Below are 55,937 nucleotides of genomic sequence, written 5' to 3' on the forward strand. Positions count from 1 at the left end.
GGTCCGGGTCAGTACGCCGGTGTCACCGGTGACGTAGCCGAGGTCGCCGAAGCCACGCAGCCAGTACGGCAGCTCCTCCCAGGCACCCTGCGCGGGATCGACCCAGCCGTTGGTCTCGTAGACCAGGAAGTCGGAGACCTCGTCGTACCGGCCGCAGAGGCCCTTGACCTGGAGATCCAGCTGCTGCGCGAGCCAGCCGCGTGGCTCGATCGCGCCCGGCGGGAGCTTCTGGAACGGCACCGGCTGCAGCGGCTCCCGGTTCGGCACGTAGTGGCCGCCGCGGGTGGCAGGGGGAAGGACGGGCATCGCGCGAGCCTTTCGCCGGGATGACAACGTGAGACACCCCAGTCCTACCCCAGGTGATCACCCGCTGACACCTCCGTGCGGTGAAATGGTCCGAAAGGTGCTGGACATGTACGGGGCATGACGCAGACACCGATCAGGCCCCGCCCCGGGCCAGTGAGCGAGGCAGCCGTGCACGACCCGCCGGGCGACAGCGGGCGCCGGGAGCGGTTCGAGGAGGTGTTCGGCGCCCATCGGGAGGCGGTGCTCGGCTACCTGCAACGCCGTACCGGCTCCAGCCACGACGCTGCCGATCTGCTGGCCGACACGTTCGTGGTGGCGTGGCGCCGCCTCGACGAGGTGCCCGGCGGGGACCAGACCAAGCCCTGGCTGTACGGCGTCGCCCGGCGCGTCCTGGCCAACCACCGGCGCGGTGAGGGCAGGCGCAACGCGCTGGCCGACCGGCTGCGCGACGAACTGGTCGACACGGCCACCCCTGGTCCGGAGCCCGTCGACGGGGACTCGGCCACGGCACGGGCCTTCCGCGCCCTGCCCGAGCCTGATCGCGAACTGCTCACGCTGGTCGCCTGGGAGGACCTGGACACCGCGCAGATCGCGACCGTGCTCCGCTGCTCCCGCAACGCGGTCCGGATTCGCCTGCACCGGGCCCGCAAACGTTTCGCCAAGCTGCTCACCACCACCGCACCGGCCACGGTGAGAGGAGAGGTTTCCCATGAAGACATCTGACGCCGACGCGGCCGTCCGCGCACTCAAGCCCAGCACCAGCACCTCCGTCGGGGCCGACACCTGGGCCCGCCTCGCCGACGACATCGTCGCCACCTCCGCCGAAGCGGGGACGCACGCCTCGAACGCGGCGGCGGCCGGAGCAACCGCGGCGGAGCCCGTCGCCGCCGGCGCGAGCGGCGAAGGCGGTACGCCGAGCGTCGGCGCGAGCGGCGGAGGCCGTCCGCCGAGCCGCACCCGCTTCGGCTTCGGCGCCGGGTCGGCCCGGCCGCGGCTCGCTCTCGCCGGTGCGTTCAGCCTGCTGATCGTCGGCATCGTCGCGGGGACCGTCGTACGGAGCCCTGGGCAGGACCAGCCGCGGGCGCTGTCGTTCACCGACACCGGGAACTCGGTGATCGTCCGCGTGGTCGACCCGAACGCCGACCCGAAGCGCTACAACGCCGAGTTCAAGGCGATGGGCCTGAAGGTGAAGGTGAAGACGGTCCCGGTGAGCCCGCCGGGCGTCGGCAAGTTCACCAGCTACGCGGTGCCCGTGAACGGCGGGGTCGGGATCAACCTGCTCGCGCCGGGTGAGAAGTGCAACGGCACCCTGAACGCCTCCGACCCCGGCTGCCAGGACGGCGTCGAGGTGCCGAAGGACCTGGACGGCTGGGCCGAGATCGACTTCGGCCGGGCCGCGAAGAAGGGTGAGATGTACTACCACTTCAGCAGCAACATCGACGACCCCGGCGAGGTTCTGGCCGGTGTGAAGTTCCGCGGCCTGACGATCGCCCAGGCCAAGCCGGTGCTCGCCGCCCACGGCCTGACCATCGAGAGCTACCACGCCGCCGGCACCCGCCCGGAGACCGGCCCGATCGACACCCCGCCGGACAGCTGGTACGTGCACGACGCCACGTCGTACATCGCCGGTGAAGTCCAACTGGACGTCGCCGAAGCCAAGTAGGCCCACTCGCCGCCGCTTGACCCAGCTACCGGGTCAGCGGCGGCGGTCCCGCCGTTTCGGCGCCGAAGCCCACCGCCAGGTCACCAGCACCCAAGCGATCGCCGGCAGCCCGAAGATCGCCGCAGCGATCTCCCGGCCGAACACCAGAAACACCAACCCCGTCAGGAAGAACGGCAACGCCAGCCACACCGCACCAACGAACGCGGCCCACCGCCACCGTCCCGGCTTCTTCACCGGCGGCGAGTAGAACGCCGGCGCCGGCAGCCCGCCGAAGACCACCAGCAGATCCCCGTGCGTCACCGCCTCCTGCACCAGGTCGACCCGCCGATGCAGCTCGTCCTCGTCCAGCCGCCCGATCGCGAACTGCTCCGCCAGCTCGTCGAAACAAACTCGGCGCTCCTCATCGGTCAACCGCACCGAAGCCATCCGCCGCCGAGCCGCCACCACCCGAGCCTCCTGCCCAGCAGCAGCCGCCATCCCCGCCAAGTTCCCCAACTGCCCAGCACCCGGCTTCCCCCGGGGCAGGTCCGGCCGCCGCTCCCACTCTCTGTCAGCCATCCCACACTCCCCACTAGCGTCCTTACGAGTGTGCCAGACCGGTGGTCAGCCGAGCTCGATCTCCGGAAGCCGCTCGATCAACGCATCGGCGAGACAGGCGAGTGCCCGCGGGTCGTGCCGACTCACCAGGTCGAGCGGCGCCCACCAGTTCCCCACCCCGAAGGCACGGGCCAGCAACACCCTCGCCTGCGCCGGCGGAGCGATCTCGGCCAGCGCCAACCGACCCTTGAGCCGTTCGTCCTCCCCCGCCGGGCCCTCCACGAGCTCCTCAGCGCTGCGAGCCCAGGCCTGGGCCCGGTGATCTCCCGCCGCCTCCCCGGCCTTCGCCAGCGCGCACCACCCCTGGACGGCGGCCAACGTGCTCAGGTCGCGCGCCGTGACGCCGATGTGCTCAGGCTCCGTCAGCATCTCCTCCGCGAAGTCCAGGTCGCCGTTGTCCACCGCGGAGCGCACGGTCGCCAAGTACGCCGGCCCCAGGAAGGGATCGTCGCTGCCGCGGAGGATCGCCACCGCGCGCCGGTGGTCACCGGCCTCCGCGACCGCCGTCGCGACCGCGCGACGATGCTGCTCACAGCGATCGGGATCGCCCGAGGCCACCAGGTTCTCCCAGCGCTCGTCCAGGCCCGCGATCGCTTCCGCCGCTGCCACGACGCCGAGGGCGTCCGACCGCTCGAGCTCGTCGTCGAACGCGGACAGCAGCCGTTCGGCCTGGTCGTACGCGCCGGCGAACAGCAGCGTCTCCTGCATCCGCCGCAGCGAGAGATCGCGGCGAAAGCCGCTCTCGATCCCACGAATGTCGCGGACCAGTTCGTCGAGCAGCGCGGTGCCGGCGGCCGGATCGGTTTCGGTCCGAACCGCCGCTACGACGGCCCGCAGCATCTCCGGTGCCCGCTCCTCCAGCCAGCCGGACAAGACCGCCGCGCCGGCTTCGTCGCCGCCACGGATCGTGGCCTCGGTCAGCCGCGCGATCACCGTCGGGCCGACGACGAAGCCCGCGGACCGGTCGACCAGGCGCAGCAGTTCCGGCCAGCCGCCGGCTGCTCCGATCGCGGCCAGTGCCGCGACCATCGGCCGGTCGGCCGCGGTGCCGAACACCGGCTGCGAACTGGCGCACACCTCCCACGCCGCGGCCGCTGCCTCCTGCGGGTGCCCCGCTTCGGCGCGCGCCACCAGCGGATCGAGCGCCGGACCGAGCGCGGCGGCGTCTCGTCGGCGGACCGCGATCGGCCGGTCGTCATCAGCATCCCCGGTCCGGACGAAACGCGTGACAACGCGCTGGAAAGCACTGCTGATCCTTGCGTTGACCCGCTCGGCACGGTCGAGCGCCTCGATCGCGACCAGCCTGCGCGCCAGTTCGGCCAAGCCGCTCGAGACCACGTCCTGGAAGTCGAAACTATTGCCTGGAGCAACAGCAAGCTCGGCCAGCCGGACGGCCTGCGGACGGTTCCCGAGGTCGAGCGCCGAGCCCGCGAGGCGGCAGAGATCGTTCCGGCTCCCGGCCAGGGCCCACATCGACACGGACACGACCTCCGCGCCGACCAGCTCCCCTTCAGCCAGCAGCTCGGCCGCCTGGTCCGGGCTGCCGGCCGCGATCGCGGCCGTCACCAGCGTCGGCATCAGGGACAATCTGAAGGACGGCTCCGGAATCAAGCTGTACGTCGCGAGGGCCGCCGGCAACTGCCCGGCCTCGCAGTACGTGCGAACCACCCGCAACCGTGCCCGTGATCGCTGCCCGAGATCGGTGATCTGGGCGGCAACCTCATCGGCCCGCCGAAGGTCACCGGCCGCGAGCCAGACGCGCACCGACGTCAGTCGCACACCGACGTGTTCCTCGTCGTACAGGCTGCTCTCGCGCGCGAGCAGCTCGTGCGCGCGATCCGGCTCACCCCAGTACCCCAGCTGTTCGGCGAACTCCTCGACCGCCGCCCGCCGCGTCCGCCGGCCCCGCATCAATGCGATCTCGGCGTCGATCGCGGCGTACAGCCGGGCGACGTGCTCCGCCGTGCCGGATCGGCGCGCCTGGCGGGAGACTTCCGTCAGCGCCCAGACGCGGTCGGGCGGGCTCGTGATCTGCAGGGCAGCCTGGGCCGCCCGAGCCAGCAGATCGCCGGTCCACGCCGGGTCGGCTTGCACCACCGAGGACCGAAGGACGGCGATGAACGCACGCGGCCGCTCGGCGACCTCCACCGTCTCAGCCAGCGCCACGGCCTGCTGAGCCAGCTCACGGCCTTCGAGGTCGCCGGCCCGGTCCGCGCGTTCGGCCAGGGCGCGGACTCTCGACAGCGGGTTCTGGTCGGCGGGGCCCTGCGCAGCGGCTGTGTCAGTGCCGCTCACAGCGTCAGGCGGTACGTCGGTCGCACGCAGCGTTCGCAGTAGCTGGACGGCATGGTCTCGAACGGTCTTCGACTCAGCCTGCTCGGCCGCTGACTCCAACCGGGCGACGTCCCCCTGCTCGGCCGCGATGTCCAGGAGCTCGGTCCGAGCCGACTCCCTGCTCCAGCGGTAGGTGATGCTGTCCGCCAGGCTCTCCGCCTTGTCGAAGTCGCCCATCCGCGCCCACAACCCGGGCAGCTCGGTCGGGACGTTGCTGGTGTGCTGCTCGATCTCGTTGCGGTGAAAGGCGAGCAGCGCGACGGACGCGAGGTCGACGGTCTCCTGGGCCGTCAGCGCGGCGGCAACGCTCCTGATCTCCAGGAGGGCCGCGTGGTGCACACCGACGCGCGCCAGCATCAGGTCGTGCCGGGCGCTGTCGACGGCCAGGGCCACCGCTGCCGGAAGGTCGCCGGCTTCGAGGAGCTTGCCGAGGTACCCCCGGAGGAGGTACTCGGGGGTGTGGTCGGGCCAGCCCGCTGCGCGGTAGCGCTCGGCCCACTGGTCGAGCCGGTCCGAGCTCGCGCGCAGGACGGCCGGCCCCAGCGATCCCGTGGTGGCGATCCGGAGCTCCTCGTGCGCGAAGCCGTAGATGTCGGGAGTCGACTCGCGGCGCCAGGCCGCCGGCTGGCGGCCGAACGTGCGTCCGGACGAGCCGGTCAGGAGCGCTTGGACGTCGTACGGCGAGCGCTCGGTCAGCTCGGACAGGTCGTGCTCGCTCAGACCACCGCCGGCCGCCGTGATCAGGCCGAGCACGTCCTGCGCGAGCGGGTCCCGGAGCAGGGTGCGGAGCTCGTGCGTGGCGGCCTGCTCGCTCGCCCGCGCGTGGACCGACGGGCTCAGCTCGTGGACGACGGCCGGGTCGCGCAGTGGGTGCCGGTCCGGAACGTCGACCGGCAGTGGCGGGTCGGACCGCCCGGCGACGACGACCTTCAGCCCTGGGAGCGGCTTGTCCGGCAGCAGGGCCGCGATGCTGAAGAGCTCCTGGTCCGGGGTGAGCAGCCGGTCCTCGTCCAGGCCGTCGACGACGAGTACGAGCTGCTCACCACGGAAGCGGCAGCTCGACGCCGCCTCCGCGATCAGGCTGTGCAACCGGGCGACCCGGCTCAGCTCCGACGCTTCGGGGTCCGCCGGGCGGTCGAGCAGCTCGAGAAGCTGCTCGGTGAGAGCGTCGATGAACGCGTCGCGGTTGTGGTGCGGGTTGAAGCGCCCGTTGACGAAGAACGAGACGACCTCGGTGCCTGGGGGCGGGTGGAGGACGAACCAGGCGAGCAACGCCGACTTGCCGGACCACGGACCGGCGGTCCAACGCCAGTAGAAGCCGTCGCCGGTGCAGAAGGCCCGCAGCTGGTCGAGCTCGGTCTCCCGGCCGCGCAGCTCGACCGGCGTGATCTGACGGACGTACTCGAGGTAGCTGAACTCCGTTGCTGCCCGGATCCGTTGCTTGGGCACCGGGGTTTCGTCAGGGCGAGGGCGGGACAGCACCGACACCAGCAGCGCGGACAGCGCGACGAGCAGGCCGAGAGCGCTGGCGAGCTTGTCAGCGGTCTCCAGGCCGACGGAGTACAGGTAGAGCGCGAGACCGGCGATCACCAGGACAGCGGCGACGCGGGTCGCCCAGCGCCAGCCCCGGCGTCCTCGACGCAACAAGCCGCCTCCCCGAACGCGTACGGTCACCGCCGACGAGCAGACTAGCCGAAGTCCGCCGCGACCAGCCGCTGCCGGATCCGCGCCAGCTGCTCGAAGGTGAGACCGGTCGACGTCAGGAAGGCGGCCACATCGACCGAGCCGAGGAAGCCGACCAGCTCGGCGCAGGCTTGGGCGCAGTGCTGGTCGAGAGTCTGGTCCGGGAGGGGGCGGTCGTCGGACTCGGAGGCGTAGGTGCGGAGGGCCAGCTCGTAGTCGTCGAGGATGTCGGCGACCGGCGTACCGGCCAGGGCCAGGAGCATCGAGACGATCATGCCGGTGCGGTCGCAGCCGGCTCGGCAGTGGATGAGGGTGCCGCCGGGTGGGGCGTCGGCGAGGCGGGCGAAGACGGCGGTGATCATGCCGGGCCAGCGGTGCAGGACGGCGTTGTAGTACGCCGGGCTGTTGAGGCGTTCGCCCCACTCGGTCATGAAGGACTCGTCGGACTGGTCCTCGACGGGCTGGTGGTGGATCGTGACGCCGTCGATGACCTGTACGCCGAGGCGTTCGTCGGCGTTGCGGAGGTCGATGACCGTGTTGATCCCGGCTGCGAGCAGGGCGTCGCGGCCCTGGTCGGTCAGGGCGTCGGGGTGGGCCGAGCGGTAGACGCGGCCGTACTGGATCGTGCCGCCGGTGGCCGGGAGGCCGCCCAGGTCTCGGGCGTTGAGGGCGCCGTCCCACTCGAGTTCGCGCATGTGGCGGAGGCTACCGGGGGGCCGGACCACGGTCGGTCCGGCCCCGACCGGTCAGCCCAGTGCGGCCGGGAGGGTGGCCGACCAGGTGGCGTGCAGGTCGGTCAGGGAGACCTCGAACTGGTCCTGAACGTCCAACGTGTCGCCGGTGATGACGCCGATCTTGGCGTGCGGGAAGCGGCGCGCGGTGCACATGTCGGTGAACCGGACCTCCTCCGTCCGCGGAACGGCAACGACCGCGCGGCCCGCCGACTCGGCGAACAAGAACAGGAACGGGTCGAGACCGTCCGGCGCCCAGACCCGCGCGCCCGTGCCGCCGCGAATGGCCGACTCGACGAGGGTCTGCGCGACGCCGCCGTCGCTGACGTCGTGGGCGGCGTCGATCAGGCCGTCGCGCGACGCGTTGATCAGGATGTCGGCCAGCTGCTGCTCGACCGCCAGGTCGACGGCCGGCGGGCGCCCGCCGAGGTGACCGTGGACGACGTGCGCCCACTCGGAGCCGGACAGCTCCTCCTCGGTCTCGCCGAGCAGGTAGAGCTGGTGGCCCTCCATCTCCGCGGTGAAGCCGATCGGCGTACGGCGGGTGACGTCGTCGATGACACCCAGTACGCCGACGACCGGCGTCGGCAGGATCGGGGTCTCGCCGGTCTGGTTGTAGAACGACACGTTGCCGCCGGTGACCGGGATGCCCAGCTCGATGCAGCCGTCGACCAGGCCGCGGATGGCCTCGGAGAACTGCCACATCACGCCCGGGTCCTCGGGGGAGCCGAAGTTCAGGCAGTCGGTCACCGCGGCCGGACGGGCGCCGGTGGTGGCAACGTTGCGGTACGACTCGGCCAGCGCCAGCTTCGCGCCGGTGTACGGGTCGAGCTTGGCGAAGCGGCCGTTGCAGTCGGTGGAGACCGCAACGCCCAGCCCGCTGGTCTCGTCGACCCGGATCATGCCGCTGTCCTCGGGCTGCGCGAGCACCGAGTTGCCCAGCACGTACCGGTCGTACTGGTCCGTGACCCACGACTTGTCGCACAGGTTGGGCGAGGCGATCAGCCGCAGCAGCGTGTCCCGCAGCTCCTCACCGGTGGTTGCCCGCGGCAACTTCTCGGCGCCGTCGGCCTGCAGGTCGTCCTGCCAGTCGGGGCGGGCGAACGGCCGCTCGTAGACCGGGCCGTCGTGCGCGACGGTGCGCGGCGGTACGTCGACCACGCGCTCGCCGTGCCAGTCGATCTGCAGCAGCCCGGTGTCGGTGACCTCACCGATCACGTCGGCCTGGACGTCCCACTTCTCGCAGATCTTCAGGAACTGCTCGACGTTGGCCGGCGTGACGACCGCCATCATCCGCTCCTGCGACTCGCTCATCAGAATCTCTTCCGGAGCAAGCGAAGCGTCGCGCAGCGGCACCTTGTCGAGCGAGACGTGCATGCCACCGTCGCCGGCGCTGGCCAGCTCCGACGTCGCGCAGGACAGGCCCGCGCCGCCGAGGTCCTGGATGCCCTCGACGATCCGGGCCGCGAACAGCTCGAGCGTGCACTCGATCAGCAGCTTCTCCATGAACGGGTCACCGACCTGGACCGCGGGGCGCTTGGTCGGGCCGCCGTCGGCGAAGGTCTCCGACGCGAGCACCGAGACACCGCCGATCCCGTCGCCGCCGGTCTTGGCGCCGTACAGGATGATCTGGTTGCCGACGCCGGTCGCGTTGGCCAGGTGCAGGTCCTCGTGCTTCATGACGCCGACGCAGAGCGCGTTGACCAGCGGGTTGCCGAGGTACGTCGAGTCGAAGACGACCTCGCCGCCGATGTTCGGCAGGCCGAGGCTGTTGCCGTAGCCACCGACGCCGGACACGATCCCGGGCAGCACGCGCTTGGTGTCCGGCGCGTCCAGCGGACCGAAGCGCAGCGGGTCCATCACCGCGACCGGGCGGGCGCCCATCGCCAGGATGTCGCGGACGATGCCGCCGACCCCGGTCGCCGCGCCCTGGTACGGCTCGACGTACGACGGGTGGTTGTGCGACTCGACCTTGAAGGTGACCGCGTAGCCCTCACCGATGTCGATCACGCCGGCGTTCTCGCCGATGCCCGCGAGCATCTTGCCCGCCGGCGTCTCCTGCGGGATGTCACCGAACTTCTTCAGGTGCACCTTCGAGGACTTGTACGAGCAGTGCTCGCTCCACATCACCGAGTACATCGCCAGCTCGCAGCTGGTCGGCCGCCGGTCGAGGATGTCCCGGATCCGCTGGTACTCGTCCGACTTGAGGCCGAGCTCCGCCCACGGCTGCTCGACGTCCGGCGTACTGGTCGCGTTGCTGACGGTGTCGGTCGACACGATTTAGTGCTCCTGAACTAGGTGGGACTCGGGAGAAACGGTAGCTGGCTTCGGCGAGGCGACCAGGTGGGCCACCAGCAGCGGGACGGCGAAGCCGGTCATGATCGCGGGCAGGGCGACGCCCGCGTCGTTCAGCAGCATGCCGACCAGACCGCAGGTCGACAGCGCGAGCAGGGTGGGCCGGATCATCGTCCGGCTGGGGTAGAACTCCCGGTACGACGCCGAGGGCACGCGGTCGGGCAGAACGGTCGCCAGCATCGCGAGGATCACCGCGACGAGCATCGCCCAGCCGGCCGGGCCGGAGAAGAACGCGACGGCCATCTCCAGCTTGCGGATCAGGACATCGGCCACGTCGCCGTCGAGCAGCCGGGCCACGAAGGCACCGAAGTGGCTGCGCTCGTCCTCGGGCCGCAGGTAGTCCAGGAATGCGACGCCGGACACTGCCAGTACGCCGGCCACGCCGATGCCGATCAGAGCGCGCAGCGTGATTCCGCCACGCCAGGTCAGCCAGGCCATCAGCAGGACGGCCGGCGTCAGCGCGATGATGCCGCCGAAGTCGGTGCCCCAGCCGGGCTTGCCGTCGACGACGATCGCGGCGCCGCCGATCGCCAGGACGGCGAGCGCGGCCTGGACGCGGCTGCGGTCGATCAGCTTCTGCGCGACCACACCGGCGACGACCAGCGCGGCGACGGCCAGCGTCGCGAACGTCGAGTTGCCGAAGCCGTAGAACCGGCCGCCGATCACCGGGCCGTCGGCGAACATGCTGCCGAACTGGAGCGGTGTGCCGAGGACGCCGTCGACCAGCAGGATCAGGTACGCCGCAAGCGCGATCCCGACGTACGCGTACTTGCCGAGCAGGAGCTTGGCGGCAGCCGCGAAACCGGCGCTGATCGCGAGGACCACGGCGTACAGGGAAAGACCGGGCGACGGCCAGCGCCACCAGACGGTCACGGTCGACAGGAAGACCGCGATGAAGAAGCCGCCCTGGGTCAGCAGCATGAAGGAGAACGCGCTGCGGGAACGCTTGCTGCGGCTGAACCAGAACCAGCCGAGCGCGATCAGTTCGGCGGCGAGGATCGTCATCGAGACCGCGACCAGCATCGGGCGGGGCTGGTCGAAGCGCTCGTTGGTGTCCATCCGCTCTTCGATCACCGCGGCGGTGTCGGTGTGGACGTCCCCGTCGACGCGGATCTCGTTGCCGTCGAGCGGTCCGGGCTTCTCCTCACCGGCCGGGTCGATCGGTTTGGCCTCGCCGCGCAGGATCGTCGCGGTCAGGTCGGTCAGCTGGATCAGGCCGGGGCGGCGGGTCGAGTCGCTGGTCAGCCAGCGCGTGCCGTCGTCCGGCGGCAGCTGCAGCACCGGGAGCGTCTCCTGGTGTGCCCACTCGATCTCCTGGCTGATGCCGGCCAGGATCACCCAGCCGCCGGCCGCGCGGGCCTGGACGACCAGGTCGGCGACCTTCGCCCGGAACTCCTTGCGGCCTTCGCGGATCGGCATCGCGCCGGCGTCGACGATCGCGTCACCGCAGGAGCTGCTCGCGAGCTTGGCAGCGTTGAAGGTGGGCTGCCAGTTGGTGACCGTGCCGTCGGTCCTCGCCAGGGCGACCGCGGCGCCCGGGCCGAAACCACAGACCCTCTCGCGGCTCTCGGCCAGGCGACCGAGCGGTGCCCCGGTGTGGTGCTCGGCCTGGCGGTCGACGTACGTCTGCCAGTCCTGGACCTTGCCGTCGACAACAGCCGGCAGGTTGCCGCACGGCTGGTCGGCCACACTGCCCCAAGCGCGCGACCCGGCGCCGAGCGTGAGCCAGCCGTCCACCGGACAGGTGTGCGGACCCGCGGTCTTCACGGTGATCGACCCGACGTTCGACTGCCCGACCAGAGCACTCAACTCCGGCGAGTTCTGCACGTCGAACCAGGACAACCCCGGTACGCCGATCACCACGACCTTCGCCAGCCGCGATTCCCGCGTCTGCGGCGCGGGAATCGCGGAGGAGGGGGGAAGGGCGGCCGGAGCGCCATCGCCTCCGGCGGGCGCGGCGACCGCGGACCCGGCGGCCGCAGGCAGGACCGCCGCGGACTGGGCGACCGCGGACCCGGCGGCCGCAGGCAGGGCCGCCGCGGGCTGGGCGACCGCGGCACCGGCGGCCGCGGGCAGGGCGGAAGCGGCGCCTGCGAGGACGGCGATCGGGATGAGGGTGCGGGCCAGCAGCCGGCGCATCCCCGGACGGTTCATCAGGAGGCGACGACGGCTTTCAGGACCGAGGTGAAGAAGCCGAGGCCGTCGGTGCTCGGGCCGGTCAGGGTTTCGACGCAGTGCTCGGGGTGCGGCATCAGGCCGACCACGTTGCCGCGCTCGTTGGTGATGCCGGCGATGTCGCGGTACGAGCCGTTCGGGTTGCCCAGGTAGCGCGCGACCACCCGGCCCTCGCCCTCGAGCCGGTCCAGCGTGGCCTCGTCGGCGACGAAGGAGCCGTCCTGGTTCTTCAGCACGATGGTGATCTCGTGGTTCGCGTCGTAGTCGCTGGTCCACGCGGTGCGGTTGTTCTCGATCCGCAGCCCCTGGTCCTTGCAGACGAACTTGCGGTGGTGGTTCTTGATCAGCGCGCCCGGCAGCAGGTGCGACTCGCAGAGCACCTGGAAGCCGTTGCAGATGCCGAGCACCGGCATGCCTTCGCCGGCCCGCTTGATGATCGTGTCCATCACCGGCGCGAACCGGGAGATGGCCCCGGCGCGGAGGTAGTCGCCGTACGAGAAGCCGCCCGGCAGCACCACCGCGTCGACGCCGTGCAGGTCGGCGTCGCCGTGCCAGAGCGCGACCGCCTCGGCGCCGGCCACGGCGGCCGCGCGGCGGGCGTCGACGTCGTCCAGCGAGCCCGGGAAGGTGACGACCCCGATCTTCACCGGTCGGCCTCGACGTGCAGCGTGTAGTCCTCGATCACCGGGTTGGCCAGCAGCGTGTCCGCGGCCTTGCGGATCTCGGCGACCTGTTCCTCGGTCGCCTCACCGTCCAGGGTGATCTCGAAGCGCTTGCCCTGGCGAACGTCGGCCACGCCGTCGAAGCCGAGCCGGCCGAACGCGCCGTGCACCGCCTTGCCCTGCGGGTCGAGGATCTCGGGCTTGAGCATGACGTCGACGACAACGCGAGCCACTGACTACTCCTGGTTTCGATCCGGGGTGACGAGCCGAATCCTACCGACCGGAGCCCAGAACCCAGCATCCGGCAGGCGTGAAGACGACTATTCACTCAGTACATACACGCAGTGTATAGTCGGAATCATGGCGACCGCGGAGCTGGTTCTGGGACTGCTGTCCCGTGCTCCCGCGCACGGGTACGACGTCAAGCGCGGCCACGACGCCTGGTTCCCCGACGGCCGCCCGCTGGCGTTCGGGCAGGTCTACACGACGCTGTCCCGGCTGGAGCGCGACGGCCTGGTCGAGGTGACCGAGAAGACCTCCGGGGGCGGCCCCGACCGGACCGTCTACGCGATCACCGAGAAGGGCCGCAAGCACCTCGACGACTGGCTCGCCGACCCGGTCCCGCCCGCCTGGGGCACGGCCGACGAGATGATCCGCAAGCTGGTCACCGCGCTGCGCACCGGCGGCGACGCGACCTCGTTCCTCGCCCGGCAGCGGGCCGGCCACCTGCGCCGCATTCGCGAGTTGCAGGAACTACCGCCGGTTCCGGACGACCCGACCGCGAACTTGGTGCGTTCTTACCTCGTCACACATCTCGATGCCGACCTGCGCTGGCTGGACCTCGCGCTGGAGCGCCTCACCGACGACAAGGAGTCCAGCTGATGACGTCCACGCCGGCCCTGCAGCTCAGCGGGCTCGAGTACGCCTACCGCCGCAACGTCGCGCTGCGTGGAGTCAGCGTGGCTGTCGCCCCGGGTGAGGTGCTCGCGGTGACCGGCGCCAGCGGCTGCGGCAAGTCGACCCTGCTGCACCTCGCGGCAGGCATCCTCCGGCCGGACGCCGGGACAGTCCAGGTCGCCGGCCAGGACCTGTCCACGCTGGCCGAGCAGGACCGCTCCGCACTTCGCCGTACGAGCATCGGGATCGTGCTGCAGTTCGGCCAGCTCGTGCCGGACCTGTCGCTCGCCGACAACGTCGCCCTGCCGCTGCTGCTCGGTGGCGTCAAGCGGGACACCGCCCGGGCCGCGGCAGTCCAGTGGCTCGACCGGGTCGGCATCGCCGACGAGGCGGACGCCGTACCGGCTCAGCTGTCGGGCGGGCAGACCCAGCGGGCAGCGATCGCTCGTGCCCTGATCACCGACCCGTCCGTCGTACTGGCGGACGAGCCGACGGGCAGCGTGGACAGCCGGGCCGGTCAGGACCTGCTGAAGGTGCTGCTGCAGGCCACCCGGGACCGCGGCGCCGCGCTGGTCATGGTCACCCACGACAACCTGCTCGCCGCGTCCGCGGACCGGGAGATCCGGCTCCGCGACGGCAAGATCCAGCACGAGGTGACGCTGCGATGAGCCTGCCTCTGAGGACGACGCTGCACCTGGCCAGGACCCGTACGCCGGCCGACCGCAGCCGCGTCCGCCTGGCCACCGCGGCCCTCGCGTTCAGCGGTGCGCTCGTGATCAACGCCATCTGCGTCTTCCGGATCGGCCCGGGCGACCTCGACAACAGCGTCTACAGCAACTACATCGCCGAGACCGGTCTGCGGGCCGGGCTGGGCGCCATCCTGTTGATCCTGGCCGTCCTGTCCGGCGGACTGGCCGTGCAGGCGCTCCGGATCGGTACCGCCGCGCGTGAGCGCCGGCTGAGCGCACTGCGGCTCGCCGGAGCCTCCAAGTCCCAGGTACGCCGACTGTCGATGGCCGACGCCGGTCTGGTCGGCCTGGCCGGCGGCCTGCTCGCTGGACCGCTGTACGTGCTGCTCACCGCCCTGTTCAACCAGTTGCCCCGCATGGCGAGGCTGTTCCCGGGTGTGAGCCCGTGGGACTTCCTGGCCTGGCTCTTCATCGTCGGCCTGCTCACGCTGGGCGGTGTGGTCATCGGCTACTCCCTGCACCGGGACCAGCCGACCACCTCCGACTCCCCCACGGTCGCGCCCGACCGGGCCCGACTCGTGATCGGGGCGGCGCTGCTGGTCGCGGGAGCCACGCTGGCGCCGTTCATCGGCTACTTCGGCGCAGCGGCCACGATCATCGGGCTGGGCATGCTCTGGTGGACCGGAGCTGCCCAGCTCAGCAGAGCGGTCGGTCGGCGGATGACGCGCTCGGCCGACCCGGTCAACCTGCTCACCGGTGCCCGCCTGGTCGCGGACGCCCGCGCAGCGGCCCGGATGGCCACCCTCCTGTTCTGCTGCGGCTTCCTGATCGGTGCCCTGGTCACTTCGCTGCAGGGCGTCATGCACGAACGGTCCGACTGGATGGACGTGCAGTTCTTCGTCACCGGCTTCGGCCTGAGCATGGTCGGCGTACTGCTGATCGCGGTGATCGCCCTGGCGGCGTTCACGGTCGGCATGGCCGACCAACTGGTCGACCAGCGCCGCCAGCTGGCGTCGCTCACCGCGCTCGGCGTCGACAGCCGTCTGCTCGGCCGGGTGATCCACCGGCAGCTGGTGATCACCGCCGGGCCCACACTGTGCCTCGGACTGCTCGCCGGAGTCACGACCGGCCTCGGTCGCCTGATCGGCAGCCCGTACGACGACGGCACGCCCGTCACCGACACCCTGTACGCCGCACTGGGGCTGCTCGTCCTCGGCTGGGCCACCGCCACAGCCGGGGCGGCGGTCGCCGGTTTCCTTCTGCGCAACCAGCTACGGGACGCACTCGATCCCGAGAATCTGAGGGCAGCCTGATGACTACCACTCCACTGCACGTCGCCGTCTACCCGGCGCACCTGCTCGGGGTTCCCAACCGGATCACGCTGGTCCGGACCGTGGTGTCGATGCTGGTCGCGACCTTCGCCTTCGCCAGCGGCGATCTCAGGCTGCTGGTGATCGGGTACGTCGTCTACTGGTTCGGCGACTCCCTCGACGGCTGGGTGGCCCGGATCCGCAACGAGGAGACGGTCTCCGGCGCGGTGTTCGACATCGTCTGCGACCGTGCCTGCTCGTTCCTGCTGGCGGCCGCGTTCATGACCACCTACCCCGAGACGATCGGGCCGCTGGCGATCTACCTGATCCAGTTCGGGGTGCTGGACACGATGCTGACGCTGTCCTTCCTGCTCTGGAAGGACACGCTCAGCCCGAACTACTTCTACAAGGTCGACCAGCCGATCTTCGTCTGGAACTGGTCGAAGCCGGCCAAGGCGGTCAACACGGGCGCGGTCGTGATCTCGCTGGTGGTCGCTCACCAGCTGGACGTCCTCTGGCTCCCGTACGTCATCGCCTGCGCCGCCGCGGTGGTCAAGGTCGTCTCGCTGGTCCGGCTGGTCGACATCCTGCGCGGCCGGCGCCCGGCCCTGCCGGCACCGGTGCAGCCGTGAACGGTGTCAAGGGTGCGGGGACCCCGGAGGGGTGGGTCCCTGGTTCACCCCCGAGATGGGGCTGGGTTCCGTGACGGTGCTACTGAGTGCGCATAGCCTCGGAGTCATGTGGGTGTGGCAACTGGTACTGGCGATCGGCTTCGGGATCGGGTCGGCCGTCGTACCGGTGCTGAACGCGGAGGCGTACGTGCTGGGCGTCGGAGTGTCCGGCGCGCTCAACCCTGTGGTCGCGGCGGTCGGGGTGTCGATCGGGCAGACCATCGGCAAGGTCGCGATGTTCCTGGCGGTCCGGCACCGGCCGGGCTACACCGGCAAGAAGAAGTCGAAGGAACCCAAGGCCGTCAACCTGGACACCCGCTGGGGCCGGTTCGTGCAGTGGAACCGCGATCTCAGCAAGCGGCTGCTGGACGCGTTGAGCGACCGCCGCTGGGGCGTGCCGGTGACGTTGCTCAGCGCCTTCGTCGGGGTTCCCCCGCTGTACGGCGTCGCGCTGATCGCGGGGGCCAGCCGGATGGGCGTGGTCACGTTCGCCCTGTCGGTGCTGACCGGCAGGGGCGCGCGGTTCGTCCTGCTGGCTCTCGGCGTCGGCATGTTCTGACGCCGAGAGCCAGACAGGTCAGGCGCAGCTGTAGCTAGCGGCAACCTTCGGGTCACCGTGGCCGACGTACCGAGGAAGCTTCGGGTAGACGCACAGGTCGCGCACCGTGCTCCCGTCGGCCGTTGCTGCAGGCAACGTGCTGGGCGCCTTGCCCTGCTCGACCCAGGTGACCAGCGAGGCCAGCGGATCGGACGGCGCCGGGCCCGCACCCGGGCCACAGTGCACGGCACCCGGAGCCAGGAACAACCGGTAGAAGTTGTCGACGTTGCCGCCGACCGTCCGCTCGACGCGCTTGCGGTAGTCGACCGACCCCTGCGAGGTGATCAGCGGATCGTCGGTGCCGTGCCAGGCGAGCAGCTTGCCGCCGGACTTCTTGTACGCCGAAAGGTCCGGGTCGTCGGTCCCGATCACGTCGTTGTAGCGCAGCTCCGACTGCAGGAAGAGCTTGACGAACTCGGCGTACCGCACGGTCTTGGTGTCGAAGGCCGGGTTCTGCTTCAGGAAGTACTTGACCCAGGCGCTGCCGACGACGAACGGCTCACCGACCGGCGACGACGGCTGGGCGGGATCGGTCGGCAGCAGCCCGGCGAACGTCGTACCGCGGGTCAGTCCGTACCAAAGACCCTTCGGGCCCTCCCAGATCCGCCGGACGATCCGGGCGTCGGACGCGGTGATCGTGACCTGCTCGCCGTAGCACTCCACCTTCTGGCCGATCAGGCTCTCCGGAGCCCAGGTGCACTTGGACGGCTCGGCGATGACACCGTCCCGTACGCCGTCCTTGAAGTCGCACGCCTTGACCGCTGCGGCGTTGAACGCCTCCAGCTCGCAGCTCGTCGGCGCGTGCTTCTCCTGGTTGACGACCACGGCCGGCCAGACCGCCGAGGGCGCCCAGCGGTCCCAGTTGATCGCCGCCGAGGCGGCGAGGATCCCGTCGAAGTCGTCGGGGTAGTTCTGCGCCTCCGAGTAGCCCTGACGGCCGCCGGTCGAGCAGCCGTTCCAGTACGCGTAGCCGGCCGCGCGGCCGTAGTACGCCTTCGTGACCGCCTTGCCGACGACGGCGAGCTCGTGCGGCGAGCGGGACGCGAAGTTCGTCAGCAGGGTCTGGTCGATCTTGCCGGTGCTGGTCAGCGCCCAGGCCGGGTCGATCGGCGACGGGCCGACGCCCGCGTCGGTCGTCGCGGCGGCGTACCCGGCCTTGACGGCCTTCACCGAGGCGTCGCCGATCACGTCGCCCGCGGCGTACGCACTGCCTCCGAGCGCCTGGAAGCGCTGGTTCCAGCCGTCCTTGGGCAGCAGGTTCGTCACCTTCACGTGGTCGCTGCCGTGCGTCAGCGTCACGGTGATCTCGCAGTACGCCGGAACGCCCTCGACCGGCGGCGTGGGCGGGAAGGGCGGGTTGGACGGGAAGGTCACCGTGCCGCCGGGCCGGTCGACGGCCACGACGGACTCGATCCGCGCACCGGCCGGCGCCTGGACCTGGACCGGTGCGCACGTCGCGGCCGTCGGTGCGGCCGGAGCCGCTGAACTGGCGGGCACCAGCACCGACACCGGAACCACCCCCGCCGCCAGAATCATCACTAGTCGTTTCATGACCTCGATCGAAACAAGGCTGAGCGTCGTGAAACAGGGTCGATGTGTCCGGTGATCCAGGTCACAGTCATCACCGGTCTGACCGGTTACTATCAGGAGCGTGGACCGCGCCGTACTCGCCGACTTCCTGCGCAGCCGCCGTGAGGCGCTGCAGCCGGAGGACGTCGGGTTGCCGCGCGCTCGTCGCCGGCGGGCCTCCGGCCTGCGCCGCGAGGAGGTCGCCGCGCTGGCCGGGATGTCGACCGACTACTACAGCCGCATCGAGCAGCAACGCGGGCCGCAGCCGTCGGAACAGTTGCTCGCGGCAATCGCAACCGGACTGCAGCTGTCGCAGCCCGAGCGTGAGCACCTGTTCCGGATCGCCGGGTACGTCGCACCGCTGGTGGTCGAGGACCACAGCCGGCTGTCGCCCGGCGTACGCCGGATCTTCCAGCAGCTCGACGGCTCACCCGCCGAGGTCGTCAACCTGCTGACCGAGAAGGTCGTCCAGAATCGCTTGTCCACCGTGCTGTTCGGCGATCAGACGAAGTTCCCCGGGCTGCAGCGGGCGATGGCCTACCGCTGGTTCACCGATCCGGACGCCGAGCGCGACCCGTTCCCGATCGAGGACCACCCGCGGCACTCACGCACGATCGTCGCGCATCTGCTGCTCGCCCACACCCAGAACAGGGCGGAGCCGCGGCTGGCGGCGTTGATCGGGTCGTTGCTGCACACCAGTTGCGAGTTCGCCGAACTGTGGCACGAGCACCCGGTCACCGAGACCGACCCGGCGCCGTTGCTGGTCAAGCACGCCGAGGTCGGCGACGTTCACCTCTACCGCGAGACCCTGCACAGCCCGGACCGCTCGCAGCACCTGATCGTCTACACGACCGATCCGGGCAGCGAGAGCGAGGAGAAGCTGAACTTCCTCTCGGTGATCCGCTACGAACTGATGTGACGCTCAGGCGGTGAAGGTGCGGCCGGTGAGGCTCTCGTAGGCGTCGATGTACGCCGACCGCGTGCGCTCGATGACCTCCTCGGACAGCGGCGGCGGCGCCTCGCCCGAGGTGCGGTCCCAGCCGGACTCGAACTGCAGCCAGTCGCGGACGATCTGCTTGTCGTACGACGGCTGCTGCTTGCCCGGCGCCCACTCGGCGGCCGGCCAGAAGCGGCTCGAGTCGGGGGTCAGCACCTCGTCGGCGAGCACGATCGTGCCGTCCGCGCGGGTCCCGAACTCGAACTTGGTGTCGGCCAGGATGATGCCGCGCTGCTCGGCCATCGTGTGCGCCCGCGCGTAGAGCTCCATCGTCAGGTCGCGCAGCCGGCCGGCGATGTCCGCGCCGACGGTCGCCACCACCGCGTCGTACGAGACGTTCTCGTCGTGCTCGCCGAGCTGGGCCTTGGTCGCCGGGGTGAAGATCGGCGCGTCCAGGCGGGAGCCCTCGACCAGCCCCGCGCGCAGCGGGATGCCGCAGACCTCACCGGTGGCGTTGTAGTCGAGCAGGCCGGTGCCGCTCAGGTACCCGCGGGCGATGCACTCGACCTGGAAGATCTCGAGCTTCTCGCAGACCACCGCGCGCCCGGCGACCTCGGCCGGGACGTCGGTCGAGATGATGTGGTTCGGCACGTCGAGCTGCTCGAACCACCACAGGCTCATCGCGGTGAGCACCTTGCCCTTGTCCGGGATCGGCGTCTCGAGGATCCAGTCGAACGCGCTCATCCGGTCGCTCGCGACCATCAGCAGGTCGCCGGACTCGAGCTCGTACAGGTCCCGGACCTTGCCCGAGTGCAGATGCTTGGCGCCAGGGATCTCAACAGCCTGCGGAAGAGTGGTCACACCCGGGATTCTCCCATCTCCCGCTTCCGCCCGAGCACCCCGGCCACTTTGCCGCCGACGGTGAACACGCCGTCCCGTACGCCGCACAGCACGCGGCTGTCGAGCTGGCCGACGCGGCCGATCACCCGCGAGGTCCGGACCAGCTTGGTCGCCGCCGGCCGCCGCTCCTTGTCGTACCCCGCCAGATCTCCAAGGTGATTGGGTAGCGCGGCTGCGTCTTCGATCGCCGTACAGGCTCCTCTGCCCAGGTTCGGTGTCATCGCGTGGGCGGCATCACCCAGCAGGACGACGTTGCCTTGCACGAAAGGGACCAGCGGCAGCGCCAGGTCGTAGATGTCGTTCTGCAGCACGGTTTTCGTGGCCTTCAGCAGCTGCGGGATCGGGTCGTGCCACTCGCCGAATCCCTTCCACGCATCAGCATCGGTCACCCCGGCCGGGCGGTTCTCCGTGGCGTACCAGTAGTACCGCCCGTCGATCAGCCGTGCGAAGCCGAACCGCCTTCCCCGCCCCCACGTCTCCCCGCCGCCGTCGTCCAGCTCCAGCTCGGCGATCCCTCGGTACGCCGCGTAGCCCGAGTACTGCGGCCCGCCGTACGACGGATAGAGAGCACTCCGTACGACGCTCCGCAGCCCATCCGCCGCGACCACCAGATCCGCGCGCAACTCCTCCCCGCCCGCGAGGATCGCGCCGTCCTTGAACCCGTCGACCGTCACGCCGGTCCGCACGGTCACCCCCGACCCGAACCGGCTCGTGATCAGCTCGTGCAACTGGGCGCGATGGATCATCACCGGTGTCTCGACGCCCAGCGCGGTCGCCTTCACCACCCAGCGCCCGTCCGACCGCCGCATCCCCATCGGCGCGGACACCGCGGCCGCCTGCTCCACGCCCGTGACACCGAGCTCGCCCAGCGCCTTCACCGCCGACGGCCAGACCGAGATCCCCGCGCCGACCTCGCCCAGCTCAGGCGCCCGCTCCAGGACGGTCACCTGCCACCCGGCCCGCTCGAGCCCGACCGCCGCCGCCACTCCCCCGATCCCTGCCCCCACCACTATCGCTGTCCTCATGACGGCGACTCTACATCTGTAGAGTCTCGACCGGTAGGGTTGGCGACGTGCCGAAGAACCCTCCGCGCGGAGACGACCGCCGCGCCGCGATCGCCGACGCCGCCATCCACTTGGTCGCCACCCGGGGCCTCCGCGGCCTCACCCACCGAGCCGTCGACACCGAGGCCGGCCTGCCGCCCGGCTCCACGTCGTACTACTTGCGCACCCGGGACGCCCTGCTCACCGCCTGCGTCACCCGCATGCTGGAGCGCGATCTAGCAGCCCAACCCCCTCAAGACACTCCAAGTAGTCCCACCGAACTCATGAGCGCGATGGTCTTGCAGCTCACCCACCACAGGTCCGAAGACCAGCTCGCGCGCTACGAGCTCTCACTGGAAGCCAGTCGTCGACCCGAGCTTCTCGACGCGATCACCCAAGGCGGCCGCGTCCTGCGCGAACACCTCGCCGGGATCCTCGGTTCGCTCGGCATTCGTGAACCCGAGCAGGCGGCCTGGCCGTTCGCGGCGATGCTCGACGGGCTGATCTGGGACCGCGTCGCCGGCGCCGGGCGGACGTTGGCGGACGACGCGTTCGAGGCCGCCGTACGGCGTGCGGTCGGAGCGCTGCTGGCCGGGTTCAGCACCGACATGCCTTGAACTGCGGAGTCGCTACTCCGTCCCTAATGTGGAAGTCACTGCCACTTTCGCCCTGGGGGTCCCGGTGTCACTCGCCGAAGCGTTCGCTGCCATCACCACGTCGGAACCGCCCACCCGGACCGATGTGATCCTGCGCCGGGCCGTCGTTCTGGGGGCCAGCATGGCGGGACTGATGGCGGCGCGGGTGCTCAGCGACCACGCCGACGAAGTGCTCGTGATCGAACGCGACGAATCCGAGACCGGCGACGAGCCGCGCCCCGGCGTACCGCAGGGCACGCAGGTCCACGCCCTCCTGCCGGCCGGCGCCGCGCAGCTCGACCGCTGGTTCCCCGGCTTCTACGCCGACGCGATCGCCGAGGGCCTGGTCGAGCCGACACCGGACCAGGCGTACACCTTCGTCAACGGCGTACGACGCGTGACGCCGCCTCCCCTGACCGAGATCCGCACGCTGATCAGCACGCGCCCGTTCCTCGAGTCGAGAGTGCGCCGGCGGACGCTGGCCCTGCCGAACGTCCGCCTGGTCCCCGGCCGCGCGGACGGCATCGGCTTCACCGGCGACCGCGTCACGAGCGTGCAGTACGTGCCGGCGGGAACGGCTGCCTCCGCGACGGCAGGCTCCGCGGGCGCCGGCCCCGGCCCAGGCCCAGGCCCAGGCCCCGGCTCCGACGAGAAGGTCAGCGTGGACGCCGATCTCGTGGTGGACGCGACCGGGCGATCCAGCCGCCTGAGCGACTGGCTCGGCGCGGCGGGCTGGCCCGAGCCGAAGCTCACGCGGATGCCGATCAAGCTCAACTACGCCTCCGCGCTGTACGAGCGCAAGCCCGACGAGATCCTCCTGTCGACCTCCCAGACCATGGCCGAACCCGGGCAGACCGCACGGATGGGCGGCATCCTGCCGGTCGAGCGCGACCGCTGGCTGGTGCTGGTCGCAGGGTTCGCCGACGACCGGCCGAGCCGCGAGGCCGAGGACTTCCACCGGCGGTGCCGCGAGGACTTCCCCTGGGTGTACTCGCACATCGTCGACAACAACCCGATGGTCGGCGACGTGATCACGTACCACCAGGCGGACAGCCGACGCCGCGACTACGACGAGCTGGACCGCTTCCCGGCCGGGCTGATCGTCGCGGGCGACGCAGTCGCGTCGTTCAACCCGATCTACGGCCAGGGCATGACGTCCGCGACCCTGCACGCGTCCTGCTTGTCGGCGTACCTGCGCTCGAATCCCTCACTGGACGAGCCCGCCTGGGAGTACCTGCACCAGGTCCGCGTGGTGGTCGACGCCGCCTGGCAGATCTCGACCTTCGCCGATCTCGCGCTGCCGCACGTCAACGGGCCTTTCCCCCGCGGCTACAAGCTGACCAAGTTCTTCACCGGACTGATCTTCAGTGCTTCCCTGTACGACGCCCGCCTGAACGACGACTTCGCACGGGTGACGACGATGCTCGCGCACCCGAGTTCGCTGGCCCAGCCGAAGACGCTCGCCCGGGCCCTGCGCGGGCTGATCCCGCGCCCTGCTGTTGCTACAGCCGATCGGTGAGAACGATGAAGGTGAAATAGGCCACGCCTATCACCACGCCCAGGTGACCGAGCAACGACAGCCCTGCTCCTGAGCCCCAGGCGTCGGCCGCCTTGCCCTCAGAGTGTTTCCCACCGCTCGGCAACCACCGGGCCAGCAGCAACAATCCGATGATCGCGAGCAACCACCAGCCGGCCAGGGCGCCGAGGGCGATCTCGCGGCGGGTGGTGACGAGGGCAACGACCCAGGCGAGCAGCGTCAGCACACCGACGACCGTGTGCAGCCGCAGCAGCGCCGACGAGTAGCCCGCGACGCCGCTGGAGCGATTGTGCTCACCCGCGCTCTCACCCCCGAGCCGGATCCGCGTCAGCAGTACGACGACAGCGCCCAGAGCGGTCAGGAACCAGGTGACGTTCGACCATTCCACGAACCGATCCTTACCCCACCTGGGCCCTGACGGAACACGAAGCGTGTCAACTGGTGCGGGTCTGGCCCGGCTGCTGCTGCTGATTGGGGTCCTGCTGCGTTCCTTGACCCGGCTGCTGGTTACCGGGGAGCTGCCTCATTCCACCGCCACCAGGCCCACCGAACTGCGTCTGCTCGTTGCCTGTGGAACCACTCCCCCAAACGTGCCCGACGGCAGTCCCACCCAGAAAGGCAAGAACGGCAAGGACCAAGCCCGCGCCCGCCATCGCCAACCCGTTCTTTCCTCGGCCTTTCGGCTCCTCCACCTGTGCTGCCTCGTACTGTGTCATCGTCATGCTCCGTTGCTCGTCAGGTCGTAGATGGTCGTACTGCCGATGGTCTGGGCCTGGAAGTTCTCCTGCACCCAGGTGGAGATCTCGTTCGTGGTCCCGCCCCGCCCGCCGCCGAAGCCCCCGCCGCCACTGCCGACGAAGTAGTGGACCTTGCCCTGAGCAACCAGTTGCTGGAACTCGGCCAGCGACGGCGAGGGATCGGTCCCGTTGAACCCGCCGATCGCCATCACCGGAACCTCCGCGGCGATCTGGAGTGGAGCCGCACCGTTCGCGGTGACTGCAGCTGCTGCCCAGGTGTAGCCCTTCGAGCCCTGCTGCAGGAAGGTGACCAGCTCGCTGGAGACTCCGCTGGTCCCACCACCGCCCAGGAACCCACCAGCACCTCCGCCGCCTCCGCGGGTGGTCGCACCATTCGCCGTACCAGCTTGTCCACCAGGCGGACCGCCCATCCCGCCGCCGCGGCCGCCGAAGCCGCTCGCACCAGCAGGCCCGGCCGACGGCAGTGCCCCGGCGTGCGCCTCGCTGATCGTCGAGACCGAGTACGCCGTAGGCCCGGCCAGCGCCGTCAGCACCAGCAGCACCCCGGCGAACACTCCAGCCCGCCGGGCCGTCGTACGACGCAACTCCAATTCCGGCAGCACCATCACCGCGCCAGCAGCCGCGACCCCGACGAGCAGCACCATCCACCGCAACCACGGCACGTAGTCCGACGCCGACGACAGCAGCGAGAAGCTCCACCCCGCGGTCAGCAGCATCCCACCCGCAAGCACCACCCGCGCCATCCACTCAGACCTTCGCCGCCACAGCACCATCGCCGCAGCACCGATCAGCGCCGCGATCGCCGGCGCCAGCGCCACCATGTAGTAGCTGTGGATGATCCCCTGCATGTAGCTGAAGACCAGTCCGGTGACGACCAGCCAGCCACCCCACAGGATCGCGAACGCCCGCGTCCGATCGGTCCGCGCCGACCGCCCGGCGGCAACCACGAGCACCACCGTCGCGATCAGTGCCGCAGGCAACAACCACGCGATCTGCCCGGCGAACTCCCCACCGAACAACCGCTGCAGCCCGGTAGCCCCACCCCACCCGGGGTTGCCGGTCCCGCCACCCACAGAGCCGGCCTCGTCACCGGTCAACCGACCGAGACCGTTGTAACCCAACGTCAGTTCGAGAATGCTGTTCGTCTGCGACCCACCGACGTACGGCCGCGCCGAGGCCGGCAGCAGCTCGACGATCGCGATCCACCAGCCGGCGCCGACGATCATCGCGCCGAGCGCGGCCAGGCTGTGGACGATCCGCTTCCCGAGCGCGGGCCGGCCGGCGATCAGGTACGCCAGGCCGAACGCCGGCAGCACCAGGAACGCCTGCAGCATCTTCGTCAGGAACCCGAACCCGACCAGCAGCCCGGCCAGCGCCATCCAGCGCCCCGCGAACCGCTCCGAGTCGATCGCCCGCGTCACCGCCCACGCACCGGCGACGAGCAGCAGCACCAGCAACGCGTCCGGGTTGTTGAACCGGAACATCAGCACGGCGACCGGCGTCAGCGCGAGGATCGCGCCCGCCAGCAGCGCCGCGTTGGCCGAGAACCACCGCCGTACCGCCACGTAGACGAAGCCGACGCTCGCCACACCCATCAGCGCCTGTGGGATCAGCATGCTCCAGACGCCGAACCCGAAGATCCGGCCCGACAGGCCCATCACCCACAGCGACGCCGGCGTCTTGTCCACAGTGATGAAGCTGGAGGAGTCGAGCGACCCGAAGAACCAGGCCTTCCAGCTCGTCGACCCGGCCTGGACCGCGGCCGCGTAGTACTCGTTGGCGTAGCCGTTCTTCGACAGGCCCCACAGGTAGGCGATCGCGGTCAGCACCAGCAGGCCGCCGTACAGGACCTTGTCGCGGCTGATCGCGTACGACGCCGCGAGGGCGCGAGGTCTGGTGACCTCTCGGGGTTGGGTCAGGGTGCTCATCAGTTGCTCCGGGTGTGGTCGAGAACCGCCGGGGGTTCGAAGGTGGGCAGGGTGGGCGCCTCGTCGTCGAAGACCCAGCTCTGGAAGAGGCTGAAGCGGACGACCGTGGCCGCCAGGTTGGCGATCGTCAGCACGGTGACCTCGACAGCAGTGGCCGGTACGGCGACCGCCGTGTGCAGCAGCCACAGCGACGACGCGGTCAGGCTCCAGCCGATGAAGAAGGTGACGAGGCCGCGCAACTGGTGCCGGCCCCGGTTCTCGATGCCGCGGACGCCGAAGGTCACCCGCCGGTTCAGCGCGGTGTTGCCGACGGCGGTCACCAGCAGGGCGACCAGGTTCGCGGCCTGGGCCGGCATCGTGTGCCGCAGCAGGAGGTACAGCAGCGCGTAGGCGATCGTGCTCAGTACGCCGACGCCGGCGAACCGCAGCACGCGCGCGGCCAACGCCGTCCGGGGATCTGCAACGGCCGGTCGCCCGAAAGACTGCCTGACGGGTTCGAGCGGCAACCGGCCGACCGTCCGGTGCAGCCGGGCGATCCCCCGCAGATCGTCGGCCACCGTCTGCGCGATCGCGACCCGGGAGTCCAGGTCGTCGACCCAGTCGACGGGCACCTCGTGGATCCGCAGCCCGGCTCGCTCGGCCAGGACGAGCAGCTCGGTGTCGAAGAACCAACTCGTGTCCTCGACCAGTGGCAGCAGCTCCGTCGCGACGTCGGCGCGGATCGCCTTGAACCCGCACTGCGCGTCCGAGAACCGCGTCCCGAGCGTTGCCTTGAGCAACAGGTTGTAGCCGCGCGAGATCACCTCCCGCTTGGGTCGCCGGACGACGCGGGAGTCCCGCGCCAGCCGGGTCCCGATCGCGACGTCGCTGTGGCCGGCCACCAGCGGCGCGACCAGCGGGAGCAACGCGTTCAGGTTCGTCGACAGGTCGACGTCCATGTACGCCAGTACGTCGGCCGAGCTGCTCGACCAGACCTGCTTCAGCGCCCGCCCGCGGCCCGGCTGCTCGATCCGGACGATCCGTACGCCGGACAGCTCGGTGCTGAGCAGCGTGCCGATCTCGAAGGTGGCGTCGGTGCTCCCGTTGTCGGCGATGCAGACCTCGGCCGGAAAGGGGAAGGCGGTGTCCAGGAAGTCCCGGAGCCGCCGGATGTTCGGGCCGAGGTCGTACTCCTCATTGCGAACGGGTACGACGATCTCGACCCGCGGATGACCTGAGTTCTGCATGTCACCCAGGCTGTCGGCTCAACCTGAGCCCATCCCTGCGCGCGGCTGGGAGTTCCCTGGGAGTGCGGCCGCCCTGTACGACGGCCGCCCACCCTGCGCGCGCTCAGCGGCCCTGCCAGCGCGGCGCCCGTTTCTCGGCGAACGCCGCTGCTCCCTCCTTCGCGTCCTGCGACGCCGACACCGCGTCGTACCAGGGATCCTGCACCGCGAAGTCGTCCCGCTCGGTCGTCGCGCGGACCAGCTGCTTGACCGCCGCCAGCGCGAGCGGCGCGTTCCGGCTGATGCCCTCGGCAAGCTTCAGCGCCTCAGCCAGCGCCTGCCCGTCAGGCACCACCCGGTTGACCAGCCCGAATCCAGCGGCAGTTGCGGCCGGCATCGAGTCCCCGGTGAGCAGCAACTCCATCGCGAGATGATGCGGCAACCGCCGCGGCAACCGGATCGCCCCGCCTTCCCCGGCGATCAGCCCCCGCTTGACCTCCGGCAAGCCGAACTCCGCCGACTCCCCCGCGACGATCAGGTCGCACGCCAGCGCCAACTCGAACCCACCCGCGACGGCGTACCCCTCGACCGCCGCGATCAACGGCTTCGTCAACGCCCGCCGCGTCAGCCCGGCCAGCCCGTCGGTCCCGACGACCGGGATCCCTTCGGTCGGGAACGCCTTGAGATCCATTCCCGAGCAGAACGTCCCGCCGGCGCCCGTGAGCACGCCCGCGGTCAGTTCGGGATCGCTCTCGAGCCGGTCGAGCGCCGTACTGAGCTCCTCGGCGACCTCCCGATTGATCGCGTTGCGCGCCGACGGCCGGTCGAGCGTCATCACCAGCACAGTGCCGACGACCTTCACCGCCGGACCACCGGAAGGCTCTCGAGCCCACGCATCACCCGCGAAGGCCGCCAGCGCAGCTCCTGCTCCGGTACGGCGAGCACGACGTCTCCCAACCGGTCGAGCAGCCCGCGGAACGCGATCGTGCCCTCCAGCCGGGACAGCACGGCGCCGATGCAGAAGTGCGGGCCTCGCCCGAAAGCCAGGTGGTCGTTCGGAGTCCGCGTCAGGTCGAGCCGGTCCGCGTCGGGGAACTGCCGCTCGTCCCGGTTCGCCGAGCCGATCAGCAGGCTGACGATGTCGCCGGGGAGGATCACCTGGTCGTGCAGCTCGATCGGCTCGACCGCCACCCGGAAGGTCGCGTCGCGGACCGGGGAGTCGTAGCGCAGCAGCTCGTCCAGCCCGGTCCGGAGCAGCCCGCGATCGTTGCGCAGGGCCCGCAGCTGGTCGGGGTGCCGGAGCAGCGCGAACATTCCGTTGCCGATCAGGTTCACGGTCGTGTCGTGGCCGACGAGCAGCAGCAGGTACGCCGTACTGACCAGCTCCTCCTCGGTCAGGCTCTCCCGCGCCCCGACCAGCGCGCCGAGCAGGTCGAGCTCGTCGATCGGCTGGCTGCGCTTGTGCTCGACGAGGTCGGTGAGGAAGGCCAGCAGCTGGTCGTCGGTCTGCTGACCGGCGGTCGGTACGACGGTTGCCGCGAGCATCGATCTGGTCGCGGGGGTGTTCAGCTCGGCCGGGACGCCGAGGATCGTGCAGATCAACGTGAAGGTCAGCGGCAGCGCGAAGTCCTCGACCAGGTCGACTCCGGCCTCGGGGTCGAGCGGCGCCAGCAGGTCGTCGACGGTCTGCTGGACGAACGGTTCCAGGGCCGCGATCCGGCGCGGCAGGAACGCGGCGTTGACGAGCCGGCGCGGCCGGGTGTGCTCCGGTGCATCGGCGTGTACGAGGTGCTTGTTGAGCCCGGCCGGACCGGCGCGGTAGCCCGGGACGTGGTCGGGGTTCTTGCTCAGTCGCTTGCCGGTCAGCAGTCGCCGTACGTCGTCGTACCGGGAGACGTGCCAGATGGTCCGGCCGCTGCGCTTGCGCTCAGTTAGGCCGTACGCCGGAGCCAGAGCAGGCCGAGGATCGGGAGGACCAACGGGACGAACCCGTAGCCCTGGCCGAAGTGCGACCAGACGGTCGCGTCCGGGAAGTCGTCGGGGACCGCGTAGCTGAACGCGCCGATGCCGACGACCCCGATCAGCTCGATCGCGATCGCGACCGTCGCGATCCGGCGGGACAGGTGCGTTGCCTTGGCCAGCGCGAAGGTCGCCAGGCAGTAGATGATCGCGGCGAGCGCGGACAGCAGGTACGCGATCGGGGCGCGGTCGAACTGGTTGATGATCTGGAAGACCGCCCGGCCGGTCGCGGACAGCGCGAAGACGCCGTACACGAGGATCAGGATGCGGCCCGGCCCATGACGGGTTGCTTCCGGTTCGCCCATCTCAGGCGGTCCAGATCTCGTGCATGCGCAGCTCGAGCACCGGGATCACGAAGCACGCGACCGCCAGCGCGCCGGCACCCCAGCGGCTGCTCTCCGCCAGCGCCCACAGCGCGCCCACCGGCAGGATCAGCAGCGAGCCGACCAGGTACCCGAAGAAGAACCCGCCGGACACGTCCCGCTCGGTCCCCGCGAACTGCACGATCCCGACCACGAGCTGCGCGACCAGCCCGACCTCGACCACGCCCAGCACCGCGAGCAGCGTCCAGTTGATCCGGCGATCCAGCCCCGCGAGCACGATCGCGAAGACCATCGCGGCAAGGGACAACCCGACAAGCGTCCAGGTGAGCGGTGCGTACACGAGCTAGAGGATGTCACCCGGCGCGTACGACGCCGCCTCGGGGTAGCGCTTGGCGAGCTGGTCGATCTTGGCGACGACCGCGTCGACCTGGGCGACGGCCGCGCCGGTGAAGGTGAGCGGCTCGCCGACGATGCCGACGATCTGCTCCTCGGTCAGCCCGAGCCGGCCGTCGGCGCCGAGGCGGTGGAACAGGTCGTTGGCGGCCAGGCCCTTGCGCAGGTCGAGCGCGGTGGCGACGGCGTGCTCCTTGATCACCTCGTGCGCGGTCTCCCGGCCGACGCCGTTCTTCACCGCGGCCATCAGGATCTTCGTCGAGGTCAGGAACGGCAGGTACCGCTCCAGCTCGCGGTCCACGACCGCCGGGTAGACGCCGAACTCGGCCAGCACGGTCAGGAACGTCTCGAACAGCCCGTCGAGGGCGAAGAACGCGTCCGGCAGCGCCACCCGCCGTACGACGGAGCAGAAGACGTCGCCCTCGTTCCACTGGTTGCCGGCCAGCTCACCGGCCATCGACGCGTAGCCGCGCAGGATCACCGCGAGGCCGTTGACGCGCTCGCAGGACCGGGTGTTCATCTTGTGCGGCATCGCGGACGAGCCGACCTGGCCCTCCTTGAAGCCCTCGGTGACCAGCTCGTGCCCGGCCATCAACCGGATCGTGGTCGCCAGGCTCGACGGGCCGGACGCCAGCTGGACCAGCGCGGTGACCACCTCGTAGTCGAGGGAGCGCGGGTAGACCTGGCCGACGCTGGTGAGCGTACGGCGGAAGCCCAGGTGCTGGGCTACCTCGGACTCCAGGCCGGCGAGCAGCTTGTCCTGGCCGCTGAACAGGTCGAGCATGTCCTGGGACGTACCGACCGGGCCCTTGATGCCGCGCAGCGGGTACCGCTCGATCAGCTCCTCCAGCCGCGCGATCGCGACCAGCAGCTCGTCGGCCGCGGAGGCGAACCGCTTGCCCAGCGTCGTCGCCTGCGCCGCAACGTTGTGCGACCGGCCTGTCATCACCAGGGCAGCGTGCTCGGCCGCCTTCTGGCCGAGCTGCACCGCCGTGGCGACCGCGCGGTCCCGGACCAGCTCCAGCCCGGCCCGGATCTGCAGCTGCTCGACGTTCTCGGTGAGGTCGCGCGACGTCATGCCCTTGTGGATGTGCTCGTGCCCGGCGAGCGCGTTGAACTCCTCGATCCGGGCCTTCACGTCGTGCCGGGTGACCCGCTCACGCTCCGCGATCGACTCCAGGTCGACCTGGTCCAGGACCCGGCGGTAGTCCTCCAGGACCCCGTCCGGCACGTCCACGCCGAAGTCCTTCTGCGCGCTCAGCACGGCCAGCCACAGCTGCCGCTCGAGCACGATCTTGTGCTCCGGCGACCACAGCTGGGCCATCGACAGGCTGGCGTAACGCGCGGCGAGAACGTTCGGGATCCGGGGCTTGCTGGAGTTCGGCACGGCCCCATTCTCCCTGGTCGGGCGAATCGGGCCGTACGGGGTCTCAGCGCAGGGCCGCGCGCAGGTCCGCGCCGATCAGCTCGACCGCGTGCCGCCCGGCCGACAGCACGGCCGGGAAGTTGAGGAAGGCGTGCATCGTGCCGGCGTACTCGACCAGCTTCGCCGGTACGCCGGCCTGCGCCAGCCGGGTCGCGTACCCGCGGGCGTCGTCGCGGAGCGGGTCCCGCCCGGCGGCGAGGATCAGCGCCGGGGGAAGACCGCTCAGGTCCTCGGCGCGCAGCGGGACGGCGGTCGCAGGAAGGTCACCTGCTGGGAAGTAGACCTCGTCAGCCCACCCCGGCGCAGTGCTAAGAAAGACGCCATCAAATAGTCGCGACGACTCGGTGTACTGATCGAAGTCCAGACACGGATAACAGAGCACCTGCCGCTCGGGCATCGGCAATCCCCGCTCGGCCGCGACCAGGCAAGCTCCGGCCGCCAGCGCCGCGCCCGCGCTCTGACCACCGACAAGAACGCGACCATACGTCTCACGCAACCACGCCAAGGTGTCGACCACATCGTCAAGCCCTGCTGGGTAAGGGTTTTCGGGCGCCAGCCGATAGTTGAGCGACACCACGGCCAGGTCCCCATGAACGGCGATCCCGGACGCGGCGTACTCGATGTCCCGCAGATCCCCGCCGATGAACCCTCCGCCGTGCAACCACAGCAGCACCGGCCGCGGCTCGTCGGTCTCCGGCCGGTAGAGCCGGGCGGAGAGGGTCCGACCAGGCAGCGCCACCTGGAGATCGGACACGCGGGCCGCCGGGTGGACGACTCCGGCGAGCTCAGGGTCAGGCAGTTCCTCTCGATCCCGAAGCAAGGCCTTGTACTGGTCCTCCTCCTCTTCCTGGGGTGCCGCAGCCAGCCGGTTCAGCAGCGCGTCAGTCTCCACCCGGAACAGCGGATCCTCGATCACCTCACCCCCGCTGCCAAGGTGCTTGCCCACATGCCCGTACGGCGTACCCCCCGGCGGCGACGCCGCGTACTCGGCCAGCGCTCCGACGCTGCCAACGAACGCCCCACCAGCGGCCTGGCCCTGCCACGCGGCTTCGTCGTACGCGGTGATCTCTGCGACCAGCGCGTCGACGACAGACGCCAGCCGCTCGATCAGCAGCCCGGACGGCAGGTGCCGCCCCGCCTCGACGCCGCCGGCGTTGAGCGCGCTCCCGATCTCCGCCGTCTCCCAGCGCGGATCGATGCTCCAGTGCGACCTGCCGGCGGCCGACTCCCGCAGGACCGCGAGCGTGACCTCGTCCCACATCAGGATGTGGCCGACCAGGTCGTGCAGCGAGTCGCAGAAGTGCCCGAGCGGCCCGTCGGCCACGCCGTACGGCGCCCGCAGGCGCGCGTCCGGCAGGCCGTCGACGAGCTCCAGCAGGCGTTGCCGATCGGCTCGGATCAGCTGAGCGGCCTCGGCCGCCGAGGTGGTTGGTGTACGCATGGGCCCAGTCGAACAGCCCGTACGGCGAGAGGCCGGTGGATTGACGACGTTGCGCAATCCACCGCCCGCCGCAGCCCGCTCGCCGCATCCCCTCGACTACAACTGCGCCGCAGCGGCCTCAGCCACAGGCGACGGTCCCGGCGCCGGCCAGGCCTCCTGCACCACGGCCAGTCCCGGTCGATCAGACGGTGATCTCGCCGCGGGCGGCCTTGAGCGCGATGTCCGTGCGGTGCTGCGAGCCCTTGATCCGGATCTGGCCGACCCCGGCGTACGCGCGCTGCCGGGCCTCGTCGAGGTCCTTGCCCGTCGCGCTGACGGCGAGAACACGCCCACCGGCGGTGACGAGCTCGTCGCCGTCCTGGCTGGTCCCTGCGTGGAAAACGCGGACGTTGCCGGCCTCGGCCTGGTCGATCCCGGCGATCGTGTCGCCGCTGCGCGGCTTGGCCGGGTACTTCTTCGCCGCGACCACCACCGCGACGGCGGAACCGTTCTTCCACGCCAGCGGCTCGGCGTCGGCCAGCTTGCCCGTCGCCGCGGCGTACAGGACGCCACCGAGCGGGGTCTTCAGCAGCGGCAGCAACGCCTGCGTCTCGGGGTCACCGAAGCGGCAGTTGAACTCGATCACGCGCACGCCGCGGAGGGTGGTGAGCGCCAGTCCGGCGTACAGGAGGCCGCTGAACGGTGTCCCGCGGCGGCGCATCTCGTCGACCGTCGGCTGGAGCACCTTCTCGGTGATCTCCTCGACCAGCTTCTCCGGGGCCCAGGGCAACGGTGTGTACGCGCCCATACCGCCCGTGTTCGGGCCCTCGTCGTTGTCGCCGAGTCGCTTGAAGTCCTGGGCCGGCTGCATCGGCAGCACCGTCGTCCCGTCGGTGATCGCGAACAGCGACACCTCCGGACCGTCCAGGAACTCCTCGATCAGCACCTGCCCGCACTCGGCCGCGTGCGCGAGCGCCTCCTCGCGGTCCGAGGTCACCACCACACCCTTGCCGGCGGCAAGCGCGTCGTCCTTCACGACGTACGGCGGACCGAACGCGTCGATCGCCTCCGCGGCCTGCTCCTGCGTCGTGCAGACGTACGCCCGGCCGGTCGGCACGCTCGCGGCGGCCATCACGTCCTTCGCGAACGCCTTCGACCCCTCGAGCTGCGCCGCCTCCTTGGACGGCCCGAAGACCGCGATCCCGGCCGCGCGGAGCGGGTCGGCGACGCCGGCCACCAGCGGGACCTCGGGCCCGACGACGACCAGATCGGTGCCGAACTCGCTCGCCAGGGCGACGACCGCGGCGTGGTCCGAGATGTCCACCGGGCGGCAAACGATCGTTTGCCCGTCGTACGCCGGTTGCAACGCGGCGATGCCAGGGTTGCCCGGGGCCGCCACCACCTGCGCGACGTCGGGATCCTGACTCAGCGCCCAGACCAGTGCGTGCTCACGGCCGCCAGAGCCGATAACAAGAACCTTCACGGGCCCTGAGCCTAATGCACCCCGGCGGGTACCGGGTCCCATCGGCCCTGGGGCGGTGCAAGACTGCGCCCTACTGGAGGTACTCGATTGACTACAAGTTCGGCACCGGCACCCCTGCGTCGCCGGCCCACCCCCGCGTCCCTGCTGTCCTGGCTGATGCTCGCGCCCTGCATCGTGATCTTCGCGCTGTTCATCGTCTGGCCGCTGGGCAAATCGGTCTCGCTGTCCCTGCACGGCTCCGACCTGTTCGGCCGTCCGGACGCCTTCGTCGGGCTGCAGCACTACCGCGACATGCTCGGCTCGGCGGAGTTCCGGCACATCCTGTGGGTGACCTTCGCCTTCGTGCTGCTGACCGTGATCCCCGGCGTGCTCGGCGGTCTCGCGATCGTGCTGCTGCTCGAGCAGCACATCAAGGGGATCCGGATCTTCCGGACCGCCTTCGCGCTGCCGTTCGCGTTCTCGGTGGCCAGCGCGTCGGTCATCTTCGCCACCATCTACAACCCCGCGATCGGGCTGGCCAACGGCATGCTCGGCAAGTTCGGGGTCGACCGGATCGGCTGGCTGACCGACCCGTCCTGGGCGCTGATCAGCGTCGCGATCACCACCGTCTGGATGAGCATCGGCTACAACGTGCTCGTGCTCTCGGCCGGGATCGGCGCGATCCCGCAGGAGATCAACGAGGCGGCCACGCTCGACGGTGCCGGCGGCTGGCGCGCGTCGCGGTTCATCACCGTGCCGCTGCTCGGCCCGCAGCTGTTCTTCCTGGTGGTCATCTCGACCATCCAGTCGCTGCAGGGCTTCGGCCAGATCAAGATCCTCACCCCTGAGGGCGGTCCCGAGCAGTCCACCAAGACGCTCGTGTACTCGATCTACCACACCGCGTTCGCGAACAACGCGAGCGACTTCGGCGCCGCGTCGGCGCAGGCGATCGTGCTCTTCGTGATCCTGCTGGCCTGCACCGCGATCCAGTTCGGCGTCCTCGAGAGGCGGGTGCACTACAAGTGAGGAACCTGACCGTCGGGCGGCTCGTGACGTACGCCGTACTGATCGTTGCCGCCCTGGCCGTGATCTTCCCGGTGTACTACGTGATCGCGGGCTCGATCATGTCGCCCGGCCAGATCTCGTCGTACCCGCCGGACCTGTTCCCGCACGGGATCTTCACCGGCAACTACGAGGGCGCGTCGTCGTCAGGCACGCCGATCGGCCGGCAGTACCTGAACTCGATCCTGCAGACGTCGATCATCACGCTGTCGCAGCTGATCACCAGCGTGCTGGCGGCGTACGCGTTCGTCTTCATGAAGATGTGGGGCCGGACCGTGCTGTTCGGGCTCTTCCTCGCCACCTTGATGGTGCCGTGGGAGTCGATCGTGCTGCCGAACTACCTGACCATCACCAGCTGGCAGCTCGGCGGTGAGCGGTTGACCGCGTCGTACGCCGGAACGATGATCGCGCTGGTGCTGCCGTTCCTGGCCAACGCCTTCGGGGTGTTCCTGCTGCGGCAGTCGTTCCTGCAGTTCCCGGTGGAACTGCGGGACGCGGCGACGATCGACGGTGCCGGGCACTGGCGGTTCCTGACCCGGATCCTGGTCCCGCTGAACAAGCCGGCCCTGATGGCGGTCGGGCTGTACGTCTTCCTGGCCGCGTGGAACCAGTTCTTCTGGCCGCTGCTGATCGGCGACTCGGCCGACCGCCGGACGTTGCAGATCGGCATCAGCCAGCTGAACGACGCCGAAGCCGCCGACCCGGGGCTCATCCTGGCCGGTGTCACCCTGTCCATCCTGCCCACCCTGGCCATCGTGATCTTCGGCCAGCGCTTCATCGTCCGCGGGCTGACCGCGGGCGCGATTCGTTAGTAGAGAGAGGTCTTGAGCATGCGATCAGTCCGACAACGGCGTACGGCGACCGCGGCATCCCTGCTGGCGGCACTCGCCCTGGTGGCGACCGGCTGCGGGGGCAGCGACTCCGGCGACTCCGACTCCAGCGGCGGGCAGGACGCGCCCGACGCGAGCGCGCTGGAGAACGCGACCGGCGTCACCAAGGTGACGTTCTGGCACGGCATGAAGGGCGCCAACGGCGAGGCCGTCGACAAGCTGGTGAAGGCGTTCAACGCCCAGCACACCGGCAAGATCGAGGTCACCCCGGTCTACCAGGGCGACTACGACGAGACGATCACCAAGTACAAGACGTCGGTGCAGCAGGGCAACACGCCGTCCGTCGTACAGATCTACGACATCGGTTCGCGGTTCATGATCGACTCCAAGCAGACCGTGCCGATCCAGTCGTTCGCCGACAAGGACGGCTACACGCTGGACTCGATCGAGCCGAACATCGCGAACTACTACTCGATCGACAACAAGCTGAACTCGATGCCGTTCAACACGTCGATGCCGCTGCTCTACATCAACAAGGAAGCCTTCGTGAAGGCCGGCCTGGACCCGGCCAAGCCGCCGGCGAACCTCGACGAGATCATGGAGGCCGCGAAGAAGCTGACCGTCAAGCAGGGCGGCAAGACGGTCCAGTACGGCTTCAACGCGGCGATCTACGGCTGGTTCGTCGAGCAGCTGATCGCACAGTCCGGTACGACGTACTGCGACAACGAGAACGGCCGCAAGGACCTCGCGACGCAGGTGAACTTCGCCGACGAGCAGGGCGTCAAGGTCGCGACCTGGTACCAGCAGATGGTCAAGCAGGGCCTGATGCCGAACACCGGCAAGAAGACCGACGACGCGCAGGCCGTGTTCAAGTCCGGCACGTCGGCGATGCACCTGGAGTCGACCGGCTCGCTGCGCGGCTACCTGGACGCCGCCAAGGGCAAGTTCACCGTGATGACCGCGCCGTTCCCGAAGCTGTCCGCCGACAGCACCGGCGGCCCGATCATCGGCGGCGCCTCCCTGTGGGTCGACGGCCCCGGCCACTCCGACGCCGAGAAGCGCGCCTCGTGGGAGTTCGTGAAGTTCGCGTCCACCCCTGAGCAGCAGGCCGCCTGGCACACCGGCACCGGCTACTTCCCGATCAACTCCAAGGCCCTCGACCTCCCCGAGGACAAGGCGTGGGTCGCGCAGTACCCGCAGTTCACCACCGCCATCACCCAGCTCCACAACACCAAGCCCTCGAACCCGTCCTCCGGCTGCATCCTGGGCGTCATGCCCCAGGCACGCAAGGCCTCCGAGGACGGCCTCGAAAAGGCAGTCCTCGGCACCGACCCGGCCACCGCCATGAAGGCCGCCGCCGAGTCCATCAAGCCCCAGATCGACCAGTACAACAAGACGGTCAAGAAGTAGTCAGTACCTCTGGAGCGGTCGGTTCCCCTCGGGGGCCGGCCGCTTCGGCGTTTCTACAGCTTGTCCTGGACGGGTGACGGCTCCGGGGTGATGCCGAGGCGGTGTTGTTCGGCTTGGACTACTCGGTCCTGGAGGGGGCGGGAGTCGTCGGTGAGGTGGTTGAGGGTGTCTACGGCTCGGGGGTCGAGGGATTTGGCTTCGCTCTGGCGGGCGTACTCGTCGAAGAGGAGGCGCTTGTTCTCCTGGACCTCCCGGATGCGTTCGTCGACGGTGTCCTTGGCCAGGAGGCGGTGGACCTGGACGGTGCGGATCTGGCCCATGCGGTGGGCTCTGGCGATGGCCTGGTCCTCGGTGCTGGGTTTCCACTGGGGCTCGGCGAGGATGACGACCGACGCGGCCTGGACGTTGAGGCCTACGCCGCCGGCCTCGATCTGGCTGAGGAGTACGGCGTGGCCGGGGGTGGTGGTGAAGGTGTCGATGAGGCGTTGGCGTTCGGCGGGCGGTACGGCGCCGCGGATCGAGCCCGCGGCGGGGGCGATGGACTGCTGGATGCGGTCGAGGACTTTGAGGAAGAAGGAGAAGATGATGACTTTGCGGCCGTCCTCGCGGGCTTCTTCGACGATTTCGGCGATGCGTTCGAGCTTGGCGGAGTCGGCGGTTTCGAAGGCGGACTGGCGCATCCGCATCAGATTGCCGGAGCGGACGGCGTCGACGTAGGTCTGCTGGTCGCCGGGGGTGGGCAGGACCCAGTCGTCGATCTCGATCTTCTCGGGGAGCTCGGTGAGGACGTCTTCCTGGTTCCGGCGGAGATAGACGGGCGCTACCGCGCGGCGGAACTGCTTGGCGCCGGCCACGGCATCCGTTGCCTTGAGCCCCTTTGCGGTCGCCGGCTGGAGGTAGCGGACCAACGTGCGGAACTCCTCGACCCGGTTCTCCATCGGCGTACCGGTCAGGAAGACCACGCGCTGGGCGGCACCGACGGCTGCGACGACGACCTTCGACCGGCGGGCCTTGGGGTTCTTGACGTAGTGAGCCTCGTCGACGATCAACAGGGCGACCTCGCTATCCACCACCGTCTTGAGGCTGCCCAGGGTCCCGAAGGTGGTGACCGCGACACCACCGTCGCGCAACCACCGCTGGGCGACGCCGTCGCGTCCCGCGCCGTGCAGGTTGTGCGCCTGCAACCGCGTGTGCTTGGCGATCTCGTTCAGCCAGTTCATCTGCACACTCGCCGGACACACCACCAGGAACCGCTGCTGCCCACGAGCCGCCAGATGCGCCGCCGCGGCCAGCGCCTGGATCGTCTTGCCGAGTCCCATCTCGTCCCCGAGGATCGACCGCTCCTGGTGGATCAGGTACTGCGCACCAAACACCTGATACCCCCGCAGCGTCGACTTGATCAGCGACGTGTCCAGCGGCACCGCTGTGATCCGCTGCCGCAGTTCCTCCGGGATGAACCCCCGCGCCGCCTCGTCCTCGACCGCGACCTCGCCGACCGTCGACAAGATCGCGTGGTACGACGCGGCGTCGGCCGCGTAGTCGTCCCACAACCCATTGCCGTCAGCAACCACTGCTGGATGCCGAGCCAGTTCCCCTTCCAGCCAAGCGGTCCGGGGATTCGCGTCCAGCACCTCGAGCCGACTCAATGCCTCCAGCGCGGCCCGCTTCTTCGCCCGCCCGGTCAACCACAACCGCAGCCGCCCCCGCGCCGGCCCCGCGGCGTCCAGCAGCGAAGTCGCCGTACTCGCCATCTCCCGCGCCGGTCCGAGCAGCTCCGCCGCCGCAGCATCAGCACGCCGTACGGCGGCCAACGTCGCCAACAGCTGCTCCTGCTGAGCATCCCGCCGGTCCGCATCGAAACGGAACCGCGAGGAATCAGCCACATCCCCCATCACGGTCCGCACCGCGGCGCTGATCTTCGCCGCCGTCTTCGGCCCGATCCCCGGCAACGCGACGAGCTCCTCGTCGGACACCCCGACCAGCCGCCCGATCGTCGCGTACCGAGCCTCCTCCAGTACGCCGACGAACCGCGCCCCCACAACCTCCTGCAGCGACGAAACCGGCAGCCCGTCCAGCTCGCTCTGCACCTGCCGCCGGGTCAGCGACCGCAGCTGGTCCCGCGCCTGCGCCCGCAACGCACCCGGCCGCTCGACCAGCTCCTCGGACCGGGCCTGCAGCGCCGCGATCCGCTCGATCAGCCGCCGCGCCGGCTTGCCGACACTCGACCGCATCCGATCGATGTCCGGCGACTCACTCACCACCCCAGTCTCAACGCCCGGGGTCAGTAGTGCCAGTAGTACCGGGCGTCGGCGTTCCAGTTCACCGGGACGGTGGTGTGGTTCGTGAACGCCATGCCCAGGCCGCGGGCCAGCTCGAGCGAGCGGGAGAGCTGCAGCGAGTACGGGTGGTTGTTGTCGTCCCACCACTGCTCGACCTGGGTGATGCAGGTCTGGTTCGCAAAGCTCGGGTTCGAGCACGGATGCGGCGGGAGCCACTTCTGCAGGTGCCGGAAGTTCACGGTCGTCGAGCCGTTCGGCGGCTTGATCGTGCCGGTCGCGTCGAGGCAGTAGCCAGCGGCGGGGATCGTCCACTTCACGTAGTGCTGGCGACCACCTGCCGACGGGATCGGCTTCATCCCCGCGCAGGTCGCATCGCCGAGCTTCTCCGAGGTGACGCGCTGGACCTGGGTCAGCGGCCGCCCGGCGCCGTCGTTGTAGCCGTCGAGCAGGACCCAGTCACCGTCGCGGAGGAAGTGCTCGGCCGACTTCGGCGGCCAGGCCTTCGGGTCGCCCCAGGAAATGTCGGCCGTCGTGGCCGTCAACGGCGTCCACGCCCACTGGCCGGCCGCCGTACCGCCGGCCCAGTACTGCCCGGCGGACCGCTCGAACATCAACGAGTACTGAGCGTAGTTCTCAGAAGCGGCAACCGCCGAGGGAGCGCCGGAGGCGAGCAGGACCGCTGCGAGCAGGGCGACGATTTTCTTTCGCATGAACACCGACAGTAATCCTGTTCAGGATCACCAGGGCACCGCTAGGGTCCAGGAAACGTCCGTTCTGAGGAGCTGAGATGCCGGATCCCGTCAGCCACACACTCGAGGTCCCCGGGGCCGTCCTGACGTACGACGTCCGCGGTGATCTCGAAGATCGCGGCCAGCCGGTGCTGCTGCTGATCGGCTCCCCGATGGGCGCGAGCGGGTTCCCGACGCTGGCGTCGCACTTCGAGGACCGGACCGTCGTGACCTACGACCCGCGCGGCGTCGAGCGCAGCACCCGCACGGACGGCAGCGGCGAGCTCGTCCCGGACCAGCACGCGGCGGACCTGGCCGCGCTGATCGAGACGCTCGACGCGGGCCCGGTCGACGTGTTCGCGAGCAGCGGCGGCGCCGTCAACGCGCTGGCGCTCGTCGCGCAGAGGCCTGACCTCGTACGCCGGGTCGTCGCGCACGAGCCGCCGCTGGCCGGGCTGATCGCCGACTCCGAGTACGCGCTGGCCGCGACCGAGGACATCTACCAGACCTACCAGCGCGAGGGCATGGGCAAGGCGATGGCCAAGTTCATCGCGATCACCAGCTTCGAGGGCGAGTTCACCGCCGAGTACCTGCGGCAGCCCGCGCCGGATCCGGCGATGTTCGGCCTGCCGAGCGAGGACGACGGCAACCGCGACGACTCCCTGATCGGGCAGAACCTGCGCGGCTGTACGTCGTACCAGCCGGACGTGGACGCGCTCGGCAAGGCGTCCGACCGGCTGGTGGTCGCGGTCGGTGAGGAGTCGGGCACGCAGCTGGCCCGCCGTGGCGGCGAGGCGATCGCGGCGAAGCTCGGGCTCACGCCGGTGGTCTTCCCGTCCAACCACGGCGGCTTCCTCGGCGACGAGTACGGCGGCGGCATGGCGGGACAGCCGGAAGCCTTCGCCGGGAAGCTCCGCGAGACCCTCGATGCCTGACCGGCGTCCCGATCTGCTTAGCTGGTGACATGACTGACAAGCCTGAGATCGACTTTCCGGACGGCCCGCCGCCGGCGGATCTGGAGATCACCGACATCACCGAGGGCGACGGCGACGAGGCCAAGGCCGGTTCCCGCGTCAACGTGCACTACGTGGGCGTGGCCCACTCCACCGGCGAGGAGTTCGACGCGTCGTACAACCGCGGCGCGCCGCTGGCCTTCCAGCTCGGCGTCGGCCAGGTCATCCAGGGCTGGGACACCGGCGTCCAGGGCATGAAGGTGGGCGGCCGCCGCAAGCTGGTCATCCCGCCGCACCTGGGCTACGGCGACCGGGGCGCGGGCAACGCGATCAAGCCCGGCGAGACCCTGATCTTCGTCGTCGACCTGGTCAGCGTCAGCTGACCTACCGCTCTCCAGCCCCCGGGTGCGTCACAATCGACGCACCCGGGGGCTTTCTGCGTAGTCCTACCGATTCGCCCAGCCGCCCGGAGAAGTTTCACTGGGAGGCATGACGACGATGGTTGCCACCTCTGTCCCGACGACCCGCACCGCCGGGTGGGTCCCGTACGCCGCGCTGGCGGCCAAGGCGGCCCTGTTCCTGCTGTTGCTGACGGCCCTGATCTGGCCGGACATGAGCGGCATCAAGGGCAAGGCGTCGACCGCTCGTCTGGTCGTCTACCCGATCGGCGCGATGGTGCTGCCGCTGTGGTGGTGGGCCTACGGGCGGACCCGGTCGAAGCTGTACAAGCGCTTCCCGTGGACGGCCGATCTCCTGATGACGTTGCCGTGGTTCATCGACCTGGTCGGTAACCGGCTGAACCTGTTCGACACCGTGCCGTGGTGGGACGACGCGATGCACTTCGTGCTCTGGGGGTTCCTGACGGCCGGCGTACTGCTTGCGTTCGCGCCGCGGCCGCTCTCGCGGGGGCTGACGGCGTTTGTTGCCCTGGGCTTCGGTGCGACCGCCGCGGTGGTGTGGGAGGTCGGCGAGTACTACGCGTTCATCCGGCACTCGACCGAGCTGCAGTCGGCGTACACGGACACGCTCGGGGACATGGCGCTGGGGACGTTGGGGGCTTTGCTGGCGGGTCTGATCGTGTTCCAGACTCTTGGACCGCGAACTACTTGAGAGCGCGGCGCCGGTCAGCGGGCAGGGTCAGCGGTCTGTCGGGCGGCAGACGTTGTTGGCCAGGGCGCTGGCGGCCAGCGCTCGGGCGGCCGGGTTCGGGTCCGCCGAGGTGACCTCGTCCTGTGCGGCGGCCGCCGGGGCGTCCTCGCGGGTCGTGTGCCGCCCGATCGGCACCACCATCGGCGTACCGGCGACCGGATCCGGCACGATCTTCACGGCCAGCCCGAAGACGTCCTCGACGGTCTGCTCGGTGATCACGTCGCGCGGGTTGCCCTCGCAGACGATCGCGCCGTCCTTCATCGCGATCAGGTGGTCGGCGAAGCGGCAGGCCTGGTTCAGGTCGTGCAGGACGAGGACGATCGTCCGCTCCTCGCTGCGGTTCAGGTCGACCAGCAGGTCGAGCACCTCGAACTGGTGAGTCAGGTCGAGGAACGTCGTCGGCTCGTCGAGCAACAGGATCCCGGTCTCCTGGGCCAGCGCCATCGCGATCCAGACCCGCTGCCGCTGACCGCCGGACAGCTCGTCGATCGGCCGGTCGGCGATCTCCAGCACGTCGGTCGAGATCATCGCCGCGGCGACCGCCTCGTCGTCGGCCTTCGTCCACTGCCGGATCCAGCCCTGGTGCGGGTACCGCCCGCGGCCGACCAGGTCGGCGACGGTGATCCCTTCCGGCGCGGTCGGCGACTGCGGGAGCAGCCCGAGCTTGGTCGCGACCTCACGGGTGGACACCTGCTGGATGCTCTTCCCGTCCAGCATCACCGTGCCCCGGGACGGCTTCAGCAGCCGGGCCAGCGTCTTCAGCAGCGTAGACTTGCCGCACGCGTTCGCCCCGACGATCACCGTGATCTTGCCGGTCGGGATCCGCACCGACAGGTCGTGGATGATCTCGCGCTGGTCGTAACCGACCGCCAGATCATTGGCGGAAAGGCTGTGTTCCACAGGGTTCTCCATCTCTCAGCCACCACTCCCCACCCGGTTGGACCGGGCCAGCAGGAACATCAGGTACGGCGCGCCGACCACGCCGGTGACGACGCCGACGGGCAGCTGGGTCTCACCGAAGGCGTGCTGCGCGATCAGGTCCGACAGCGCCACGACGAGCGCACCGATCAATGCCGACGCGACCATCGCCGGACCCGGCGAACGGGTCAGCCTGCGGGCGATCGGCGGCGCCACAAACGCGACGAACCCGATCGGCCCCGCCGCCGCCGTCGCGACCGCGGCCATCAGTACGGCGATCACGATCAGCCCGAGCCGCGAACCCTCGACCCGCAGCCCCAGCCCGTACGCCGTCTCGTCGCCGAGCTGCAGGATCCGCAGCCGGTGCACCAGCACCACCGTGAACGGCGCCAGCACCACCAACGTGATCGCCATCATCCGGACGTGCGACCAGTCCCGCCCGTTCAGGCTGCCGGTCAGCCAGATCAGCGCCTGCTGCGCGATCTCGACCCGGGCCTTCGTCAGCAGGTACGACGTGATGCTGGTCGCGATCGCGCCGATGCCGATCCCGACCAGGATCAGCCGGTAGCTCGACACGCCCCGGCGCCAGGCCAGCACGTACATCGTGAACGCGGTCAGCAAGGCTCCGAGGATCGCCATCCCGGCGACGGCCGGCCCGGTGATCCCGAGGGTGACGATCGCGAACACCGCGAACGCGCTGGCGCCGTACGTGACACCGATGATGTCCGGGCTGGCCAGCGGGTTGCGGGCGATGCTCTGGAAGATCGCGCCGGACATGCCGAGCGCGGCGCCGACCAGCAGCGCGGTCAGCGCCCGGGGCAGGCGGAGCCGGTTGACGATGAACTCGGTCGCCTTGTCGCCCTGGCCGAACAGCGTCTTCACCACGTCGATCACCGGGATCTTGAAGTCCCCGAGCGACAGCGAGACGCAGAACGCGGCGAACACCAGGACGGCGACGACGATCGTGACGGCCAGGTTGCGGGCCTGGCGGACGGTGCGGGCCCGGGTGATGATCTGGGCCGGCGTGAGGTCCGTCGTACGGTCGCTCAGTTGGGTCATCAGAGATCCGCCAGCTTCCGGCGGCGGACCAGGGCGATGAAGAACGGCGCGCCGATGACGGCGGTGACGATGCCGACCTGGAGCTCGCCGGGCTGCGCGACGATCCGGCCGATCACGTCGGAACCGAGCAGCAGGATCGGGGCCAGGATCATCGAGTACGGCAGGATCCAGCGGTAGTCCGGGCCGGTGATCAGGCGGGCCACGTGCGGGATGGTCAGGCCGATGAAACCGATCGGTCCCGCGGCGGCGGTGGCCGCGCCGCAGAGCAGTACGACGGTGACCGCGGTGAACAGCCGGGCCAGGCCGACCCGCTGGCCGAGCGAACGGGCCACGTCGTCGCCGAGGGACAGCGCGTTCAGCAGGCGGCCGGAGACCAGGGCGAGCACGATGCCGATCAGGATGAACGGCGCGACCTGCCCGGCGATGTCCGAGCCGCGGCCGGCCAGCGAGCCGACCGACCAGAACCGGAACTGGTCGAAGGTGTCCACGTCACCGATCAGCAGCGCGGTGGTCAGCGAGCCGAGCATCGCGGTCAGCGCGGCGCCGGCCAGCGCGAGCTTCACCGGGGTCGCGCCCTCACGGCCGAGCGAGCCGAGCGCGTAGACCGCGACCGAGGCGGCCGCGGCGCCGGCGAAGGCGAGCCAGACGTACGCCGTCAGGCTGGTCAGCCCGAACCAGTAGATGCCGCCGACAACGAAGAGCGCGGCGCCGCCGTTCACACCGAGGATGCCGGGGTCGGCCAGCGGGTTGCGGGTGACGCCCTGCATCAGCGCGCCGGACAGGCCGAGCGCGGCCCCGACCAGCAAACCGATCAGTGTCCTCGGGATGCGGAGGGAGTGGACGATCACGTGGTCGGTGTTCGTCTCGTCGTAGTGGCGCAGGGCGTCGAGCACCGTGCCGAGCGGGATCTGTTTCGACCCGACGGCGATGCTGAGCAGGCAGACCACCAGCAGGAGCACGACAGCCACCAGCAGCCCGGCGACCAGAGTGGTCCGGCGGACGGGTGGACGACGCTTCGCGCTGTCCTTGCTGGGGGTGGTGGCCTGCCTGGTAGCGGCGGCGGGCGGCGAGGTCATTGGACTTTTGGGATCCTCTTAGGTAAGGCTTACCTCTAGACGCCTCAGAATAGCCCGCTCGCCACCGGGACGCATCTGGGGACCCCTGCTTTGTCACTACTTTCGTTGCGGAGACCGTGCGATGACCACAGTGCTCGAGCGTCCCATCACGTTCGACTCCGTCCTCGTGACCGTGGCGGCGATCGAGGATCTCAGTCCGCACCTGCGGAAGGTGACGTTCGTCGCGCCGCGGCTCGCGGACGTCGTACCGGCCGGGCCGGACCAGCGGATCAAGGTGCTGCTCACGCCGCCTGACGGTGGTGACCTGGTGCTGCCGCAGGGGCCCGAGTGGTACGCCGAGTGGTGCGCGATGCCGGCCGACGAGCGGTTCATCATGCGGACCTACACGATCCGCGCGCTGCGCCCTGAGGTGGCAGAGCTGGACATCGAGTTCGTCCTGCACGGGGTGAACGGGCCGGCCTCCGCGTGGGTCAGTTCCGTCGAGGTCGGTGACGCGGTCGGGCTGATCGTGCCCTTCGAGGTCGACACCACCAGCACTCGCGGGCTGCTCCAGTCCGGCGTCGATCACGTGCCCCCGGCAACGAGCCTGCGCCGTGTCCTGATCGCCGACGAGACCGCACTCCCCGCGCTCGCGTCGATCCTCGAGCAACTCCCCGCGACGGTGCACGCCACGGTCTTCGTCCAGGTCCCCGACCTGCGCGACATCCGCCCGCTCCCGACGCCCGGCACCGCCGACATCACCTGGATCGCCCTGGCCGAGGGCGCCCCCAAGTCGTTGCCCGAGGCCCTCAAAGCCGCCGAGCTCCCGTACGACGTCGACTACGCCTGGGTCGCCGGCGAGTCCAGCATGATCAAAACCGTCCGCCGCCACCTCGTCAACACGGTCGGCCTCCCCAAGACCGCCATCTCCTTCCAGGGCTACTGGAAACGCGGCGAACCCCAGATCTGAGCAGACAGCACAGCACCCCCGCGGACATGGTCCGCGGGGGTGCTGTTGTTTCCGAGGTCAGCTCGGGTTTTCGGCGTGGGTGAGGGTTTCCCAGGCCACGAAGAGGTTGTTCGAACCCGACGGGCGGCGGGACTCGGTCAGGGCCTGGGTGTTGGCCATGGCGACGCCGAGGCGGGTGTGGAGGCCGTTGTAGCCGACCTCGGTGATCGGGCCGAGGCCTCGCTGGAGGGTGCCCTTGCAGAGCCAGGACGGGACCGGCTCGAGGTTGCGCTCCCACTTGGACTGGAAGCCGAGCGCCTGCCGCAGGCGCTCACCGAACTCGGGGTACAGGTTCTCGCCCTGGATGTACGACGTCTCCATCACGTGCGAGATCGCCGAGATGCCGTAGCCGGTGTGGACGAAGTCGCGGCAGGTCTCCTGGGTCAGGCCGGTGACGAACGTGCCCTGGCCCTGCCAGTACGCCACGATCTTGTCCCTGGTGTTGAGGTTCTGCGAAGGCTTGGTCTTCGGCAGCGCTCCGTCGGACTCCAGGTACACGAACGCGGGTGTCCGGACCCGGAACAGCGAGATCGCCTTGTCGTACACGGTCTTGTCGTCCAGGAACACACCGATGCCCTGGATCGCCTCGGTCATGCTCAACTCCCAGTTGCCGTTGGAGTTGGAGCCGTTGATGATCTCAGGCAGGTAGACGTTGCGCAGCATCGTCCCGAACCGGCCGGCGTTCGGCCAGTTGCCGTAGACGTGCTTGATGATCTCGGCCGCCTTCGGCCACGACGACGCGGCCCACGCCGTCTGCAGCGGGGCGTTGCTGTTGGTGTGGTCGCGGACCGTCGCGGACCACGCGTCCATCAACTGGATCGCCTTCTGGGCGTACCGGTCGTCGCGGGTGATGTACCAGACCAGCGCGTCGGTGTACGCCGCGATGGCGTCCTCGCGCTCGTCGGTGCAGCCGTAGTTGGGGTTCGAGTACGAGCCGCACTCGACCACCGCGCGCGGCTTCGCGGTCCGGCTGAGCGAACCGTACGCGCTGTTCTTCGCCTGGTTGAAGGCGTTCGTCCAGGGCTGCGCCCCGGCCTGCACCTTGGCGCGGACGAAGTCGAGTTGTTGCCTGCTCACCCCGACGCCGGGGTGGGTGAACGTGCCGGGCGCCAGTACGGCGGACGGCGCGGCGGCCGGTTCGGCCTTCGTCGCGGCGACGGCTGGGCTGCTGAGCGTGCCTGCGACCAGCGCCGCGCAGGCAGCGGCCAGCAGGATGGGCTTACTTCGCATGGGCGGATGTCCTGTTCTCCGGGGGCGGGAGGACACTGCGATTCCCCCATTACCGCAGGGTCTTTTCGGAAGTTTGACGACACAGGGTGAACACGTCAATATCCAAAGACGAAGAAACTTCACTGTGGAACAAAAGACGTGTTTGTCCCACTCCTCTGGAACGAAGTGAGGTCTTGTCCCATGAGAAGACGCCAGTTCCTGACTCTCGGAACCGTCGCCCTGGCCGCCCCGGCACTACCCTCCGTAATCACGACCGCGTACGCCGCTCCGCCGTCCGACGTCGTCCCGTCGCGGGCGCAGATCATCACCCTGGTCCGCCGGGTCGCCGACCAGTGGATCGCCACCCACACCGACTCCGGTGACAACGGCTGGGCCCGCGCCACCTTCTTCAGCGGCCTGATGGCGGCGTACCGCCTGACGAACGAGAAGCGCTACCTGGACTACGCCCGCAGCTGGGCGGAGAAGCACCGGTACGGGATCCGCGAGGGCGTGCAGACGCGGCACGCGGACAACCACAACGCGATCCAGGCGTACCTCGACCTGTACGACGTGGAGCCGTCGGCCGACAAGCTGACCGGCGCGACCGAGACGCTGCGACGGATGGTCAGCAGCACCAAGATCGACGACTGGTGGTGGGACGACGCGCTGCACATGGCGATGCCGCCGTTCGCCCGGATCGGGCGGCTGCGCAACGATCCGGCGTACTGGTCGAAGCTGTACCAGCTGTACAACGACACCAAGCGGCGCCGCGGATTGTGGGTACCGTCGAGCGGGCTCTGGTACCGCGACGACCGCTTCCTGCCGGGCAAGATCGTGTCGCCGAACGGGAAGCCGGTGCTGTGGTCGCGCGGCAACGGCTGGGTCGCGGCCGGGCACGTGAAGACCCTTAAGGCGTTGCCTTCCGGGCAGGCGAACGTCGCCGAGTACAAGAGCACGTTGACGCAGCTGGTGGGTGCGTTGCGGCCGATCCAGCGAGCCGACGGGTTCTGGAACGTGAACCTCGGCGATCCTGATCATCTGCCGGGGCCGGAGACGAGCGGGACGGCGTTCTTCTGCTACACGACGGCGTACGCCGTGAAGAACGGATTGGTGCCGTCGGCAACTTATCGCGCGACGGCGGCGAAAGCGTGGAACGGGATGGTGGCCACAGCCGTCCATCCCGACGGGTTCCTCGGGTACGTGCAGAAGGTCGGCGACCGGCCGGAGTCGAGCCAGCCGATCACGTACGAGTCGACGGCCGACTTCGGAGTAGGAGCCTTCCTACTGGCGGGTGCTGAACTCGCAACACTCACCAACTGACACTCGGCCCCGCCGAGGAAGAGAAGGGGTGGGCGGGAGCCCGCGCCTAGCGGGCGTGCGCGGCGAGCTGCTCGTCGCGTACGCCGGCTGCGTCGAGCACCGTGCCGGCCAGCTGGACGCCGACGTTGCGCAGCGGCTGTGCGCGCACGACCGCGCGGGCGCCGGCGCCGTCGAAGATCATCGTGAGCTGGATGGCGACGGTGTCCGCGTCCTCGGCCCCGGCGCGGACCAGCTCGGCGCGGAAGAAGTCGGTCAGGGCCTGCTTGAAGTGGCGGGCCACGACGCTGCCCGGGTGCTCCGGGTTCTTCAGCTCGATCGCCGTCGAGACGAACGGGCAGCCGTAGAAGTCGTTGCCGGCAGCGAGCTCGTCCTCGCGCTCGAAGACCGACAGGATCCGCTCCCGCGGCGAGCGCTCGTCGTCCGGGCTCGGCAGCAGCAGGGCGTTGTAGAACGGGCCGCGGGCGGCCAGGCTCTCCGCGATCACCTCGTCCTTGGACCGGAACAGCTGGTACATCGACTTCTTCGACACCCCGGCCGCCTTGCAGAGTGCGTCCACGCCGATGCTCACGCCGTCGCGGTAGAACAGTTCGCTCGCGGCTTCCAGCAGCCGCTCACGGGATGTCGCCTGGCTCTTCATACGTCGAGCGTACCGTCCCGTTTTGATCAAAGAAACCGATCGGTGTATGTTCTGTAGAAACAGATCAGTTTCCACGCACGTCCGAACCCCGGAGCACCCCATGACTTCACTGCAAGGCGCCACCGTCCTCGTCACCGGCGGCAACCGCGGCATCGGCAAGGCCGTCGTCGACGACCTGCTCGGCCGCGGCGTCGCCAAGGTCTACGCGACCTCCCGCAAGCCCGAGCCGAGTACCGACCCGCGCGTCGTGACGCTCCCGCTCGAGGTCACCGACCAGGCCTCGATCGACGCGCTGGTCAAGGCCGCGCCGGACGTCACCGTGCTGGTCAACAACGCCGGCCTGGACATCGCCGGCAACTCCTACCTGGGCAGCCCGATCGAGGACATCCGTCAGCTGATGGAGGTCAACTTCTTCGGCCCGCTGGAGCTCACCCGCGCCTTCGTCCCGGTGATCGAGCGCAACGGCGGCGGCCAGATCCTGAACATGCTGTCCGCCCTGTCCTGGGTCGCCTACCACGGCGCGTACGCCGCCACGAAGTCCGCGTTCTGGTCGCAGTCCAACGCCCTGCGGATCGAACTGCTCGGCAAGGGCATCGGCGTCACGTCCCTGCACATGGGCTACGTCGACACCGACATGACGACCGCGATCACGGCGCCCAAGGAGAACCCGGCCGACATCGCCAAGGCCGCCCTGGACGGCGTCGAGAGCGGCGCCCACGAGGTCCTCGCCGACGCCACCGCCCGCTTCGCCAAGGGCGCCCCGTCCGCCCAGATCGAGGACGTCTACGAGGCGCTCAAGGCCTAGGTCTTCAGCTTCCGCGCCCAGGCGGTCACTTCGAGCTTGCCGGTGGTCCCGAGATCGGTCACCACCGGCCAGACGGCCTGGGCGTCGCCCTTGCTCGCCGCGACCTTCAGGAACTGCCCGGCCTCCGGGTCGGACCCGGCCGCCACGGTGTTGCTCCAGGCAACTACCGACACCGCGGTCTGGCCCTTGGCCAGCTTCAGCCGCTCCGGCCCCGGATCGATCGCCATGTACGACGAGTCGTGCGCGACCGCCGTCCCGAGCGGCTTGCGCCAGTAGTCCAGTACGACGACCGCCGGATACCCTTTGAGCGTAAGAGCTTTGGGCCGGCAGTTCGTCACGGTGAGCACGACGGCGCGATGTCCCAGCGCCGCCTCGACCGGCCCGACGCTGACCTGCGCACCGGACGCGGGACACACCTTCGGCGGCGGGGTCGGGATCGGGCCGCCGGTCGCCTTCCCGGTCGGAACCGGCGTCGCCGGCGGCGGTGCGCCCTTGCTCGCAACCTCGGTCCCGCACCCGCTGACCAGCAGCACGGCGGCCAGCACCCAGATCGTCCTCACCCCGTGAAGCTACGTCAGAGGTGGGCCAGCGGGTCCAGCTCGTCCAGGTCGAGACCGTCGGCATCGGTCGATCGGGTCGTCTCAACCCAGCGCGCCGCTTCGGCCGCCCGGCCGCGCTCGTAGGCTTCGGCGACGAGGATCGAGTCGCTGCCGATCAGCAGCCGCTCCGGCACCTCCTCGCTGTCGGCAAGCCGCGAGCCGACACGCTCCGACCGACATTTCGTAGAGATCTTGCGTAAAATAAGCGAGTGATCGATGTCGTCGCTGTGCTCCGTCCGGAAGATGTAGTCGTCGATTTCCTGTCCGTTCTCGACCCGGCCCGCGGCCGTGAGGTCCACCTGCTCGTCGCAGACCGCGGCACCTACCTGAAGCTGCCGGTGGGGGTCCCGCTGGCCGGCCGCCTCGCTCCACTCGCCGAGCTGCTCGGCACCTCCGCTGAGGGCGCCAAGCCCTTCTCCCCCGGCGCTGCCGCCGACGCGATCGCCCTGGAGACCGGCGACGTCGAGGCGACCGTCTGGACGCACAACCCGGCCGACAGTCGCGAGCGGCGCGGCCGCTGGGGTCTCGAGCTCGCAGGTCTCGTACGCCGGGCGCCGGTGCTGCACGCGGTCGGCGACGCCCAGTGGTTCCAGTGGGTCACCGACACCGACGAGCGGCTCAGCCCTGCGCTGATCGACGCCAAGCTGGACTTCGTCAACACCCATGGCACCGAGCTGCTCGGCCTGGACGAGGAGGACGAGAACGCGCTGCTCACCGGCAAGGTCCACTCGGTCGAGCGGTTCTTCGGCGCGACACCTGATGAGCGGGCTCGGCTGTTCGCGCTGATGGGGAGCATGGGCGACAACGCCGCGCTGGTGCTCGACCCCTGGGAGTTCGCCTCGTCGCCGTACGAGCTGGAACGGCTGGACGCGACGGTGGCCTGGGTGCGGTCGCACCTGGACCCGGCAGCCGGGCGGGTGATCGAGGTAGGGGCGTGCGAGGGTGCGCTGACCCAGCGGCTGCTGGCCGAGGGCTACTCCGTCGACGCGACCGAGCCGAACCAGGCCTTCTACGAGCGGCTGCGCGAACTGCAGGGCGATGTGCGCGTACATCCCCACAGCTACGAGGATCTGGCGACCACCCGGCGTCTCACCGGCTCGGCGTACCTGCTGGTCGAGATGCTGTACTACGAGCAGGACCTGTCCCTGCTGGACCGCTTCCCGACCGACCACCTGTTCGTCTCGATGGAGCCGGCGGTCCTGGCAGCCCAGTCCTGGCCATCGGGCTGGAGTGTCGAGCAGCAGGTCGAGCTGGCCGCACCGCGCTTCGAGCCGGTCGTCGGCGGCCGGGCCTACCTGCGCAAACGCGGCAGCCGCGGCGTACTGCTCAGGCGGCGCTGACGTAGAGGTCTCGGTCCCGGGTGTACTCCATCGACGCGGCGATCCTGTCGGCCAGCTCGGGTGACAGGTCGCGCTCGACGATGCGGAACGCCAGGTCGATGCCTGCGGTGATGCCGCCGGCGGTGACCAGGGTGCCGTCGTCGACGACCCGGTTCTTCTTCAGCTCAGGCCCGTACGCCGTGAAGTCCTCCCAGGCGTTGCGGTTGGTCGTGGCCGGGCGGCCCTTCACCAGCCCGGCCTCACCGAGCAGCATCGACCCGGTGCAGACCGAGGCGATCCAGTCGAGCTGTGGGGCCAGCTCGGCGAGCCGGGCCGGCAGTACGCCGCGCTGCGCCTCCGCCCAGGCGCCACTGTCGGCCTGGTTGAGCCAGCCGCCGCCGGGTACGAACAGGCCGTTCGGCGTACCAAGGCCTGCTGGTGCGCGGAACTGCAGGCCGTGCATGCCAGTGACCTCGACCGGGCCGTCCAGCCCGACCAGTACGACCTCCAGCTCGCCGGACTTGGCAGCCGCGTGGCTCCACACCTCGAACGGGCCCATCACGTCCATCTCGTCCACACCGTCGAACACCAGCATCTCGATCCGCATGTCCTCCATCCCATCGCCTGACGTCGATGACGACCAGCCGTCCGGCGGCCGGTCTTCGCCAGGATCTGGCCACGCCGATCACCGGGCCCGGAACGTGCCACTGGGCGCAGGGATCGGACCGCTGGGCGCAAGGTGCTCGCACGAACAGTGAGCGGACCGCTACCCATGGTGGAGACATCCCGCCACCGGAGGTCCGTCCATGCCTCGTTCTGCGCCCGCCCGCGCCCTGGTACGTCGTTCCCATGCCGGTTCTCTCATCGCTGTCGCCACCACTGTGCTGGCCGGCGGCGTCTCACTCACAGCCCTGATCACTCCGGCGTCAGCAGTGCCAGGCGCTGCTGCGACCTCCTGCGACAGCGCGGCCGCGGGCTTCACCCCCGTGCTCCAGCTCGACCTGCCAGAGCGTGGCAGCTACCTGAACCAGACACCGCCCTACAGCCTGGACCGGACCGGTGAGATCGGCTCGAACTTCGACCGCGTCGGCTACTGCGTCGAGCTGAACGGGCCGGACGGCCCGCAGTGGGTCTGGACGGCCATGGAGCCGTTCACTGCGACCGCTGGCCGGATCGGACTGCCGACGCGCCCTGGTGAGCTCGTCCGGCAGCGGGTGGGTGACTTGGAGGTCCGGTCGAACGTGCCGGGCGTGACCAACGGCAGCGGCCAGACCGGCTACCTGGAGATGTGGCCGAACCAGTACCAGGAGAGCGCCAGCACCCAGGTCGCCAACGCGTCGCCGATCACGTTCGACGTGGACGACAACCCGACCTCCCCGCTCGGCTACGGCTCGTTCCAGGTCGGCCAGATCGGCGCGGACCGGCCGTCGAGCCTCGCGGCCAAGCAGGTGTTCGCGATCAACACGTTCACCGAGTCGGCCAACGGCCTGCTGTCGCTGGGCATTGGGACCAACCTGGGCGGCCAGCCGGACTGGACCTTCGCCAACAACGCGAACCGCTACTCGCAGCGCCGGCTGACGGCGTACGTCCGCACGTCTCTGGTGAGCGTGACGGAGTCGCCGCAGGACCGGCAGCTCGTGCCGCGGGACAGCCGCAACGGTGCCGTCGTACCGGTCGCGGGTGCTGTCACCGATCCGCGAGTACGACGGGTGCAGCTGCGCGTGACCGGCGCAGGCCGGACCGAGACCTTCACCTCGTCGTCCAAGTCGTTCCGCTTCACTCCGCGGATCACGGCCGGGCTGCACGAGTACAGCTTCGAACTGCGAGCCACTGGGCCTGGTGTCGACCGTGTGGTGGCCCGCCGCGACGGTGTGGTCTCCGGTGACGTGCTGGTGGTCCAGGGGCAGTCCAACGCGGAGGCGGCCAAGTTCAACGGCGCCGCGAACGCGGAGGAGTCGCCGTACCTGCGCAGCTTCGGTACGCCGACGTCGGACGGCACCATCTCCGGCGCGGACCGCGTCTGGCACTACGCGACCGGCGACGTGACCAACCAGTCCGGCTCTGTCGGCCAGTGGGCGATCCGGATGGGCCGCAAGATCGTGGACACCTACAAGGTCCCGGTAGCCCTGTTCAACGGCGCGCACGGCGGCCAGCCGATCAGCTTCTTCCAGCGCAACGACGGCAGCCCCAACGACCTCGGCACGAACTACGGCCGGCTCCGGCAACGCCTGCAGGCGGCCGGCGTGCTGGGGAGCGTCAAGGGCGTGCTCTGGTACCAGGGCGAGTCCGACAACGACAACGCGGCGGTCCATGTCACCGGCTTCAACGCCTTGCTGCAGGACTGGCGCAGTGACTTCGGCGCGATCAAGTACTACGTCTACCAGGTGCGTACGTCGCCCTGCGGTACGACGACCAACATGAACGTGCGCGAGGCCCAGCGGCAGCTCGGTGACACAGCCGGGGTGACCCTGCTGTCTACCAACGGACTGTCGGGCCACGACGGCTGCCACTACGCGTACATCGGCGGCTACCGGGAGATGGGCGACCACACGTTCGCCGTACTGGGCAGAGACCTGTACGGCGGCCCGTCGGCCGGTGTCGCTCCGCCGAACCCGTCGGCTGTCACTGCCAGCGGTTCGCAGCTCGTCGTTCAGCTGCGGTCGACCGATCCGCTCACTGTCGCGGCCGGCTCGGCAGCGGACTTCGTACTCGAAGGCGGAGCCGTCACAGTCTCGTCGGTCGCCTACCAGCCCGGCGGCAAGCTCGTGCTCACCCTGTCCGGCCCAGCGACGGGTGTGACCGGCCTGACCTACCAGGGCCACATCGGCGCCGGCCCCTGGATCACCAACGCGATCGGCACCGGCCTGCTGGCCTTCAAGCTGCCCGTCACCTGAACAGGACGCGGCCGGCGCCCACCGCCCCGAGGCACCGGCCGCGTCCTTCACTTGAGTACGTCGATGTCGTAACCGACGCGGACGTTGGTCAGGTTGGCGATCGCGTAGTGCGTCATGGTGGTCCTTCCCGGTGATCGGTGCTGATGCACACCAGGCTGGCCGAGAAGCTGTATCGCGACGATTACCTCCCGGGTCATGCGGCTGAGCCCGGGCGGGTGGGCTGGTGCCGACGTACGGTAGATGGCATGTCGGGTACAGGGGGCCTGCCGGTGGACGAGCCGGTGGAGGTTGAGGAGCGGATCGGGCCGTACCGGCTGATCCGCCGCCTCGGGCAGGGCGGCATGGGTGTGGTCTACCTGGCCGAAGGACCGGAGCGGCGCGAGGTCGCGCTCAAGGTGCTGCGGTCGCACGTGGCGCACGACCCGACCGCGCGGGCGCGGCTGGAGCGCGAGGCGACGACGCTGCGGCGGGTCGAC

General features: G+C 69.9%; 54 protein-coding genes (2 of these 54 running past the window's edge). 22 read left to right on the plus strand and 32 right to left on the minus strand.

Annotated elements, in window-relative coordinates:
* Positions 1 to 306, minus strand: partial view of a beta-L-arabinofuranosidase domain-containing protein gene (locus tag ACYVIO_RS03565; protein ID WP_460649178.1) — the 5' portion only. It extends 1,998 nt beyond the left edge of the window; 306 of the gene's 2,304 nt are visible here — the first part of the coding sequence; it begins with the start codon at positions 304 to 306; its stop codon lies beyond the left edge, outside the window.
* 168 nt (positions 307 to 474) lie between these two features.
* On the opposite strand from ACYVIO_RS03565, the gene ACYVIO_RS03570 reads away from it, so the two are divergent.
* Together ACYVIO_RS03570 and ACYVIO_RS03575 are read left to right on the plus strand one after the other, a co-directional pair.
* Positions 475 to 1,029 (plus strand): RNA polymerase sigma factor, encoded by a 555-nt coding sequence (locus tag ACYVIO_RS03570; protein WP_460649179.1) that lies wholly within the window; start codon positions 475 to 477, stop codon positions 1,027 to 1,029.
* Positions 1,016 to 1,969, plus strand: coding sequence for a hypothetical protein (locus ACYVIO_RS03575; RefSeq protein WP_460649180.1), 954 nt, complete (start codon positions 1,016 to 1,018; stop codon positions 1,967 to 1,969). Before ACYVIO_RS03570 ends, ACYVIO_RS03575 begins: the two co-directional genes overlap by 14 nt.
* A 33-nt stretch (positions 1,970 to 2,002) precedes the next feature.
* On the opposite strand, the gene ACYVIO_RS03580 is transcribed toward ACYVIO_RS03575, so the two are convergent.
* The 7 genes from ACYVIO_RS03580 to purS are packed head-to-tail and all read right to left on the minus strand — an operon-like array spanning position 2,003 to position 12,739.
* Complete coding sequence (locus tag ACYVIO_RS03580) at positions 2,003 to 2,527, minus strand: DUF1707 SHOCT-like domain-containing protein (RefSeq protein ID WP_460649181.1); 525 nt, start codon at positions 2,525 to 2,527, stop codon at positions 2,003 to 2,005.
* Positions 2,528 to 2,572: 45 nt separating this feature from the next.
* A complete protein-coding gene (locus ACYVIO_RS03585) occupies positions 2,573 to 6,547 on the minus strand; it encodes a hypothetical protein (protein ID WP_460649182.1) in 3,975 nt (1,324 codons plus the stop codon).
* A 41-nt stretch (positions 6,548 to 6,588) separates the two neighbouring features.
* A complete protein-coding gene (locus ACYVIO_RS03590; RefSeq protein ID WP_460649183.1) occupies positions 6,589 to 7,278 on the minus strand; it encodes a tyrosine-protein phosphatase in 690 nt (229 codons plus the stop codon).
* Positions 7,279 to 7,329: 51 nt separating this feature from the next.
* Positions 7,330 to 9,591: a phosphoribosylformylglycinamidine synthase subunit PurL gene (gene purL / locus ACYVIO_RS03595; protein ID WP_460649184.1), complete on the minus strand. Its 2,262-nt coding sequence runs from the start codon at positions 9,589 to 9,591 to the stop codon at positions 7,330 to 7,332.
* A gap of 3 nt (positions 9,592 to 9,594) precedes the next feature.
* On the minus strand, positions 9,595 to 11,808 hold the full coding sequence (locus ACYVIO_RS03600; RefSeq protein ID WP_460649185.1) for a hypothetical protein: 2,214 nt from the start codon (positions 11,806 to 11,808) through the stop codon (positions 9,595 to 9,597).
* A gap of 14 nt (positions 11,809 to 11,822) precedes the next feature.
* Complete coding sequence (gene purQ, locus ACYVIO_RS03605) at positions 11,823 to 12,491, minus strand: phosphoribosylformylglycinamidine synthase subunit PurQ (protein ID WP_460649186.1); 669 nt, start codon at positions 12,489 to 12,491, stop codon at positions 11,823 to 11,825.
* Positions 12,488 to 12,739, minus strand: a complete 252-nt coding sequence (gene purS / locus ACYVIO_RS03610) for a phosphoribosylformylglycinamidine synthase subunit PurS (RefSeq protein WP_425827798.1) — start codon at positions 12,737 to 12,739, stop codon at positions 12,488 to 12,490. The genes purQ and purS overlap by 4 nt, the downstream gene beginning before the upstream one ends.
* Before the next feature lie 127 nt (positions 12,740 to 12,866).
* On the opposite strand from purS, the gene ACYVIO_RS03615 reads away from it, so the two are divergent.
* From ACYVIO_RS03615 to ACYVIO_RS03635, 5 genes are all read left to right on the plus strand, one after another.
* Positions 12,867 to 13,388 carry a helix-turn-helix transcriptional regulator gene (locus ACYVIO_RS03615; protein ID WP_460649187.1) on the plus strand — a complete coding sequence of 174 codons (522 nt, stop codon included), beginning with the start codon at positions 12,867 to 12,869 and terminating at the stop codon, positions 13,386 to 13,388.
* Complete coding sequence (locus tag ACYVIO_RS03620; protein ID WP_460649188.1) at positions 13,388 to 14,071, plus strand: ABC transporter ATP-binding protein; 684 nt, start codon at positions 13,388 to 13,390, stop codon at positions 14,069 to 14,071. Before ACYVIO_RS03615 ends, ACYVIO_RS03620 begins: the two co-directional genes overlap by 1 nt.
* The gene (locus ACYVIO_RS03625; protein ID WP_460649189.1) at positions 14,068 to 15,405 is read left to right on the plus strand and encodes an FtsX-like permease family protein; all 1,338 of its coding nucleotides are present in this window, start codon (positions 14,068 to 14,070) and stop codon (positions 15,403 to 15,405) included. The genes ACYVIO_RS03620 and ACYVIO_RS03625 overlap by 4 nt, the downstream gene beginning before the upstream one ends.
* Positions 15,405 to 16,034 carry a CDP-alcohol phosphatidyltransferase family protein gene (locus ACYVIO_RS03630; RefSeq protein ID WP_460649190.1) on the plus strand — a complete coding sequence of 210 codons (630 nt, stop codon included), beginning with the start codon at positions 15,405 to 15,407 and terminating at the stop codon, positions 16,032 to 16,034. Before ACYVIO_RS03625 ends, ACYVIO_RS03630 begins: the two co-directional genes overlap by 1 nt.
* A gap of 106 nt (positions 16,035 to 16,140) precedes the next feature.
* Positions 16,141 to 16,632, plus strand: coding sequence for a hypothetical protein (locus ACYVIO_RS03635; protein ID WP_460649191.1), 492 nt, complete (start codon positions 16,141 to 16,143; stop codon positions 16,630 to 16,632).
* Between the two features lie 18 nt (positions 16,633 to 16,650).
* On the opposite strand, the gene ACYVIO_RS03640 is transcribed toward ACYVIO_RS03635, so the two are convergent.
* Complete coding sequence (locus tag ACYVIO_RS03640; RefSeq protein ID WP_460649192.1) at positions 16,651 to 18,222, minus strand: tannase/feruloyl esterase family alpha/beta hydrolase; 1,572 nt, start codon at positions 18,220 to 18,222, stop codon at positions 16,651 to 16,653.
* A 100-nt stretch (positions 18,223 to 18,322) separates the two neighbouring features.
* On the opposite strand from ACYVIO_RS03640, the gene ACYVIO_RS03645 reads away from it, so the two are divergent.
* Positions 18,323 to 19,159 (plus strand): helix-turn-helix transcriptional regulator, encoded by an 837-nt coding sequence (locus tag ACYVIO_RS03645; RefSeq protein ID WP_460649193.1) that lies wholly within the window; start codon positions 18,323 to 18,325, stop codon positions 19,157 to 19,159.
* Positions 19,160 to 19,162: 3 nt separating this feature from the next.
* Here the strand turns inward: ACYVIO_RS03645 and ACYVIO_RS03650 are convergent, their stop codons facing one another.
* Together ACYVIO_RS03650 and ACYVIO_RS03655 are read right to left on the minus strand one after the other, a co-directional pair.
* Positions 19,163 to 20,038 carry a phosphoribosylaminoimidazolesuccinocarboxamide synthase gene (locus ACYVIO_RS03650; RefSeq protein WP_460649194.1) on the minus strand — a complete coding sequence of 292 codons (876 nt, stop codon included), beginning with the start codon at positions 20,036 to 20,038 and terminating at the stop codon, positions 19,163 to 19,165.
* Positions 20,035 to 21,102: an FAD-dependent monooxygenase gene (locus tag ACYVIO_RS03655; RefSeq protein WP_460649195.1), complete on the minus strand. Its 1,068-nt coding sequence runs from the start codon at positions 21,100 to 21,102 to the stop codon at positions 20,035 to 20,037. Before ACYVIO_RS03655 ends, ACYVIO_RS03650 begins: the two co-directional genes overlap by 4 nt.
* 47 nt (positions 21,103 to 21,149) lie before the next feature.
* Here ACYVIO_RS03655 and ACYVIO_RS03660 point away from each other — a divergent pair, with 47 nt between their 5' ends.
* Both ACYVIO_RS03660 and ACYVIO_RS03665 read left to right on the plus strand, forming a co-directional pair.
* Positions 21,150 to 21,737, plus strand: a complete 588-nt coding sequence (locus ACYVIO_RS03660; protein ID WP_460649196.1) for a TetR/AcrR family transcriptional regulator — start codon at positions 21,150 to 21,152, stop codon at positions 21,735 to 21,737.
* A gap of 64 nt (positions 21,738 to 21,801) precedes the next feature.
* A complete protein-coding gene (locus ACYVIO_RS03665) occupies positions 21,802 to 23,274 on the plus strand; it encodes an NAD(P)/FAD-dependent oxidoreductase (RefSeq protein ID WP_460649197.1) in 1,473 nt (490 codons plus the stop codon).
* On the opposite strand, the gene ACYVIO_RS03670 is transcribed toward ACYVIO_RS03665, so the two are convergent.
* The 10 genes from ACYVIO_RS03670 to purD form a co-directional block, all read right to left on the minus strand.
* Positions 23,258 to 23,680 (minus strand): hypothetical protein, encoded by a 423-nt coding sequence (locus tag ACYVIO_RS03670; RefSeq protein WP_460649198.1) that lies wholly within the window; start codon positions 23,678 to 23,680, stop codon positions 23,258 to 23,260. The two genes, ACYVIO_RS03665 and ACYVIO_RS03670, sit on opposite strands and share 17 nt — an antisense overlap.
* A 330-nt stretch (positions 23,681 to 24,010) precedes the next feature.
* Positions 24,011 to 25,978 (minus strand): ArnT family glycosyltransferase, encoded by a 1,968-nt coding sequence (locus ACYVIO_RS03675; RefSeq protein WP_460649199.1) that lies wholly within the window; start codon positions 25,976 to 25,978, stop codon positions 24,011 to 24,013.
* Entirely contained in the window at positions 25,978 to 27,204 is a 1,227-nt protein-coding gene (locus ACYVIO_RS03680) for a bifunctional glycosyltransferase family 2/GtrA family protein (protein ID WP_460649200.1), read from the minus strand. Before ACYVIO_RS03680 ends, ACYVIO_RS03675 begins: the two co-directional genes overlap by 1 nt.
* Positions 27,205 to 27,307: 103 nt before the next feature.
* Complete coding sequence (locus tag ACYVIO_RS03685) at positions 27,308 to 28,045, minus strand: crotonase/enoyl-CoA hydratase family protein (protein WP_460649201.1); 738 nt, start codon at positions 28,043 to 28,045, stop codon at positions 27,308 to 27,310.
* Positions 28,042 to 29,199 carry a cytochrome P450 family protein gene (locus tag ACYVIO_RS03690; protein ID WP_460652058.1) on the minus strand — a complete coding sequence of 386 codons (1,158 nt, stop codon included), beginning with the start codon at positions 29,197 to 29,199 and terminating at the stop codon, positions 28,042 to 28,044. The genes ACYVIO_RS03685 and ACYVIO_RS03690 overlap by 4 nt, the downstream gene beginning before the upstream one ends.
* Positions 29,115 to 29,507: a hypothetical protein gene (locus tag ACYVIO_RS03695; RefSeq protein ID WP_460649202.1), complete on the minus strand. Its 393-nt coding sequence runs from the start codon at positions 29,505 to 29,507 to the stop codon at positions 29,115 to 29,117. Before ACYVIO_RS03695 ends, ACYVIO_RS03690 begins: the two co-directional genes overlap by 85 nt.
* A gap of 1 nt (position 29,508) precedes the next feature.
* Positions 29,509 to 29,865 carry a hypothetical protein gene (locus ACYVIO_RS03700; protein WP_460649203.1) on the minus strand — a complete coding sequence of 119 codons (357 nt, stop codon included), beginning with the start codon at positions 29,863 to 29,865 and terminating at the stop codon, positions 29,509 to 29,511.
* A 3-nt stretch (positions 29,866 to 29,868) separates the two neighbouring features.
* Positions 29,869 to 31,305: an adenylosuccinate lyase gene (gene purB / locus ACYVIO_RS03705; protein ID WP_460649204.1), complete on the minus strand. Its 1,437-nt coding sequence runs from the start codon at positions 31,303 to 31,305 to the stop codon at positions 29,869 to 29,871.
* 43 nt (positions 31,306 to 31,348) lie between these two features.
* Positions 31,349 to 32,785 carry an alpha/beta hydrolase fold domain-containing protein gene (locus ACYVIO_RS03710; protein WP_460649205.1) on the minus strand — a complete coding sequence of 479 codons (1,437 nt, stop codon included), beginning with the start codon at positions 32,783 to 32,785 and terminating at the stop codon, positions 31,349 to 31,351.
* A gap of 181 nt (positions 32,786 to 32,966) precedes the next feature.
* Entirely contained in the window at positions 32,967 to 34,247 is a 1,281-nt protein-coding gene (gene purD / locus ACYVIO_RS03715; protein WP_460649206.1) for a phosphoribosylamine--glycine ligase, read from the minus strand.
* Between the two features lie 87 nt (positions 34,248 to 34,334).
* On the opposite strand from purD, the gene ACYVIO_RS03720 reads away from it, so the two are divergent.
* Genes ACYVIO_RS03720 through ACYVIO_RS03730 form a run of 3 tightly spaced genes read left to right on the plus strand, consistent with a single transcriptional unit; the run spans position 34,335 to position 37,528 of the window.
* A complete protein-coding gene (locus ACYVIO_RS03720; RefSeq protein ID WP_460649207.1) occupies positions 34,335 to 35,252 on the plus strand; it encodes a carbohydrate ABC transporter permease in 918 nt (305 codons plus the stop codon).
* Positions 35,249 to 36,100 carry a carbohydrate ABC transporter permease gene (locus ACYVIO_RS03725; protein WP_460649208.1) on the plus strand — a complete coding sequence of 284 codons (852 nt, stop codon included), beginning with the start codon at positions 35,249 to 35,251 and terminating at the stop codon, positions 36,098 to 36,100. The genes ACYVIO_RS03720 and ACYVIO_RS03725 overlap by 4 nt, the downstream gene beginning before the upstream one ends.
* An 18-nt stretch (positions 36,101 to 36,118) precedes the next feature.
* Positions 36,119 to 37,528, plus strand: coding sequence for an ABC transporter substrate-binding protein (locus ACYVIO_RS03730; RefSeq protein ID WP_460649209.1), 1,410 nt, complete (start codon positions 36,119 to 36,121; stop codon positions 37,526 to 37,528).
* A gap of 53 nt (positions 37,529 to 37,581) precedes the next feature.
* Here the strand turns inward: ACYVIO_RS03730 and ACYVIO_RS03735 are convergent, their stop codons facing one another.
* Positions 37,582 to 39,786: a DEAD/DEAH box helicase gene (locus ACYVIO_RS03735; protein ID WP_460649210.1), complete on the minus strand. Its 2,205-nt coding sequence runs from the start codon at positions 39,784 to 39,786 to the stop codon at positions 37,582 to 37,584.
* A gap of 23 nt (positions 39,787 to 39,809) precedes the next feature.
* Positions 39,810 to 40,517, minus strand: coding sequence for a hypothetical protein (locus ACYVIO_RS03740; protein WP_460649211.1), 708 nt, complete (start codon positions 40,515 to 40,517; stop codon positions 39,810 to 39,812).
* A gap of 77 nt (positions 40,518 to 40,594) precedes the next feature.
* Between ACYVIO_RS03740 and ACYVIO_RS03745 the strand changes: the two genes are divergently transcribed.
* The 3 genes from ACYVIO_RS03745 to ACYVIO_RS03755 all read left to right on the plus strand — a co-directional run bounded on the left by ACYVIO_RS03745 (position 40,595) and on the right by ACYVIO_RS03755 (position 42,598).
* Positions 40,595 to 41,470 (plus strand): alpha/beta fold hydrolase, encoded by an 876-nt coding sequence (locus ACYVIO_RS03745; protein WP_460649212.1) that lies wholly within the window; start codon positions 40,595 to 40,597, stop codon positions 41,468 to 41,470.
* Positions 41,471 to 41,499: 29 nt separating this feature from the next.
* On the plus strand, positions 41,500 to 41,871 hold the full coding sequence (locus tag ACYVIO_RS03750; RefSeq protein WP_425827750.1) for an FKBP-type peptidyl-prolyl cis-trans isomerase: 372 nt from the start codon (positions 41,500 to 41,502) through the stop codon (positions 41,869 to 41,871).
* A 106-nt stretch (positions 41,872 to 41,977) separates the two neighbouring features.
* A complete protein-coding gene (locus ACYVIO_RS03755) occupies positions 41,978 to 42,598 on the plus strand; it encodes a hypothetical protein (protein WP_460649213.1) in 621 nt (206 codons plus the stop codon).
* 27 nt (positions 42,599 to 42,625) lie between these two features.
* Here the strand turns inward: ACYVIO_RS03755 and ACYVIO_RS03760 are convergent, their stop codons facing one another.
* The 3 genes from ACYVIO_RS03760 to ACYVIO_RS03770 are packed head-to-tail and all read right to left on the minus strand — an operon-like array spanning position 42,626 to position 45,690.
* Positions 42,626 to 43,549 (minus strand): ABC transporter ATP-binding protein, encoded by a 924-nt coding sequence (locus tag ACYVIO_RS03760; RefSeq protein ID WP_460649214.1) that lies wholly within the window; start codon positions 43,547 to 43,549, stop codon positions 42,626 to 42,628.
* Between the two features lie 3 nt (positions 43,550 to 43,552).
* A complete protein-coding gene (locus ACYVIO_RS03765) occupies positions 43,553 to 44,614 on the minus strand; it encodes a FecCD family ABC transporter permease (RefSeq protein ID WP_460649215.1) in 1,062 nt (353 codons plus the stop codon).
* Positions 44,614 to 45,690: a FecCD family ABC transporter permease gene (locus tag ACYVIO_RS03770; RefSeq protein WP_460649216.1), complete on the minus strand. Its 1,077-nt coding sequence runs from the start codon at positions 45,688 to 45,690 to the stop codon at positions 44,614 to 44,616. The genes ACYVIO_RS03765 and ACYVIO_RS03770 overlap by 1 nt, the downstream gene beginning before the upstream one ends.
* Before the next feature lie 121 nt (positions 45,691 to 45,811).
* Here ACYVIO_RS03770 and ACYVIO_RS03775 point away from each other — a divergent pair, with 121 nt between their 5' ends.
* Positions 45,812 to 46,639, plus strand: coding sequence for a siderophore-interacting protein (locus tag ACYVIO_RS03775; RefSeq protein ID WP_460649217.1), 828 nt, complete (start codon positions 45,812 to 45,814; stop codon positions 46,637 to 46,639).
* Positions 46,640 to 46,696: 57 nt separating this feature from the next.
* Here the strand turns inward: ACYVIO_RS03775 and ACYVIO_RS03780 are convergent, their stop codons facing one another.
* The gene (locus ACYVIO_RS03780) at positions 46,697 to 47,908 is read right to left on the minus strand and encodes an alginate lyase family protein (protein ID WP_460649218.1); all 1,212 of its coding nucleotides are present in this window, start codon (positions 47,906 to 47,908) and stop codon (positions 46,697 to 46,699) included.
* Positions 47,909 to 48,088: 180 nt separating this feature from the next.
* On the opposite strand from ACYVIO_RS03780, the gene ACYVIO_RS03785 reads away from it, so the two are divergent.
* Positions 48,089 to 49,207 carry a glycoside hydrolase family 88 protein gene (locus ACYVIO_RS03785; RefSeq protein ID WP_460649219.1) on the plus strand — a complete coding sequence of 373 codons (1,119 nt, stop codon included), beginning with the start codon at positions 48,089 to 48,091 and terminating at the stop codon, positions 49,205 to 49,207.
* 46 nt (positions 49,208 to 49,253) lie between these two features.
* Here the strand turns inward: ACYVIO_RS03785 and ACYVIO_RS03790 are convergent, their stop codons facing one another.
* On the minus strand, positions 49,254 to 49,844 hold the full coding sequence (locus ACYVIO_RS03790; RefSeq protein WP_460649220.1) for a TetR/AcrR family transcriptional regulator: 591 nt from the start codon (positions 49,842 to 49,844) through the stop codon (positions 49,254 to 49,256).
* A gap of 100 nt (positions 49,845 to 49,944) precedes the next feature.
* Between ACYVIO_RS03790 and ACYVIO_RS03795 the strand changes: the two genes are divergently transcribed.
* On the plus strand, positions 49,945 to 50,649 hold the full coding sequence (locus ACYVIO_RS03795; protein ID WP_460649221.1) for an SDR family oxidoreductase: 705 nt from the start codon (positions 49,945 to 49,947) through the stop codon (positions 50,647 to 50,649).
* Here ACYVIO_RS03795 and ACYVIO_RS03800 read toward each other — a convergent pair.
* Together ACYVIO_RS03800 and ACYVIO_RS03805 are read right to left on the minus strand one after the other, a co-directional pair.
* On the minus strand, positions 50,646 to 51,209 hold the full coding sequence (locus tag ACYVIO_RS03800; protein ID WP_460649222.1) for a DUF4232 domain-containing protein: 564 nt from the start codon (positions 51,207 to 51,209) through the stop codon (positions 50,646 to 50,648). The genes ACYVIO_RS03795 and ACYVIO_RS03800 overlap by 4 nt on opposite strands.
* A 14-nt stretch (positions 51,210 to 51,223) precedes the next feature.
* The gene (locus ACYVIO_RS03805) at positions 51,224 to 51,382 is read right to left on the minus strand and encodes a hypothetical protein (RefSeq protein WP_460649223.1); all 159 of its coding nucleotides are present in this window, start codon (positions 51,380 to 51,382) and stop codon (positions 51,224 to 51,226) included.
* Positions 51,383 to 51,457: 75 nt separating this feature from the next.
* Between ACYVIO_RS03805 and ACYVIO_RS03810 the strand changes: the two genes are divergently transcribed.
* Entirely contained in the window at positions 51,458 to 52,588 is a 1,131-nt protein-coding gene (locus ACYVIO_RS03810) for a class I SAM-dependent methyltransferase (RefSeq protein WP_460649224.1), read from the plus strand.
* Here the strand turns inward: ACYVIO_RS03810 and ACYVIO_RS03815 are convergent.
* Positions 52,575 to 53,174, minus strand: coding sequence for a DJ-1/PfpI family protein (locus tag ACYVIO_RS03815; RefSeq protein ID WP_460649225.1), 600 nt, complete (start codon positions 53,172 to 53,174; stop codon positions 52,575 to 52,577). The two genes, ACYVIO_RS03810 and ACYVIO_RS03815, sit on opposite strands and share 14 nt — an antisense overlap.
* Positions 53,175 to 53,373: 199 nt before the next feature.
* Here ACYVIO_RS03815 and ACYVIO_RS03820 point away from each other — a divergent pair, with 199 nt between their 5' ends.
* Positions 53,374 to 55,461, plus strand: coding sequence for a sialate O-acetylesterase (locus ACYVIO_RS03820; protein ID WP_460649226.1), 2,088 nt, complete (start codon positions 53,374 to 53,376; stop codon positions 55,459 to 55,461).
* A 47-nt stretch (positions 55,462 to 55,508) separates the two neighbouring features.
* On the opposite strand, the gene ACYVIO_RS03825 is transcribed toward ACYVIO_RS03820, so the two are convergent.
* Positions 55,509 to 55,658: a hypothetical protein gene (locus tag ACYVIO_RS03825; RefSeq protein WP_460649227.1), complete on the minus strand. Its 150-nt coding sequence runs from the start codon at positions 55,656 to 55,658 to the stop codon at positions 55,509 to 55,511.
* Between the two features lie 48 nt (positions 55,659 to 55,706).
* On the opposite strand from ACYVIO_RS03825, the gene ACYVIO_RS03830 reads away from it, so the two are divergent.
* Positions 55,707 to 55,937: the 5' portion of a serine/threonine-protein kinase gene (locus ACYVIO_RS03830; protein WP_460649228.1), read on the plus strand. The gene runs 1,761 nt beyond the window's last position; the window shows 231 of its 1,992 coding nt (coding positions 1–231); its start codon is at positions 55,707 to 55,709; its stop codon lies beyond the right edge, outside the window.

The organism is Kribbella endophytica, from assembly GCF_054781295.1.

Excerpts from the sequence above, each read along its gene's own strand:
- ACYVIO_RS03575 (WP_460649180.1), top strand. The coding sequence starts at position 1,016 with ATGAAGACATCTGACGCCGACGCGGCCGTCCGCGCACTCAAGCCCAGC.
- ACYVIO_RS03615 (WP_460649187.1), top strand. The coding sequence starts at position 12,867 with ATGGCGACCGCGGAGCTGGTTCTGGGACTGCTGTCCCGTGCTCCCGCG.
- ACYVIO_RS03625 (WP_460649189.1), top strand. The coding sequence starts at position 14,068 with ATGAGCCTGCCTCTGAGGACGACGCTGCACCTGGCCAGGACCCGTACG.
- ACYVIO_RS03750 (WP_425827750.1), top strand. The coding sequence starts at position 41,500 with ATGACTGACAAGCCTGAGATCGACTTTCCGGACGGCCCGCCGCCGGCG.
- ACYVIO_RS03820 (WP_460649226.1), top strand. The coding sequence starts at position 53,374 with ATGCCTCGTTCTGCGCCCGCCCGCGCCCTGGTACGTCGTTCCCATGCC.
- ACYVIO_RS03695 (WP_460649202.1), bottom strand. The coding sequence starts at position 29,507 with ATGGGCGAACCGGAAGCAACCCGTCATGGGCCGGGCCGCATCCTGATC.
- ACYVIO_RS03815 (WP_460649225.1), bottom strand. The coding sequence starts at position 53,174 with ATGCGGATCGAGATGCTGGTGTTCGACGGTGTGGACGAGATGGACGTG.
- ACYVIO_RS03785 (WP_460649219.1), top strand. The coding sequence starts at position 48,089 with ATGAGAAGACGCCAGTTCCTGACTCTCGGAACCGTCGCCCTGGCCGCC.
- ACYVIO_RS03825 (WP_460649227.1), bottom strand. The coding sequence starts at position 55,658 with ATGACCCGGGAGGTAATCGTCGCGATACAGCTTCTCGGCCAGCCTGGT.
- ACYVIO_RS03760 (WP_460649214.1), bottom strand. The coding sequence starts at position 43,549 with ATGGAGAACCCTGTGGAACACAGCCTTTCCGCCAATGATCTGGCGGTC.
- ACYVIO_RS03780 (WP_460649218.1), bottom strand. The coding sequence starts at position 47,908 with ATGCGAAGTAAGCCCATCCTGCTGGCCGCTGCCTGCGCGGCGCTGGTC.
- ACYVIO_RS03790 (WP_460649220.1), bottom strand. The coding sequence starts at position 49,844 with ATGAAGAGCCAGGCGACATCCCGTGAGCGGCTGCTGGAAGCCGCGAGC.
- ACYVIO_RS03580 (WP_460649181.1), bottom strand. The coding sequence starts at position 2,527 with ATGGCTGACAGAGAGTGGGAGCGGCGGCCGGACCTGCCCCGGGGGAAG.
- ACYVIO_RS03740 (WP_460649211.1), bottom strand. The coding sequence starts at position 40,517 with ATGCGAAAGAAAATCGTCGCCCTGCTCGCAGCGGTCCTGCTCGCCTCC.
- ACYVIO_RS03755 (WP_460649213.1), top strand. The coding sequence starts at position 41,978 with ATGACGACGATGGTTGCCACCTCTGTCCCGACGACCCGCACCGCCGGG.
- ACYVIO_RS03640 (WP_460649192.1), bottom strand. The coding sequence starts at position 18,222 with ATGAAACGACTAGTGATGATTCTGGCGGCGGGGGTGGTTCCGGTGTCG.
- ACYVIO_RS03680 (WP_460649200.1), bottom strand. The coding sequence starts at position 27,204 with ATGCAGAACTCAGGTCATCCGCGGGTCGAGATCGTCGTACCCGTTCGC.
- ACYVIO_RS03630 (WP_460649190.1), top strand. The coding sequence starts at position 15,405 with ATGACTACCACTCCACTGCACGTCGCCGTCTACCCGGCGCACCTGCTC.
- ACYVIO_RS03730 (WP_460649209.1), top strand. The coding sequence starts at position 36,119 with ATGCGATCAGTCCGACAACGGCGTACGGCGACCGCGGCATCCCTGCTG.
- ACYVIO_RS03770 (WP_460649216.1), bottom strand. The coding sequence starts at position 45,690 with ATGACCTCGCCGCCCGCCGCCGCTACCAGGCAGGCCACCACCCCCAGC.
- ACYVIO_RS03775 (WP_460649217.1), top strand. The coding sequence starts at position 45,812 with ATGACCACAGTGCTCGAGCGTCCCATCACGTTCGACTCCGTCCTCGTG.
- ACYVIO_RS03655 (WP_460649195.1), bottom strand. The coding sequence starts at position 21,102 with ATGAGGACAGCGATAGTGGTGGGGGCAGGGATCGGGGGAGTGGCGGCG.
- ACYVIO_RS03675 (WP_460649199.1), bottom strand. The coding sequence starts at position 25,978 with ATGAGCACCCTGACCCAACCCCGAGAGGTCACCAGACCTCGCGCCCTC.
- ACYVIO_RS03590 (WP_460649183.1), bottom strand. The coding sequence starts at position 7,278 with ATGCGCGAACTCGAGTGGGACGGCGCCCTCAACGCCCGAGACCTGGGC.
- ACYVIO_RS03710 (WP_460649205.1), bottom strand. The coding sequence starts at position 32,785 with ATGCGTACACCAACCACCTCGGCGGCCGAGGCCGCTCAGCTGATCCGA.
- ACYVIO_RS03635 (WP_460649191.1), top strand. The coding sequence starts at position 16,141 with ATGTGGGTGTGGCAACTGGTACTGGCGATCGGCTTCGGGATCGGGTCG.
- ACYVIO_RS03600 (WP_460649185.1), bottom strand. The coding sequence starts at position 11,808 with ATGCGCCGGCTGCTGGCCCGCACCCTCATCCCGATCGCCGTCCTCGCA.
- ACYVIO_RS03795 (WP_460649221.1), top strand. The coding sequence starts at position 49,945 with ATGACTTCACTGCAAGGCGCCACCGTCCTCGTCACCGGCGGCAACCGC.
- ACYVIO_RS03765 (WP_460649215.1), bottom strand. The coding sequence starts at position 44,614 with ATGACCCAACTGAGCGACCGTACGACGGACCTCACGCCGGCCCAGATC.
- ACYVIO_RS03745 (WP_460649212.1), top strand. The coding sequence starts at position 40,595 with ATGCCGGATCCCGTCAGCCACACACTCGAGGTCCCCGGGGCCGTCCTG.
- ACYVIO_RS03620 (WP_460649188.1), top strand. The coding sequence starts at position 13,388 with ATGACGTCCACGCCGGCCCTGCAGCTCAGCGGGCTCGAGTACGCCTAC.